The 57,671-nt window shown below is 33.3% G+C and carries 57 protein-coding genes (2 of these 57 running past the window's edge); 22 read left to right on the forward strand and 35 right to left on the reverse strand.

Features of this window, described 5'->3' with window-relative positions:
• From C8C83_RS09750 to C8C83_RS09765, 4 genes are all read right to left on the reverse strand, one after another.
• Positions 1-1,534 carry the 5' portion of a DUF2207 domain-containing protein gene (locus C8C83_RS09750; RefSeq protein WP_121328219.1) on the reverse strand. The gene continues 362 nt to the left of window position 1, outside the view, so the window shows 1,534 of its 1,896 coding nt (coding positions 1-1,534); it begins with the start codon at positions 1,532-1,534; its stop codon lies off the left edge, out of view.
• A gap of 306 nt (positions 1,535-1,840) precedes the next feature.
• Complete coding sequence (locus C8C83_RS09755) at positions 1,841-2,656, reverse strand: SDR family NAD(P)-dependent oxidoreductase (RefSeq protein ID WP_121328221.1); 816 nt, start codon at positions 2,654-2,656, stop codon at positions 1,841-1,843.
• Between the two features lie 177 nt (positions 2,657-2,833).
• Positions 2,834-3,283 carry a GNAT family N-acetyltransferase gene (locus C8C83_RS09760; RefSeq protein ID WP_121328223.1) on the reverse strand — a complete coding sequence of 150 codons (450 nt, stop codon included), beginning with the start codon at positions 3,281-3,283 and terminating at the stop codon, positions 2,834-2,836.
• Complete coding sequence (locus C8C83_RS09765; protein ID WP_099710006.1) at positions 3,268-4,170, reverse strand: LysR family transcriptional regulator; 903 nt, start codon at positions 4,168-4,170, stop codon at positions 3,268-3,270. Before C8C83_RS09765 ends, C8C83_RS09760 begins: the two co-directional genes overlap by 16 nt.
• A 146-nt stretch (positions 4,171-4,316) precedes the next feature.
• Between C8C83_RS09765 and C8C83_RS09770 the strand changes: the two genes are divergently transcribed.
• Positions 4,317-4,712 carry a rhodanese-like domain-containing protein gene (locus tag C8C83_RS09770; protein ID WP_121328225.1) on the forward strand — a complete coding sequence of 132 codons (396 nt, stop codon included), beginning with the start codon at positions 4,317-4,319 and terminating at the stop codon, positions 4,710-4,712.
• Positions 4,713-4,884: 172 nt separating this feature from the next.
• Here C8C83_RS09770 and C8C83_RS09775 read toward each other — a convergent pair whose 3' ends face one another.
• The 3 genes from C8C83_RS09775 to C8C83_RS09785 are packed head-to-tail and all read right to left on the reverse strand — an operon-like array spanning position 4,885 to position 9,152.
• Positions 4,885-7,266, reverse strand: coding sequence for a M28 family peptidase (locus tag C8C83_RS09775; RefSeq protein ID WP_121328227.1), 2,382 nt, complete (start codon positions 7,264-7,266; stop codon positions 4,885-4,887).
• A gap of 12 nt (positions 7,267-7,278) precedes the next feature.
• Positions 7,279-7,626 (reverse strand): hypothetical protein, encoded by a 348-nt coding sequence (locus C8C83_RS09780; protein ID WP_121328229.1) that lies wholly within the window; start codon positions 7,624-7,626, stop codon positions 7,279-7,281.
• On the reverse strand, positions 7,623-9,152 hold the full coding sequence (locus tag C8C83_RS09785) for a bifunctional GNAT family N-acetyltransferase/carbon-nitrogen hydrolase family protein (RefSeq protein WP_121330007.1): 1,530 nt from the start codon (positions 9,150-9,152) through the stop codon (positions 7,623-7,625). Before C8C83_RS09785 ends, C8C83_RS09780 begins: the two co-directional genes overlap by 4 nt.
• A gap of 174 nt (positions 9,153-9,326) precedes the next feature.
• Here C8C83_RS09785 and ssb point away from each other — a divergent pair, with 174 nt between their 5' ends.
• Positions 9,327-9,659, forward strand: coding sequence for a single-stranded DNA-binding protein (gene ssb, locus C8C83_RS09790; RefSeq protein ID WP_121328231.1), 333 nt, complete (start codon positions 9,327-9,329; stop codon positions 9,657-9,659).
• A 63-nt stretch (positions 9,660-9,722) separates the two neighbouring features.
• Here ssb and C8C83_RS09795 read toward each other — a convergent pair whose 3' ends face one another.
• From C8C83_RS09795 to C8C83_RS09810, 3 genes are all read right to left on the reverse strand, one after another.
• Positions 9,723-10,415, reverse strand: coding sequence for a DUF2461 domain-containing protein (locus C8C83_RS09795; RefSeq protein ID WP_121330008.1), 693 nt, complete (start codon positions 10,413-10,415; stop codon positions 9,723-9,725).
• A 357-nt stretch (positions 10,416-10,772) separates the two neighbouring features.
• Positions 10,773-11,291, reverse strand: a complete 519-nt coding sequence (locus C8C83_RS09805) for a ferritin (protein WP_121328235.1) — start codon at positions 11,289-11,291, stop codon at positions 10,773-10,775.
• A 93-nt stretch (positions 11,292-11,384) separates the two neighbouring features.
• Positions 11,385-12,833 (reverse strand): hypothetical protein, encoded by a 1,449-nt coding sequence (locus C8C83_RS09810; protein ID WP_147424541.1) that lies wholly within the window; start codon positions 12,831-12,833, stop codon positions 11,385-11,387.
• Between the two features lie 248 nt (positions 12,834-13,081).
• Here C8C83_RS09810 and C8C83_RS09815 point away from each other — a divergent pair, with 248 nt between their 5' ends.
• Positions 13,082-13,918: a hypothetical protein gene (locus C8C83_RS09815; protein ID WP_121328238.1), complete on the forward strand. Its 837-nt coding sequence runs from the start codon at positions 13,082-13,084 to the stop codon at positions 13,916-13,918.
• A gap of 496 nt (positions 13,919-14,414) precedes the next feature.
• Here C8C83_RS09815 and C8C83_RS09820 read toward each other — a convergent pair whose 3' ends face one another.
• The 9 genes from C8C83_RS09820 to metG form a co-directional block, all read right to left on the reverse strand.
• Positions 14,415-15,542, reverse strand: coding sequence for an OmpA family protein (locus C8C83_RS09820; RefSeq protein ID WP_132011737.1), 1,128 nt, complete (start codon positions 15,540-15,542; stop codon positions 14,415-14,417).
• A 110-nt stretch (positions 15,543-15,652) separates the two neighbouring features.
• Complete coding sequence (locus C8C83_RS09825) at positions 15,653-16,282, reverse strand: chloramphenicol acetyltransferase (protein WP_121328241.1); 630 nt, start codon at positions 16,280-16,282, stop codon at positions 15,653-15,655.
• Positions 16,282-16,989, reverse strand: coding sequence for an HAD family hydrolase (locus tag C8C83_RS09830; RefSeq protein ID WP_121328243.1), 708 nt, complete (start codon positions 16,987-16,989; stop codon positions 16,282-16,284). Before C8C83_RS09830 ends, C8C83_RS09825 begins: the two co-directional genes overlap by 1 nt.
• Positions 16,990-17,208: 219 nt before the next feature.
• On the reverse strand, positions 17,209-18,096 hold the full coding sequence (locus C8C83_RS09835; protein ID WP_121328245.1) for a DMT family transporter: 888 nt from the start codon (positions 18,094-18,096) through the stop codon (positions 17,209-17,211).
• A gap of 28 nt (positions 18,097-18,124) precedes the next feature.
• Entirely contained in the window at positions 18,125-18,811 is a 687-nt protein-coding gene (locus C8C83_RS09840) for an RloB family protein (protein WP_121328247.1), read from the reverse strand.
• Positions 18,812-20,176 carry an AAA family ATPase gene (locus tag C8C83_RS09845; protein ID WP_121328249.1) on the reverse strand — a complete coding sequence of 455 codons (1,365 nt, stop codon included), beginning with the start codon at positions 20,174-20,176 and terminating at the stop codon, positions 18,812-18,814.
• A gap of 171 nt (positions 20,177-20,347) precedes the next feature.
• The gene (locus C8C83_RS09850) at positions 20,348-20,623 is read right to left on the reverse strand and encodes a hypothetical protein (RefSeq protein WP_121328251.1); all 276 of its coding nucleotides are present in this window, start codon (positions 20,621-20,623) and stop codon (positions 20,348-20,350) included.
• A 291-nt stretch (positions 20,624-20,914) separates the two neighbouring features.
• Positions 20,915-21,118 (reverse strand): hypothetical protein, encoded by a 204-nt coding sequence (locus C8C83_RS09855; RefSeq protein WP_233566042.1) that lies wholly within the window; start codon positions 21,116-21,118, stop codon positions 20,915-20,917.
• A gap of 99 nt (positions 21,119-21,217) precedes the next feature.
• Positions 21,218-23,275 (reverse strand): methionine--tRNA ligase, encoded by a 2,058-nt coding sequence (gene metG, locus C8C83_RS09860; protein ID WP_121328254.1) that lies wholly within the window; start codon positions 23,273-23,275, stop codon positions 21,218-21,220.
• Positions 23,276-23,964: 689 nt separating this feature from the next.
• Here metG and C8C83_RS09865 point away from each other — a divergent pair.
• Positions 23,965-24,192 carry a CDGSH iron-sulfur domain-containing protein gene (locus tag C8C83_RS09865; protein ID WP_089353750.1) on the forward strand — a complete coding sequence of 76 codons (228 nt, stop codon included), beginning with the start codon at positions 23,965-23,967 and terminating at the stop codon, positions 24,190-24,192.
• Between the two features lie 156 nt (positions 24,193-24,348).
• Positions 24,349-25,479, forward strand: coding sequence for a DUF664 domain-containing protein (locus tag C8C83_RS09870; protein WP_121328260.1), 1,131 nt, complete (start codon positions 24,349-24,351; stop codon positions 25,477-25,479).
• A 37-nt stretch (positions 25,480-25,516) separates the two neighbouring features.
• Here C8C83_RS09870 and C8C83_RS09875 read toward each other — a convergent pair whose 3' ends face one another.
• The 10 genes from C8C83_RS09875 to C8C83_RS09920 form a co-directional block, all read right to left on the reverse strand.
• Positions 25,517-26,008 (reverse strand): SMI1/KNR4 family protein, encoded by a 492-nt coding sequence (locus C8C83_RS09875; protein WP_121328262.1) that lies wholly within the window; start codon positions 26,006-26,008, stop codon positions 25,517-25,519.
• Between the two features lie 6 nt (positions 26,009-26,014).
• A complete protein-coding gene (locus C8C83_RS09880) occupies positions 26,015-26,914 on the reverse strand; it encodes a PhzF family phenazine biosynthesis protein (RefSeq protein WP_121328264.1) in 900 nt (299 codons plus the stop codon).
• 213 nt (positions 26,915-27,127) lie between these two features.
• A complete protein-coding gene (locus tag C8C83_RS09885; protein ID WP_121328266.1) occupies positions 27,128-27,685 on the reverse strand; it encodes a YdeI/OmpD-associated family protein in 558 nt (185 codons plus the stop codon).
• Positions 27,686-27,923: 238 nt separating this feature from the next.
• Positions 27,924-28,205: a hypothetical protein gene (locus C8C83_RS09890; RefSeq protein ID WP_121328270.1), complete on the reverse strand. Its 282-nt coding sequence runs from the start codon at positions 28,203-28,205 to the stop codon at positions 27,924-27,926.
• Entirely contained in the window at positions 28,198-28,545 is a 348-nt protein-coding gene (locus tag C8C83_RS09895; protein ID WP_121328272.1) for a hypothetical protein, read from the reverse strand. Before C8C83_RS09895 ends, C8C83_RS09890 begins: the two co-directional genes overlap by 8 nt.
• Positions 28,546-28,621: 76 nt before the next feature.
• Positions 28,622-29,071, reverse strand: a complete 450-nt coding sequence (locus C8C83_RS09900) for a protease complex subunit PrcB family protein (protein ID WP_121328274.1) — start codon at positions 29,069-29,071, stop codon at positions 28,622-28,624.
• A 162-nt stretch (positions 29,072-29,233) separates the two neighbouring features.
• Positions 29,234-29,635, reverse strand: coding sequence for a hypothetical protein (locus C8C83_RS09905; protein WP_121328276.1), 402 nt, complete (start codon positions 29,633-29,635; stop codon positions 29,234-29,236).
• A gap of 375 nt (positions 29,636-30,010) precedes the next feature.
• Positions 30,011-30,703: an outer membrane beta-barrel protein gene (locus tag C8C83_RS09910; RefSeq protein ID WP_121328278.1), complete on the reverse strand. Its 693-nt coding sequence runs from the start codon at positions 30,701-30,703 to the stop codon at positions 30,011-30,013.
• An 11-nt stretch (positions 30,704-30,714) separates the two neighbouring features.
• Complete coding sequence (locus C8C83_RS09915) at positions 30,715-31,305, reverse strand: hypothetical protein (RefSeq protein ID WP_121328280.1); 591 nt, start codon at positions 31,303-31,305, stop codon at positions 30,715-30,717.
• A 2-nt stretch (positions 31,306-31,307) separates the two neighbouring features.
• On the reverse strand, positions 31,308-32,030 hold the full coding sequence (locus tag C8C83_RS09920; protein WP_121328282.1) for a hypothetical protein: 723 nt from the start codon (positions 32,028-32,030) through the stop codon (positions 31,308-31,310).
• A 187-nt stretch (positions 32,031-32,217) separates the two neighbouring features.
• On the opposite strand from C8C83_RS09920, the gene C8C83_RS27210 reads away from it, so the two are divergent.
• The 10 genes from C8C83_RS27210 (at position 32,218) to proC (ending at position 43,470) form a co-directional block, all read left to right on the forward strand.
• On the forward strand, positions 32,218-32,388 hold the full coding sequence (locus C8C83_RS27210; RefSeq protein ID WP_165877231.1) for a hypothetical protein: 171 nt from the start codon (positions 32,218-32,220) through the stop codon (positions 32,386-32,388).
• Between the two features lie 69 nt (positions 32,389-32,457).
• Positions 32,458-33,000 (forward strand): DUF4375 domain-containing protein, encoded by a 543-nt coding sequence (locus tag C8C83_RS09925; RefSeq protein WP_121328284.1) that lies wholly within the window; start codon positions 32,458-32,460, stop codon positions 32,998-33,000.
• A gap of 564 nt (positions 33,001-33,564) precedes the next feature.
• Positions 33,565-35,109, forward strand: a complete 1,545-nt coding sequence (locus C8C83_RS09930; protein ID WP_121328286.1) for a patatin-like phospholipase family protein — start codon at positions 33,565-33,567, stop codon at positions 35,107-35,109.
• 330 nt (positions 35,110-35,439) lie between these two features.
• Positions 35,440-36,711 carry a serine--tRNA ligase gene (gene serS / locus C8C83_RS09935; RefSeq protein ID WP_121330009.1) on the forward strand — a complete coding sequence of 424 codons (1,272 nt, stop codon included), beginning with the start codon at positions 35,440-35,442 and terminating at the stop codon, positions 36,709-36,711.
• Between the two features lie 97 nt (positions 36,712-36,808).
• A complete protein-coding gene (lgt, locus tag C8C83_RS09940) occupies positions 36,809-37,633 on the forward strand; it encodes a prolipoprotein diacylglyceryl transferase (RefSeq protein WP_121328288.1) in 825 nt (274 codons plus the stop codon).
• A gap of 113 nt (positions 37,634-37,746) precedes the next feature.
• Positions 37,747-39,528 (forward strand): tetratricopeptide repeat protein, encoded by a 1,782-nt coding sequence (locus C8C83_RS09945; protein ID WP_121328290.1) that lies wholly within the window; start codon positions 37,747-37,749, stop codon positions 39,526-39,528.
• Positions 39,529-39,669: 141 nt separating this feature from the next.
• The gene (locus C8C83_RS09950; RefSeq protein ID WP_099709963.1) at positions 39,670-39,981 is read left to right on the forward strand and encodes a DUF4286 family protein; all 312 of its coding nucleotides are present in this window, start codon (positions 39,670-39,672) and stop codon (positions 39,979-39,981) included.
• A gap of 161 nt (positions 39,982-40,142) precedes the next feature.
• The gene (rsmA, locus tag C8C83_RS09955; RefSeq protein WP_121328292.1) at positions 40,143-40,922 is read left to right on the forward strand and encodes a 16S rRNA (adenine(1518)-N(6)/adenine(1519)-N(6))-dimethyltransferase RsmA; all 780 of its coding nucleotides are present in this window, start codon (positions 40,143-40,145) and stop codon (positions 40,920-40,922) included.
• Positions 40,912-42,318, forward strand: coding sequence for a magnesium transporter (gene mgtE, locus C8C83_RS09960; protein ID WP_121328294.1), 1,407 nt, complete (start codon positions 40,912-40,914; stop codon positions 42,316-42,318). The genes rsmA and mgtE overlap by 11 nt, the downstream gene beginning before the upstream one ends.
• Positions 42,319-42,693: 375 nt before the next feature.
• Positions 42,694-43,470 (forward strand): pyrroline-5-carboxylate reductase, encoded by a 777-nt coding sequence (gene proC, locus C8C83_RS09965; protein WP_121328296.1) that lies wholly within the window; start codon positions 42,694-42,696, stop codon positions 43,468-43,470.
• 374 nt (positions 43,471-43,844) lie between these two features.
• On the opposite strand, the gene C8C83_RS09970 is transcribed toward proC, so the two are convergent.
• The 3 genes from C8C83_RS09970 to C8C83_RS09980 form a co-directional block, all read right to left on the reverse strand.
• Positions 43,845-44,246, reverse strand: coding sequence for a cytochrome c (locus C8C83_RS09970; RefSeq protein ID WP_121328298.1), 402 nt, complete (start codon positions 44,244-44,246; stop codon positions 43,845-43,847).
• 68 nt (positions 44,247-44,314) lie between these two features.
• Positions 44,315-45,460 (reverse strand): Na+/H+ antiporter NhaA, encoded by a 1,146-nt coding sequence (nhaA, locus tag C8C83_RS09975; RefSeq protein WP_121328300.1) that lies wholly within the window; start codon positions 45,458-45,460, stop codon positions 44,315-44,317.
• Between the two features lie 175 nt (positions 45,461-45,635).
• On the reverse strand, positions 45,636-46,325 hold the full coding sequence (locus C8C83_RS09980) for an alpha/beta hydrolase (RefSeq protein WP_121328302.1): 690 nt from the start codon (positions 46,323-46,325) through the stop codon (positions 45,636-45,638).
• A gap of 345 nt (positions 46,326-46,670) precedes the next feature.
• Between C8C83_RS09980 and C8C83_RS09985 the strand changes: the two genes are divergently transcribed.
• The 4 genes from C8C83_RS09985 to C8C83_RS10000 all read left to right on the forward strand — a co-directional run bounded on the left by C8C83_RS09985 (position 46,671) and on the right by C8C83_RS10000 (position 48,904).
• Entirely contained in the window at positions 46,671-47,618 is a 948-nt protein-coding gene (locus C8C83_RS09985) for a 2-hydroxyacid dehydrogenase (RefSeq protein WP_121328304.1), read from the forward strand.
• A 213-nt stretch (positions 47,619-47,831) separates the two neighbouring features.
• A complete protein-coding gene (locus tag C8C83_RS09990) occupies positions 47,832-48,260 on the forward strand; it encodes a DUF805 domain-containing protein (RefSeq protein WP_121328306.1) in 429 nt (142 codons plus the stop codon).
• A 16-nt stretch (positions 48,261-48,276) separates the two neighbouring features.
• Positions 48,277-48,561 (forward strand): TM2 domain-containing protein, encoded by a 285-nt coding sequence (locus tag C8C83_RS09995; protein WP_121328307.1) that lies wholly within the window; start codon positions 48,277-48,279, stop codon positions 48,559-48,561.
• 79 nt (positions 48,562-48,640) lie between these two features.
• Entirely contained in the window at positions 48,641-48,904 is a 264-nt protein-coding gene (locus tag C8C83_RS10000; protein ID WP_121328309.1) for a TM2 domain-containing protein, read from the forward strand.
• A 330-nt stretch (positions 48,905-49,234) separates the two neighbouring features.
• Here the strand turns inward: C8C83_RS10000 and C8C83_RS10005 are convergent, their stop codons facing one another.
• Positions 49,235-51,037 carry a lysophospholipid acyltransferase family protein gene (locus tag C8C83_RS10005; RefSeq protein ID WP_099709952.1) on the reverse strand — a complete coding sequence of 601 codons (1,803 nt, stop codon included), beginning with the start codon at positions 51,035-51,037 and terminating at the stop codon, positions 49,235-49,237.
• 118 nt (positions 51,038-51,155) lie between these two features.
• On the opposite strand from C8C83_RS10005, the gene C8C83_RS10010 reads away from it, so the two are divergent.
• From C8C83_RS10010 to C8C83_RS10020, 3 genes are all read left to right on the forward strand, one after another.
• Entirely contained in the window at positions 51,156-51,917 is a 762-nt protein-coding gene (locus tag C8C83_RS10010; RefSeq protein WP_121328311.1) for an exodeoxyribonuclease III, read from the forward strand.
• 205 nt (positions 51,918-52,122) lie between these two features.
• A complete protein-coding gene (locus C8C83_RS10015; protein ID WP_099709950.1) occupies positions 52,123-53,067 on the forward strand; it encodes an OmpA family protein in 945 nt (314 codons plus the stop codon).
• 630 nt (positions 53,068-53,697) lie between these two features.
• A complete protein-coding gene (locus C8C83_RS10020; RefSeq protein WP_158598146.1) occupies positions 53,698-54,735 on the forward strand; it encodes an aldo/keto reductase in 1,038 nt (345 codons plus the stop codon).
• 281 nt (positions 54,736-55,016) lie between these two features.
• On the opposite strand, the gene C8C83_RS10025 is transcribed toward C8C83_RS10020, so the two are convergent.
• The gene (locus tag C8C83_RS10025) at positions 55,017-56,996 is read right to left on the reverse strand and encodes a biosynthetic peptidoglycan transglycosylase (protein WP_121328313.1); all 1,980 of its coding nucleotides are present in this window, start codon (positions 56,994-56,996) and stop codon (positions 55,017-55,019) included.
• Positions 56,997-57,155: 159 nt separating this feature from the next.
• On the reverse strand, positions 57,156-57,671 hold the 3' end of the coding sequence (radA, locus tag C8C83_RS10030; protein ID WP_099709947.1) for a DNA repair protein RadA. The gene runs 846 nt beyond the window's last position; the window shows 516 of its 1,362 coding nt (coding positions 847-1,362); its start codon lies beyond the right edge, outside the window; it ends in the stop codon at positions 57,156-57,158.

A 57,671-nucleotide genomic window follows, 5' to 3' on the forward strand; every position in this document is an offset into this window, starting at 1 on the left:
AAGAACCAATCAAGCTCAGATATATTGCAAAGCCGGTAAGGAGTAAAAATATAACGAATGCATTTAGAGCCGAATAGTTTTTATCGATGTTAACGGCAAAAAAAGAAGCATAGGTAAAAACGCCAGTAAAAATGGAAATAATAATGCAAGGAAAAGCTAATGCAGCTTGTTTACTTCTAATTGACTTGATGGCTATAGTGATTAATAGCACGGTAAGTATCATCATAGAAAAACCAAAAATCACAAATAGCAATGCTGTGCCTACCGTTAAGTAGCTATATCCGGCAATTGTTGCAATTGTAAGTAGCACGCCAATAAAAATTTGTTTTAGATTGAAAGAAAAATAATCTTTTAAGTTGTACTGACTTTTAAGTGATTTTTCAAGCGCTTTTTCTGCCTCGCCAAAAACAATGTATGACTCAGAATTGATTGCAAAAGTGTTGCTTTCTTTGAATAAAGTCTCTAAAACGGCATTTTCTTCCTGAGATAAATTGGTTGTTTTTGTCCCTTTTACCAGATAATATTCGAATCCGTCTTTCGAGGTTTGCAAACCGTTTCCGGTAATTTCGATTGCGCCTTTAATCGAAAGACTAATTATCGTAACCAAAAGTGTTTGAGAATTAGAATATCTTTCTTTTAAGTATCGAAGTGAAGTTGCTGAAAAATGTCCTTTTAAATCTATAGATTCATTGCTTTCATAGGAAGGTAAGGGATCTTTGCCATAGATTTTCCATGAAAAATAGAAAAATAGGAAACAAAGTGAAACGGGCAGAAAGGCTAAAAATAATTTACTTGCTGAGAGAAATTCCTCCAATTTATAATGTGGCGAAAAGAACGGTTGATGAACAATTCCTTTTGGAAATCCAACTGCGACAGTAAAACCTTCTTTTTGTTTTAAATTTTTGGAGGTAAAATAAACCGAATTTCCACCGATTTTTGAATTGCAATCACTTTCTTTTGATCCTAAAACTCCGGTATAACAATGCGTTTGAATTACTGATGCTCCGTTAGGTAAAATTACTTTTGCCGAAACATTTTCGATTTCAAATTGCCAATAGTTTCCGGTAACATTCCAATAAACCTCGTCGAAATTGTCGTATGGCAATATTTGCGCTTCGACTTCGTAAGTTATTTTATAAGTATAAGTTCCTTCACTTAAAGAAATATGTTTATCGCCAACATAAATCGTGAAATTCTCACTATCGATATCTGTGTGATAAGGTTCTTTGATCCAGTCTTTGGTAACATTCAAAATGGTATAAAAATTATTTTTACGCGCCTTAGGTGAATAATTTTTCATGGGAAGTTCACGAAAAATACCGTGATCTATTTCTTGTTCTGCGGCATAAACGGTAATGGTTTCGGTAACAACAATGTTTCCATTTTCCTTTACTAGAATATCAGAGTGAAATTGTTTTATTCTTTCAATACGTTCATGTTCTTCTGTTACCGTAGAATCTGTTTGGCTAAAACATTGCGATAATGAAAGTAATAAAATGCTGAAAGTGAATATAAACCTGAAATGTCTTACCATGAAAAGAATTATTTTGCGAAGTGAAAATAAGAATTTTGTTTTTAAACGATGTAAGTTATATAAGGAAATATAAAACTGGGTGTTTTTTTACCGCAAAGTACGCTAAGGTTTAATTTTTCTTTACGCATAGAAAATACAAAGTTCGCAAAGCTTTATATTGATCTAGCTTTGCGAACTTTGTGTTTTTTAAGCATACTATTAGATAAGAATCTTAGCGCACTTTGCGGTAAAAACACACACAGCATTATTTTTAATTCCAATGTTTTACCAATCCAACTAAAATGAACTTATATAACTTAATATGGTTCAATAATCCTCCAGTTTAAATTTATAGTTTAATAGGTTTTCTATTTTCTCACTTGAAATAGTCTTTTTGATATTCGATTTTTCAACGCTGAATTTGGGTGAAATTAAATTATGCTCAATTGCTTTTTTTGTGTAGTATTCTGAACGAGTTGGATGAAAAGGTGCAACGGCATTAAAAACTTCATTCCATTTTGATTGGCTGATTATTTCGGCAATGATTCTGATGCAATCATTTTGATGAATTAAATTGATTGGTGCGTCTGGATTTTCAAGATTTTCCTTTCCTGCAAGATGTTTTACAGGATGACGATCTTCGCCAATTAATCCGCCGAAGCGTAAAATTGTGGTTTCGAAATTCTGATTTTTTTGTAAAACAGCTTCCGCCAAAAGCAATTGTTTACCGCTTTCGGTTTCTGGATTTGCGATGGTTTCTTCTGTTATAATTCCGTTGTCATTGCCATAAACCGCAGTTGAACTTACAAAAAGTACTTTTTTTGCAGTTGATTTTTCTATAAACGGAATTAGATTTTCTATTTTTTCTACAAAAACCTTTCGAGGAGAGTCATTATTATTTCCTCTCAATTTAGGCGGAATATCAATAATTAGGATTTCGCTTTCGGCTAAAAACGAAATGATACTTTCAGAAATACTTTCGTTTTCAAGCGCGACCAAAAACGGATTTATTCCTTCACCGTCTAAAACAACAAGTTTATTCTCAGAAGTTGTTGATCCATTTACTGAATTTCCTTTTGCGATTAGTGTTTTTGCTAAAGGCAGACCAAGCCATCCGCAACCTAATATGCTTATTTGTGTCATTATTTTAAGATTGTAAGGTTCTTAGGAACTGAGGTTCTAAGGTTTTAATATATTGTGTTTAATTTGAACTGAATGTTTTTGTAAAAAGTTCCGGAGGAACGATTTATATTGTAGAGACGGATTTTAATCCGTTGGTTATCGATGAAGTTTACGAAATTAAATTTCAAGAATTAATGTTTACAAATCTAAAAAGAAACAAATTTTCTCTTTTCCTTTTGCGCCAATTCTGTTGTAAAATTTTATCGCCCTTTCATTAAACTGAGGCGTTCGCCATTGCATATTGACACAGTTTTTCTCTTTAGCAATTTCTTTTAGTTTGTTGATTAAGACTTCGCCAATTCCAAAGTTTCTGGCACTTTCTTCGAGATACAAACAATCCATATACAGAAAATCACCCGCGCTCCAGGTCGAAAAATCAAAAGTATAAGATACATATCCTACAATGTCGTTATCGGTTGCAACTACAAAACAGTTTAATTTTGGATTTTCACCAAACAATGCTTTTTTCAATCCTTCTTCTTTTCCTTCCGGAGAATAATCGGCTTTTTCATATTCGGCATGTTTTTGACATAAAATGACCAGTTTTGGCAAGTCTGATACTTCGCACTTTCTTATTGAATATTCCATTGCAGATTGATTTCGTTTTGTAAAAAGGTGATAAAATGATGAAAATAGTCCGGATATTGCTCGTTTTCTCTAATCGCGATAAAATGCTTTCTCTTTAAACCGTTCTTTCCAATTTTTACGGCTTTTATCGGGTTGTTTTTCAAATGTGGTAATAATGCCCATTTTGCCATAGACATCACGCCCATATCTGCTTTTACCATTTCCAGAGAAGCTTCTGTCAAAGGAAGCGGCGTAATTTTCTTCGGAGTTACTTTGGCTGGAGCCAAAATAAATTGGTGAATCGTGACTGTTTCCATCGGAAGAGAATGAATCAGCAAATGCTCGTTGATAAAATCCTCCGCAACAACATATTTTTTATCTGCCCAAGCGTGATTTTCAGAAACTGCCATAACAACTTCATCCTGAAAAAGCTCAATATACTTGATATTATTGTCCTTGATCTGATCGCTGATAATGGCAATATCGATCGTGTTTTCTAGTAGTTTTTGTATTGGAATGTGAGTGGCTTCGGTTACAATTTTCAATTCAACATTTGGATACAAATTATGGAATTGCTTTAAAACCGGCGGAAGCCAGTGATAACTCGAATAACATTCTGTGCTAATTCTGATTTCGCCGTGTTCGCCATAAACCATTTGTTTGATTTGCGACTCGGTTTGTGAGAGTTTGTCCAGGATTTCGTTGGCAAGATCATAGATTTTCTCGCCAGCTTTGGTCAAAACCAGCTTTTTGTTTGTTCTCAGGAAAATTGGAGTTCCCAATTGATATTCGGCTTCTTTAAGTTGGTGACTCAACGCCGATTGTGTCAAATACAATTTATCAATTGCTTTGGTAATACTTCCTTCTTCGACAATTGCCTTTATTAATTTTAAATGACGGATTTCCATTTTTGAGGATTTGTATACAAAGAAACGAAATTTTGGAATGGCTTTTCTATGAAAAAAAGTAATCAAAGTGATGAATTCTTTTCGTTTTTATCGAAAGTGTTGCTGAATTACTTTTGGAAAAACAAAATCATTAAAACTATAAAAAAATGGAAACACAAATTAAACATTATGAAAACAAACTAGCCTTCGAAATGGATCCTTCTGATTTATTTGATGCTTTAAATAATGGCGAAAAATTAATTGTTATTGATGCCAGAAAAGAGTTTGGTTTTGAGGCAGAACATATTCCATCGGCGATTAATATTCCTCATCGCCAAATGACGATCGAAAGCACCAATCACTTGGATAAAGAGGTTTTGTATGTGACGTATTGCGACGGAATTGGGTGTAATGCTTCGACAAGAGGAGCGTTGAATATGGCTAAACTTGGTTTTAAGGTAAAAGAATTAATTGGCGGAATAGAGTGGTGGAAGTTCGATGGTTATGCCACCGAAGGAACAAATGGCGTAAAAGCAGGTTTGAAAATCGAATGTGCATGTTAGTTTTTTAGGTGCAGAGGTTCAAAGTTGCAAAGTTGCAAAGGTTTAAAGGTTTTCACGTTATTCTAAAAAACAAAAAGCACTATTTTCATAGTGCTTTTTAAACCTCTGTACCTTTGCAACTTTGAACCTAATTCGAAATATTTGTAGCCATAACAAGTATTTTATTGTGGTTTTACAATCGATTTAAGCTGTCTTTTGCAATAACGGTACTATCTTTTATTACTGTTGCTGGCGGTATAGTCGCTACAGGAGCTGTATATTTTTTTATTTTCTCCTGAATTAATATTGCATCATTCAAAACAAAAGGTGTTGGCATCATCCAGTCGCTTCTTGGTTTAACCTTAAGCAATGGATTTGTCATTAAATCAAAGGAGCTTTCGATCAAATCCATATCAAAAATAGACGATTTGTTAAGGTTGAATTCCATTACAAGCGGTTCATTGCCTACCACATAATACGATATTAAGCGCATTCCTTCTCGTTCTAACTCATTTCCTTTTTGTCTTAAAGTTGAAACTCCATTTGCTTTAAAATTGAAAAATCGCATTTTAGGATTTGCATAAATGTCGTATCGGTTTACTTTTCGGTTTGGCGTAATTTTTATTTTTAAGAACCTGTTATTCCCAACAACGCTGTCTTGTAAAAAAGCAATTGTTGGTCTTGGAACATCAACAACCGGCGCAATTGCACTATAGGTAAATCCTGAATTGTATTTGCTGGAGATTGGCAAGTTGTTTAATCCAACTGCTTTTTGATTTTTTTCGCCCAAATAACTTTTAGTCCAATCGTCTAGGTTTACGTCATAAGTTGCCCAGATTGCTGAGTTTGTATTCGCATTATAAACATATAATAAACTGTTTGATTTTGCTTTTCCGTGTTCATAACCGGAATGATATCCTGCGTAAACAAAGAAACCAATAGAAGCTGCAAAGAAAACCATTATCCAGGCGCTTTTTTTAGCAAAAGATCCAAATACAGGAAGTAATAAACCAAAGGCTAATACGGTTAAAATGGCACTTCCGTAAAGGATTTTTAAACCTAAACCAATAGGAAACATTACAATAAAAGGCGCTATAATTGCTAAAGCCGGAATAGAGAATAATAAATTTAATCCTAAACTATAATGTTGCGTCAGGACGAAAATTCCAAATAAAAGTATTCCAAAATAAACCGGAATAATCAGGAAACCTGCTCCGGTTAAGCTGTTGGCAAGAAATCCGTTGATAATTATCCAAAGAAGTAAAGGAGCAACAAAATGATTCATTGTCACTTTTGTTTCTGAGAAATGATGGTAGAATGCAAAACAAATCGCAATGCTAAGTGTTACAAATGCTCCAATGTAAGCATGACCGTTATAGGTAAATCCGTTAAGGAGATCTGAGTATTGAGGATAGATTTGCAGAACGATTTTCCATCCTAAAAAAGTAACTAATCCTGAAATTATTATAGATCCAAGTAAAGGGAGAAAACCTCTGAAGATTTCTCGGAAAGTAATAACACGTTTTGCTTTTCCGATAAAAATAAAAAGAATTAATAAACCTAAAGCAATTACAGTCATTGGAAATACCCACGCAAACGGATAACTTATAAATGAAAACGGTACGCTAAAGTAAACATCATCTTCAGTTGAATTGGTAGTGTTTAAGTCTGTATTTGCAAAGTATTTTAGCAAAGGCATCAAATAAGTTCCCTGATGCGCCAATGTTGTTCTGCTCAAATGTTGAACATCATCTTGTTGTGTATGATAATTAAAATGTCCGTCTATGAAGGCAAAGTTGAATCCCTGAATGTTTCCTTGTTCTCTAAAAACGGTTAAATCAGTGTCATTTGGAAGCATTTTGTAAATACTGTACATCAAAGAGTTTGAAACTGGATAGCTTGTTTTTGCCTTCGAGAATTCTTTTACAAGAGCTTCATTTCCTTTATTAGTTTCCATCAACATATAACTTGGTCCTGAAGAACCTCTGGCTTCAAAGTTGATTACCAATCCAACGTCTTTTGCCCATGGATGTTTGTTTACAAAAAGTGCCGCGCCATTCAGACCCAATTCTTCGGCATCTGAAAAAAGAATGATAATATCGTTTTTTTGTGGTTGCTTAGAATATAAAAAAGCACGAACTCCTTCTAATATTGTTGCAACTCCCGAAGCATCGTCACTTGCGCCTTTTGAAAAAGAATGTGGTGCACTATCGTAATGCGAAAGCAATAAAAGCGCTTTGGAGTTATTTGTTCCTTTTATGCGGGCAAGAATGTTTTTGGATTTAACCAAAAGCCCTTTATCATTTAGAGTAAAACCTTCCTGAACACTTGTCTCTAATCCAATTCTGTTCAGCTCCAACTTCAAATAATTGGCTACTAATTCATGATTTACTGAACCAACGTAATGGGGTTTTTGCGCAATAATCTCGACTTGATTTAAGGCTCTTTCAGTAGAAAAGTCGGCAAGTGCTTCATCATTTTTCGAAATATATTGAGGCATCATTGTGAAGTAAATGATACCTAAAATTGCTAGAATGCCTGCGATGCCAAGAATTGAGGTCTGGTTTTTTTTCATGGTTGAGAAGTACTAAATTTCTTTTTTTACGAGCATAAAATAATCATTGTCCAAAGAGCGATATCCTTGATCGTACAGGAAATAGTAGGTGTTTCCTGTTTTTGTTTGTAGAACATTCGTAAAAAACTCGAAGTCGAAACCTTTGTTTATCATTTTATCCCTTGTAGCTTTTGATTTTCCATCTGTATTTAGTTCGGACAAAATACGGTAATTTTTTCGTAATTTGTTGTTTACATTACGCATGAAATTCGTACTATCTTTATTTATTTTATTGTTGTAAGCATTTCGGCAACTATCAGAACAGAATTTTTTATCTTCTCTGCCTACAAGTTTTTCAGAGCATTCGAGGCAAGTCTTCATAATTCTATTTTTTTTATTTCATATAAATCAGTTCTTCGATCCTTTAAAATTCGAACACTTCCATGTTCATGAAGTTGTTTCAGCAGGTTTAAATCAACGTCAACAATCAAGGTCATTTCAGTGTTTGGAGTTGCTTCAGCTTTTATTCCATTACTTGGAAAAGCAAAATCAGAAGGCGTAAAAACAGAAGCTTGCGCATACTGAATGTCCATATTATTGACTTTAGGCAAGTTTCCAACGCAACCTGCAATGGCTACATAACATTCGTTTTCGATTGCACGAGCTTGCGAACAATGTTTTACGCGCGTATAAGCATTTTGTGTATCTGTCAAAAACGGAACAAATAGTATATTCATTCCTTCGTTTGCTAAAATTCTTGAAAGTTCCGGAAATTCAACATCATAACAAATCAAAATTCCGATTTTACCGCAATCTGTATCAAAAGTTTTAAACTGAGAACCGCCTTTCATTCCCCAATGTTGCACTTCGTTTGGAGTTACGTGAATTTTGGTGTACATCTCTGAAGTTCCGTCTCTTTTGCACAGAAAACCAACATTGTACAAATTACCATTTTCCAGATAAGGCATACTTCCTGTAATAATATTGATGTTGTAGGAAATTGAAAATTCCTGAAAACGCTTTCTGATTGGATCAGAATATCTGGCAAGTTCCCGAATTGCTTCTGCTTCTGATAAATGATTATAATCGGCCATTAAAGGTGCAATGAAAAGTTCGGGAAATAAGGCAAAATCACTTCCGTAACCGGAAACGACATCAATAAAAAATTCTGCCTGCTCAAAAAACTCTTCCAAATTATTTAATGGACGCATTTGCCATTGAACCAAACCTAATCTGATAACGCTTTTTTCGAGGTTAATTAATTTTGGACTTTCGTCATAATAAACATTATTCCATTCTAATAGAACCGCAAATTCCTTTGATTCTTCGTCGCCTTCTAAGTAGTTTTTGATGATTCTCAATACGTGAAAATCATTACTTAACTGAAAAGAAAGAACAGGATCGTGTAATTCTTTATGTTTTACTTTTTCAATGTAGTTCTTTGGAGAAAGCTTTTTAGCATATTTACCATAATTGGGAATTCTGCCTGCAAAAACAATCGCTTTTAGATTAAGTTGTTCGCAGAGTTCTTTTCGGGCATCATATAAACGACGTCCCAATCGTAAACCGCGATAATTTGGATGGATAAATACATCAATTCCGTATAGAATCTCTGCGTCTTTATTGTGTGTAGAGAATGTGTAATCTCCAAGAATTTGTCTGTAATTGTGTCTTTTGTCAACCAGTTTTTCATCTACAATAAGCGATAATGCAGATCCAACCACTTTACCGTCTGCGAGAATAACAAGTTGACCTTCAGGGAAAATAGAAAGTAATCTTTTGATATCATCTTCTTTCCAGTAAGAGTCCGCCATTTCAGGATACGATTCAACCATTGAGTCTTTCAATTGTTTGTAATCGTCAAATTCTAGATTTCGTAACTCAACTTTATTTATTTTCGTCTGCATATCGTAAGATTTATCTCGAATATACGAAATTATTTCCACTTACAAACGCTTACAAATATTTACAACCGAAAGTAAATAGTTGATAACCGAATATTTGTTGAGGTTCGGCGGATCTTTGCCATGTTGAATTTGATAAACGAATTCTTTTATATGAACATTTAAATATTATACGCCATGAACGGAATGAAAAACAGAGTACAATTAATTGGAAACGTAGGAAACGATCCAGAAGTTAAAACATTAGAAAACGGAACTAAATTAGCACATTTGAATATCGCAACAACCGAAAGATATAAAAACGATAAAGGCGAAAAAGTCGAACAAACCGAATGGCATCGTGTCACAGCTTGGGGAAAAACGGCTGAAATTGTCGAAAAATATGTCGAAAAAGGAAAAGAAGTCGGTATCGAAGGAAAACTAATTCACAGAAGTTATGATGATAAAAACGGTGAAAAAAGATATATTACAGAAGTTGTTGTAAGCGAGATTTTGTTGCTTAGTAAGTAATACTTAATCAGATTTGAAATTTCAAATCCGACAGGTTTTTAAAACCTGTCGGGTTTGTTGTATTTATAAAACAGAAGCTCCATTAATGTCTGTTGTTAGAATTTCGCTCATATAATCAAAAAAGGGTCTCATATTTTTGAAACCGTCCAAAGCTTGTTCAAGAAAATTATCACTTAAAACCTCAGAATCTGTAAAACGTTTGATTACCAAAAACTGTTTATAGCGAAGTAAATCAATGGCTTTATGATCTTTGTCATACCCTTTTGGAGACGTTTTAACTTGTTCGCCTTGTAAATTTCCAAAATTGCTGACAAAAGATTTTGCATTTAATATCTTTTGTATTGGTTGATCATCATGATCAAATTCGGCTCGAATGCGTTTTAAGTCTGCAGCATTTGGTCCCCAGAATCCACCAGCGAGAAAAGTATTTCCTTTTTCGATATGAAAATAATAGCCACCGCGTCTTTCTTTTGTAGCTCTGGTATAACTGCCGCCCCAAAATGTTTTGAAAGGAGTTTTGTCTTTTGAGAAACGAATGTCACGATAAATTCTATAAACACTTTTTTTACCCGAAGCAGTTTCTAAAACATCTGTTTTGGAAAGTTCTTCAAGCAAAGCGCCCGCAAAAGTTTCAATATGATTTAATTCGACTAGATATTCTTGTTTATGGGCATCAAACCAGGGTTTGTTATTGTTTTCTTTAAGTTCAGTCAAAAAGTTAAGACTGGATTTAGGAATTATAATATTGTTTTTCATAGTGGAAACATTGAATGTTTTTAAATCGGAATGCAATTTAAGCATAAAAAAACCCACCAAATTTTATGGTGGGTTTATTCTATATAAGTTTAAGCCGTTTTTTTGAATAAATCAAACATAGGACATCGCGAACAACGTTTGTTTTCGCTTTTTTTGTATTTCTCACAACAAGAAGATTTACAGTTTTCCAACTTCTTAATGTTCTCAAGGATAGCTTTATTCTTCTTTTTCTTTTTATCCTTTTTTTTGTCCTTGTCTTTTTCTTTCTTGCCCAATTTTCCTCTGTATTATAAAAACAGTGGCAAATATAAATGAAAAATGTTATTTTTATATATTCTAAATAAACTTTAACTTTTTTTATTTTGGATTGATTGCAATCGAGCTTGTAACCGTTAATTGCTGAATATCACGATCAAACAAATAAAGTCCACCTTTATCATCTCCAATTAAGTTGATTTTGTCTAAAATAGATTTAGCAGTAGCTTCTTCTTCGATTTGTTCAGATACATACCATTGTAAGAAATTATGTGTTGCATAATCTTTATTTTCAAAAGTTATGTGAACCAATTCGTTAATTGATTCCGAAACAAAAATTTCGTGGTTGTAAAGTGCTTCAAACATTTCTTTAAATGTAGTATAAGAAGTTTTAGGCGCTTTTAGATCGGTAATCTGAGCATGACCTCCACGTTCGTTTACATACTTTACTAATTTAAGCATGTGTGCGCGCTCTTCGTCTGATTGTGTGTACATAAATTGAGCGATTCCCTCAAGTCCGTGCACTTCGGCCCAACAAGCCATAGAAAGGTAGGTTTGCGAAGATTCTGCCTCTATGCGAATTTGCTTGTTTAATGCTGCTTCTATATTTTTTGATAACATAATGGTGTCTTTTTTGTAAAGTTAAAAAAAATAATTCAAACCATTTTTTCAAACAATGAAAACATGAGACATTTGGATTAATTCTCAATAAAATTAAGGTCTGTCAAATTTAAATGATTTAGAAAAAACGGCTTTATCAATCAAAGGATTCGTTATTTCGTCAGGAATAAAACCATCAGTAAATTTGCGCATTATAAATTGCTTTGCAGCGGAATCATAGTAACTCAAAATAGAGAAATCTTCAAGAGGCAATATGTTTTTCAACCTTATTTTCTTGTTTGCATCCAAAAAATAATAAATATTATCACTGGCAAAAGGCTCTTGTCTTTGCTGTATAAATTCGGAATTTGAATTTAATATACTTTCAAAATAAGCCGTTTGGTTCTGACCATATTGCGATAAGTTTATTTGAAATGGCTGAACATCATCGTAAAAACTGTAGTAGGGTCTGTCTTGTTGTGTTATTCCACCAATTGTTATATAAACATTTTGGCTGTTCTTGAAAACGGATATACCAAAATCTAATGCTGATAAATACTTTAAAAATGTGCTTGTCTTTTTTATTTCCTTTGGTTTTTGATCTTCAATTTGAAGTAACAACGGGGAGTTTTTAAATTTGATAGTATCGTTTTTCGAAACCTTGATATTCTTAATGGTTTCACTCGTATTATAGTCCTTTATGTCTAGTTGAAGTTCCTCTGAATTGGTATTAATTTGGTAAAGTTTATCATCAATAAAAAACGAATTACTTATTCTTCTTGACTTTTCAGCCATCGATTGCGGAAAGTTCTTTTCTGTTATTTCATAAGTTTCGAGGTCGATATCGAAAATTTGCGTCTTTGCCGGATTTTGGTCAAATGTCAAAACAAGTCGATTATCAAGCATATAGGCTTTGCTCTTTTTAATGCTTCTCGAAAGAGGATTGTAATCTCCAACTTCGATTTTTTCGATAGGATAATCTCTAATAAACAGATTGAAAGTTATAGGTTGTGTGTTTCTATTTTGGAAAGTAAACGTAGAAAAATCAAGAGGTTTTTCTTCAACGGTATCATCTTTAAATTTATAAAGTGTCAATGTTTGTTCTGCACTGTCTTTCGCAAGAATATAAAAGGTATTATTCTTTTGAAATGTAGCTATAAAATATTCTTTGGAATAGGGAAAACTAAATTTTAAAGGCTTTATTACTTTATTAGCCATGTCGTATTTAATCAGGACAATACTCTTAAAATCTTCTGATGACCAATAAAGTGTTGGATTTCGATCTTCATCAAAACTATATCCAATGATTAATTTGTCTTCAATATTGGCGCGGGAAGTCCTTAATTCATTTGTTAAGAACAGGGCTTTATTGTATTGTAAAATCGTAAGGTTTTTGTCGTCTGCAATAAAAGCAAATACATCATGAGTCTTTGAGTTTTCGGCATTCAGGATTTGGCTATAATCCCCTGAAGTTCTCATATTCATTGGGTAAGAATTCAATATTGTCTGACTAAACAGAGCTGATTTGCAGGTTAGTAGTAATATTAATAATGTTTTTTTCATAAATCTTATAATGTCAAAAATCATTCCGTTTTAATGATCGAATTTATGATTTTTAATTTAGAATTACTAAATAATGTTGATGGATGAAACAGTGAAATGATTTTTTAGAAAAGTATTTTTTGTAAGTTTTAAACTGTTTTTTATTATATAATATAGCTTTAAAAGTAGTCTTATTCTTGTGTAATTATAACTTTTAGCGGAAGCGGGTAGGTCTTAATAGGATTATTTTCGTTGAAAAAATTAAAATTATGAAAAAGTTACTTTATTTATTTAGTGCAACCTTATTAATGTTTGTGTCTTGTACTACCGATTATGAGAATTCTTGTATCAAGAAAAATGGTGTAGATCCGGTTAAAAATGATACAATCACGCCACCAAAAACAGATTCGATTCCAGTTGTGATTGTTGAACCTATTCTATTAAAGAAACTGGTTCATAATTATGCAAACGGAAAAACCAGTACAGTTGAATTATTATATAAAGATAATAAAATAGTGTCGGACAAAGATGACTCTAACCTTACATTTTATACTTACACAGGAGATGTAATTACAAAAATTGAGAAAGCCGACGTTTCGGGAGCTGTTTATCTTACTAGAGAGTATTTTTATACAAATGGAAAGTTAGATTACATTTTTAGTAATGAGTTTGGAAATTACTATTTAACAAAATACGTATATAATAGTAATGGCAGTATTTTTTATAACAAATTAAATAGTGACAGTTCAAAAAGAGAGATAGGAGAAACAGGAATGACGGGAAGATATACTTTTTTAGCAGGCAATTTAATTAGAGAGCAAGTCTATAATGGTGATTTTGAAAGTGAGATTACTTATGAATTTGATGCTAAAAATAATCCTAGACTTAATGTTTTGGGCTTTAATTTGCTAGTAGATAATCTGCAAGGATTCGCTGTTAATAACGTAACTAATAGAACTGCTAAAGTCATTAGTCCTAATGTGACGATACCTGAGATAATAAGCTATAGTTATGAATACAATGCTAATGGTTATCCAACAAAGAGAACCGAAACTAAACAAGTAGGAAATGTAACAACTACAGAAACATCTTTCTATAGTTACTAAATTGATAGTAAATGTTTATGACGATAAGATAATTTAGTAAGTATCAAATAAATTAAAACAGTTGTGAGAACCTTTTTGTAACTGTTTTTTTGTTTATAAATCAGATTTGAATATTAGTTGCGATGCAATTGTGTGACGAAATTAAGGACTGTTTCTAATAGTTTTTTTTCAGCTAAATGAATCATCTTACCAACCTAAAAGATTTCTTAGAGAGCGAAAAAAGCCTGTAATCAAATTAATAAAATTCTCAGTTTTAAAAGAATTGTAACGAACTTGAATTAAGTGTTGTTTTAGAGGTTATAAGATACAAAGAGTCTTTTGTTATGCTATAACCTGACAAAGTGAATATTTATTAATATAATGTCGTCGAGCTAATTTTATCCTAATCTCTTTTGCAGGTTCTTCTTTAACGATGTCTTTATTTGTAGATTTGAGGATAAGACATAAAAAAAGCCCTGAAGAAATTTCTTCAGGGCTTTTCGATATTTTGTAGAGATTATTTTATTTTGAAAGTAACTCTTCTTGCCAATCTTCTAGCTTCTTCCGAGTCTTTTTGGATTGATGTATCAGCGCCTGCACCAACAACATTTAATCTTGAAGATGCAATTCCGGCTTTTTCAAGTATAGTTTTAACGTTAGTAGCTCTTGTGTTTGATAATTTTTCATTGTACTCAGATTTTCCAACCTGGTCAGCATAACCAATGATGTCTAGAGATGCAGAAGGGTTTTTTCTTAAATAAGTCAAAACAACATCAATTGCAGCAGTTGAATTTTCGATAGGAGTAGCTTTGTTGAAATCAAAATAAACGCTGTAATACTGAGCATCAATCATTTCTTTAAGTAAATCTTTATCATTTACAATTGTTGTGGTTACTGGTTTTTCTACAATTACTTGTTTCTCCGGTATTTTACTTACCAACGTTTCAAGATTTGCTATTTTGTTTTCTAATGCAGAGCTATCAAAATCATGAGAAATAACAGTCCAGTCAGCATGTTTTGCGTTTTTACCTAAGTAAACATTTAAACCAATAGTTCCATTAAAAAGTACCCCGGTAAAACCTCTTGATTCTATAGGGCACGCACAGTCAAAAGTATAATCTTGTGAAGCGTTTACAATAGTTGTGAAATCACCAGTTAAAGCAAATCTGTCAGATAATCTGATTTGACCTGTAATACCAGCAATGAAATTTCCCATTTTGTCTTTAACGTGCAAATCTTTGTTTTCTAACTGAGCCAAACCAAAACCTGCATGACCTAATAGACCAATTGTTTTAGTCCATGTTTCGAAATTCATGATACGCCCTAAGTTAGCAACAGCTTGTAAATCTACTCTGTAGTATTTTGAATCAAAATCTATTGAGTTGTTTTTTCCTGTAAAACTGTTGTATCCAAAATCAGCTTTTAAACCAAATTTGTTGTTAAACATATAACGAACTCCTAAATCTCCTACCCACGGACTAGGTGTGCTTGTAAAATAGCCTTCGGTCATTGGACTTTGAGGTTTGTTTACCCCTCCGGCTATTTCAACAGACCACTTGTTATAGTTGTTTGCAGTATTTTCTGTTTGTGCATTTACATGAATTAGTCCCAATGCAAACGCCAGAGTCATAACAATTTTTTTCATTGTAATTTGAGTTTTAAAATTTACTCAAACAAACAATTTTTTATAAGAAATAACTTCCAGAATAAGTCATAAATACAACAGAATAAGGTTATTGGTGTTTCCCCTCTTGTTTATTCGTTCATTAACTCCTGAAAGAAATCAACAAATTGCCCCAAATGTAAACCATCCATTAAGCCATGATGAACATGAGTTGACATTGCAATTGTTCTTTTTCCGGTTTCTGAAGTAATCATTTTGCCAAAAGATACTTTAGGACAACTATCTGGAAAAGTGTAACTTCTTGCATGAGAAAGAGAAGTGAAATTCAACCAGGGAATTGCCGAGAAATGTATGACATTATCGTCATCAAACGATCTTGTAAAAAGCCCGGTTGTGGTTTGAATACGTTCAATTTCGGCCAAAGCATTTTGCTCGAATATTCTAAAATCGGGATTGTATTCGATTAGCGAAAATCCAAAAGTGCCATCTTCACGACCAATTGTTGCAGAAACATCAATGCGATCATTTATATAGATTTTGTCATCGGCAATTCGGTATTTAAAATTTTCGATCGAGTTTACAGCAACTAATGTTTTATGTAAGTAATAAATGAAGAAAGAAGCTTTGAGTTCTTTTGCTGTTTGATAAGCTTTGGTGCAATCAATTTCAACGGTAGCACCAAAAAAAGGTTCTTCCATTTTACAGAAATGTGCGAAATGCTCTTTTCTATTCCAGTTTTCTAAATCTAAAAGTGTTTTCATTATAGTAAATTATGGACTATTTCGGTAATTTTTTCGAATGAACTAAAATGATCATGTTCTACCTTATGACTTATTTTTTCGTGTTCCCAAGTAGTATGAAACGGAATATGAACGGCGTAACCTCCAATTTCAAGAACAGGTAAAACATCCGATTTTAATGAATTTCCAATCATTAAAAATTCATGTGGCTGAATGTCCAGACGACCTAATAGTTTTTGATAGTCAATTTCTTGTTTGTCCGACATTACTTCGATATGATGAAAATAATGTCCTAAACCAGAACGATGCAACTTGCTGTGTTGGTCTTTTAAATCTCCTTTTGTGGCAACAACCAGTTTGTATTTTCCATGCAAAGATTGCAATGTTTCTTCGATTCCGTCCAAGAGCTCGATTGGTTTCTCAAGTAATTCTTTTCCGTATTGAATGATTTTTTCGATAACCTCAATCGGAATTGTATTGTTCGAAATATTCATTGCAGCTTCAATCATCGAAAGAATATATCCTTTGATTCCGTAACCGTATAAAGGTAAATTCTCGATTTCGATCTTGAATAATTCCTGCGAAATTCCCTGATGCGAAAGATAATCTTCCATCAAAGCACAAAATTTATGCTCAGTTTCCTGAAAGTAAGGTTCGTTTACAAACAGAGTGTCATCGGCATCAAATGCGATTACTTTTAAATTCGGTATTTTGCTTTTATGTAACATGATGTTTTTTGTTTCAAGTTTGTTTTGTTTCAGGCTTTTTTGCCACGAATTACACGAATTGGCACTAATTTTTTTGCCACAGATTAAAAGGATTACAAAGATTTAAAAAGAATCTGCTCAATCTGCTCAATCTGCGAGAGATTTTTTTTCGCAATAAATTAAAAATCAATCTGCGTAAATCTGTTTAAACCCGCATCATCCGTGTACCATTTCTCAATGCTAATTCTTAGAAAACAATCCCTTAAAAGAAATAGCTTTATCGTAAAATGTAATTCTAATTCCGAATAGCAAAATGATTCCGCCAAAAACCATTTGTAAAGTTATTTGTTCTTCCAAAAACAACCAAGCTAATATAGAAGTAATTACAGCCTGACTCAATAAACTTAGCGAAACTCGGGTTGCGCGCATATGTTGTGTTGCATAACTGATAGAAAGCCAAGCGCATAATTGACAAATAACCGCTTGAAGTACTAACACAAACCAACCCGTATCTGAGAATCCTGTAAAAGGCTGATCTAAGCAATAACAAAGTATTCCTAGATAAACACTTGACGCGAATAAACTAATGGTCATAAACGAAAGAACATCAACATTTGAAAGTGCTTTTTTACTAACCAAAAGATAAATCGAATATAAGATTCCGGATAAAACGGCGAATAGAAAAGCCTGATCAAAATTCAAATCCATAAAAAAGCTAAAACCAACCAAAGTGATCATTCCAAATAGTGAAACAACGGTTCCGATCCAGAAATTTGTAGCAGGTTTTATCTTTAAGAAAAAGAAAGAACCAATCCCAACCCAAAGCGGAGATAAATTCGTCAGCAATGAAGCCTGAGTGGCACTTGAATCCTGAATGGCGATATTCCAAACGGCAACATCTGATGAGAATAAAATGCCACAAAGTACCGCGAGAAGCAAGAATTTTGTCTTCGGCATTTTGAAGCTTTTTGTAATAAGCACATAAGGCAAAAGTAAAATCACCGCAAAAGTCATTCGATAAAAAGCCGAAATTAATCCAGGTGCTAATTTAAGTTTTATCAATATCGGGAAGATCGAAATACAAAGTATTCCGCAGATTAAGGCTAATCTTGGTTTGGTGATTTTCATTATTTGTTATATAAAAGAACTAAAGATTTTATATTATTTTAGGATCAATAACTTCAATGTTAATTTTTGAATAATTAAGTAGTTCCTTCATTAATAAATAAACCTTCGTTGATTTTTCTGCAGGAAAATAATCATCTTTGTTCAAATCTGCTTTTTCCGCTCGTTCGATAGCTTTTAAAATATATTCGGGATTTAAATATCCTTTAGGATAGTTTTTGATTTTTGAATCTGTATGTTTTGTTCCAAGTTCTGTTTTTGATTCTCTACTAGTTTTACATAAAATGTTTTCTGGCTCATCCAAATGAAATAATAGCCAGATCTCAAAACAATAATTGCTTATAAATAAATCAGCATCAATAAGACTTTCACAATATTCTTTTAATTCAGGATATTCTTCTTTTGGATGTTGATCTACATCGAGTACAAATCTAAATTTGTCATCTGCCGAAGGAGTTACAGGTAAGTCTTTAGGAGGGTTTTCGATGAAAGATTTTGCTCTCTCTATTAATTTTTTTGGTTGAGACCCTATGATATTAGTGTCTTTTTCAAAAACATGTAAAATACTTGCTTTTTTAGGTTCAAAAAATAAATTATTAAAAGTTCCGAAATATTTGGGTTCCTTGTCTTCTCCTTCATAAACAATGAAGAATTTAGTTGCATCTTTAAATGATTCCTTTTTATTGTAATCACCTAATGTGTATCTTTTACGCTCCATCTATATAGCATTTTCTTCAATAATTAATTTCGAAAAATCTCCTAAAAATGGAATTCCCCCATATCTTCCTTCTAAATAACCTCTTTCTAAAACTTTGTCTCCTCTTGGATTAAAATTGCTTAACGGATAAAATTCAGTACTTCCGTCCGATTTTTTTTCAGTAAACCATATTTCATCTCTTCTTAATAATTCATCATCTAATAAATGACTCTCGTGAGTTGTGAAAATTAATTGACTATTAGTTTTTGAATTTAATGAATATGTTTTTAAGAGTTCTTTAGCTAATAAAGGATGCATACTTCTTTCTAATTCATCTATAATATATACAAAATCATCTTCATGCAATAATTCTTCGAAAGCAGGAGCTAGTTCGAATAAACGATTTGTACCATCTGATTCTTCAGAAAATTCAAATGTTAAATTTGAATTTTCGTGTTTTGTGCATAACATAAGAACATAATATTCATTGTTTTCTTTTATAAAGCTGTAATGCTTATTTCTGTAAATGAAAACAACTGTTTTTTGTTTTTTATTATCCGCAATGTCTTGGGTAGTAGATTCTACTTGATCAATGAGATTATTTTTCATGTTTACATCATCTAAGCCAAAAAACAAATCAGCTTTTATTTTTTGCATTACAATTTTTTCAATTCCTGTTTTGCTGTTTGAAAGTATTTTATTTGCAAAATCTAATTTTTTAGTTCCTAAGAAAACTGACTCGGTGAATGTAATATTTATAGAATTTGGAAAAACTAAATTAAGTTTTGAAAACGCTTCGGAGATTTTATCTAAAATAGTATCGCTTTCCAAAAGCAAATAGCAATTATTTAGAACAGTTTCATTGTCTTTAAGTTGTTTTTTAAGGAATTTTTTAGCGAATGAAATATCATCTTTGTTTTTAAAGTACTTTCCAAATACTACTTCATTATTATCTCTTTTGAATAGTAATTCTTCTTGGTTTTTCTTTACTGAGTTTATTAAATAAAGCCATTCATGTGTTATTTTTCCTTTAAAAATTTCTACAGCATAATCAAAATGAGTGTCTTGATATTCATATTCGATTCGAAAAGTTGAAGGCTTTTCTAAGTAGGTTTTGTCAAGTCTGAATCTTTTACTTTGAGGTACTAATAGTTCAACATCATTTATTACGATAGATTTCAAAAATGCAATCGCTCTTACTAAATTACTTTTCCCCGCAGCATTTGCACCATAAATTGCTGCAGTTTTTAAAACTTCAACTCCTGATTTAGTTTTTTTTATATGATTTGTAAGTTGACGAGAACCATTTCCTCTTGCAGGTAGCATATTGAATTCTGTCTCATCTTTAAAAGACATAAAATTACTGACAACAAAACGGATTAACATGATTTTACGATTTTTTCGTTAAAAATTGAAATATATAGATCAAATAAACGAAATTATTTTATTTCTTATTGTCTTTATTACGGTTTTTTCGAAATAATTAACTTTAGAGTGATTTTTTTACTTAAATGCAGGAATCAATTTGGTTTTAATTAAATCCTGCATTGTTAAGTATTAAGCATTCATAATTTTCTTGCAGGCATTATTAATTTCTTTGTCTGTAAAGGAACCAAGAGCATTTGCCAACAATTTGCTTGTTCTAATCGAACTTACCATTCTAATGCGGAGATCTTGGTCATCGCCCATTTCGGTTAAGAGAATTGTCTCGAAAATTTCGGACAAATACTCCGGTTGATCTCTAAAATCTTCTTCATACCAAAGGCCTGAAAGGAATTCTGCCATTGCCGTTATTACATCTGGCTCCGATGTTTTTTCATTTTCTTTTTGCATATTCGAAAATATTAAACGCACGAAACCCTCGCTTTAGATGTGCAAAAATACCCGTAAGGATAGAATTTCCATTGTTTCCGCAGGAACATCGTGGCGAGGGAATCGCTTATGTTAATTTTAAAGTTTCAAGGATTGCTCCTTACTGTATTTTTGCAAGACAAACTTACAATTATAAACCCAACTAAAAAGAAAAAACATGAGAAATTTCTTATTTTAATGTTTTGGTTTTTTGACATTTTAATTAAGATTTTTAGAAATCTTATATTTTAAGTTTAGCCAAAGAATACCAAATTATTTCTTTTTTAGCCATTCTCTCATTTCTGAAATCACATCTTCATTCTTATGAAAATACCCATTTTCAATCTCAATTCGACTATTTGTAATTGCTGTCTCTTGATTATTAGAAATTTCATAAAGTTCGTTTTCGAAAGAATCAGAGAGATTTTGAGATGCATTTATAAAATTCAAATCCATAATATTACTTGATGTAATCAAAATTATAATTATTTATATAAACGTATTTAAATAAAGAAAGCTATCTGCCAGATATTTTAGGCGGATAACTTTCTCTTATTTATTATTTTGTAAAAAATATTAATTTATCGTTTCACCATTTGGAGCATCAGTATCAGGATTTACGAATACTAATTTTCCTTCGGCGTTTGTTGTCATTAAGATCATACCTTGACTTTCAACTCCACGTAAAGCTCTTGGTGCTAAATTTGCAAGAACTGTAACACGTTTTCCAATGATTTCTTCTGGCGAAAAGCTTTCAGCAATTCCAGAAACAATCGTGCGAACATCAATTCCAGTATCGATTTTAAGAACTAGAAGTTTGTTTGCTTTCGGCATTTTTTCAGCTTCAATAATAGTTCCTACGCGTAAATCCATTTTAGCGAAATCCTCATATTGAATCAATTCTTTCTGAGGTTCCGGTTGTTTGCTTTCGGCAAGATTAGCAGTTTTTGTAGCTTCCAATTTATCTATTTGTTTTTGTATTTCTTCGTCTTCAATTTTTGCGAATAATAATTCGGCTTCACCAATTTGGTGACCTTCCGGAATCAATTCTGAATTTTCGGCAACATCATTCCAATTCAATTTACCTTCATTTTTCAGGATTCTTGACAATTTAGCAGCAGTAAAAGGCAAGAAAGGTTCTGCCAAAATGCTCAAAGCAGCAGCAATTTGCAACGCCACATACATTTGAGTTTTTACACGCTCCGGATTGTCTTTCATAACTTTCCAAGGCTCTTCATCAGCAAGGTATTTATTTCCTAAACGCGCCACATTCATCAATTCACCAAGAGCTTCACGGAATCTATAACGCTCAACCGAACTTGAAATCACGGCCGGATATGCTTTTAATTCTGCCAAAGTATTCTCGTCAACCTCAGATAATTCGTTAGGCGTTGGGATAAAACCGTCGTAATATTTATTGGTTAAAACCACAACACGATTAATGAAATTTCCAAAAATTGCAACCAATTCGTTGTTATTTCTTGCTTGGAAATCTTTCCATGTAAAATCGTTATCCTTAGTTTCTGGAGCATTAGAAGTCAATGCATAACGCAAAACATCTTGTTTCTCCGGAAATTCTTCTAAATATTCGTGCAACCAAACCGCCCAGTTTTTAGAAGTTGAAAGTTTGTTTCCTTCCAAATTCAAAAACTCATTTGCAGGAACATTGTCCGGCAAAATATAGCTTCCTTCGGCTTTAAGCATCGCTGGGAAAATAATACAGTGAAAAACAATATTGTCTTTCCCAATAAAGTGAACCAACTTCGTGTCTTCATCTTTCCAATATGGTTCCCAGTCTTTTCCTTCGCGTAAAGCCCATTCTTTCGTAGACGAAATGTACCCGATAGGCGCATCAAACCAAACGTATAATTTTTTTCCTTCGGCACCTTCAACGGGAACATCAATTCCCCAATCTAGGTCACGCGTTACTGCGCGAGGTTCCAATCCACCATCAACCCAAGATTTAACTTGTCCGTAAACATTAGGTTTCCAGTCGTTTTTATGTCCAACAAGAATCCATTCCGTCAAAAATTCAGTGTAACGATCAAGAGGTAAAAACCAGTGTTTTGTAGATTTCAAAATCGGAGTTTCTCCTGTAATTGTCGATTTTGGGTTTATTAAATCCGTAGCATTTAGGGTCGATCCACAATTTTCGCATTGATCGCCATAAGCGCCTTCATTACCACATTTTGGGCAAGTACCCACCACAAAACGATCTGCTAGAAACTGATTTGCTTTTGCATCGTACAATTGTTCCGTAATTTCTTCAATAAAATCACCTTTATCATACAACGTTCTAAAGAATTCCGAAGCCGTATCATGATGAATTTTAGCCGAAGTTCTAGAATAATTATCAAACGAAATCCCAAAATCAGCGAATGATTTTCTAATAATTCCGTCATATTTATCAATAACTTCTTGTGGTGTAATTCCTTCTTTTTTGGCTTTCATCGAAATCGCAACGCCATGTTCATCACTTCCGCAAATAAACGCAACGTCTTTTCCTTGCAAACGTAAATATCTCGAATAAATATCTGCAGGCACGTAAACCCCCGCCAAATGCCCAATATGTATAGGTCCGTTGGTGTAAGGCAAAGCCGCCGTAATAGTATATCTCTTTGGATTTTGTATCATAACTCAATTTTATTGAGTGCAAAAATAAGCAATAGAATTGAGATTTTGTTATTCCGTGGAGTTTCACAGAGAAAAAGCGCTGAGTTTTTGTTTTAAAGAATGTGAATTAATCTCGCAAAGACGCAAAGGGGCAAAGTTTTTTCTCATTGCGAGGAACGAAGCAATCACACTAGAAACTAGACAAAGATTTAATTTTTTAGGAGTAGTTTTTTCAGGAGCTAATCCAGCTCTCCGTTTCAATCTTTTACTTTTTAAAGAAAAAAGTAAAAGGATTTCCACTTCTATCGGGGCTAAAAAAAACTTGGTTTGTCATTTCGACGGAGGAGAAATCACACTAGAAATTCCGTGCCAAATGTCGCCAATCTTTGTCGAGTTTCTATTGTGATTTCTCCTCCGTCGAAATGACAAGATTGTGCATTTTTCAACGGATTTTAATCCGTTGAAAACGAAATACGATCACCAACAAAAGTCCCGAAGGGACGACACATATAATTTTAAAAACTTTGCGCCTCCGCGACTTTGCGAGATTATTTTGCATTCCAATAAAAATTCTTTGTGAATCTTCGTAAAAACCTCTGCGAATCTCTTTGGTAGAATCCATAAAATAGAACCAGTTTAAACTAGCATTTCCATTAAAATCTTCAAAATATATTTCGCAATCTTTGCCCTGAAAAAAACAAAAACAAGTTATGAGCAAGACAAAATTAATCATCAATAAAAACGGATCTATCAAAATCGAAGGTGATTTTGAAATCATGGATTCAGAAGGAGCGGTTTACGGACTACAAGGAAGATCTGCATTAGGACTTTGCCGTTGTGGATTATCTGCAAACAAACCATTTTGCGATGGCGGACACCGTAACAACTTCGAACATGAATCAATCGCATTTGATTTACCACCGATGAAAACAAACTAAGAAATTTAATTTTCTTATTTGAATATCAAAAAAGCTGCATCAAACGATGCAGCTTTTTTTGTGTTAAAGCTTTTTTTGAAAGAATTTTCAAATAATAATCGATTAAAATATTAGAAAAACTATAAATATTTTAATTAATTTGTAAGAAAATAGAAAATGAAAAAAATACCACTTCTAGTACTGTTTTTGAGTTTTGTTTTAGGACAGGCTCAAACACAAAAAGTTGTTTCGACCGATTGGACTTCTTTCAATCAAACGATTGCCGTTCAAACTTCTGTAAAGAAAAAATTTAGAGTAATTGCTTCCGTTAAGGTAGAAACTACAGAGCCAAAATCCTGGGCTGGAGTTTGGGCACGCGTGGATACTAAAAATGACGAAGACGGTTTTTTTGATAATATGAGCGACAGACCGGTAAAATCGAAAGAATGGAAATCATATACAGTTGAAGGAACGATTGATGCAAATAGCAAATCACTAAGTTTTGGAGGTTTATGTTTGTATAATGGAAAATTCTATTTTGATAAATTCGAATTACTTATCGAAAATGATAAAGGTGTTTTTGAACCTTTGGCGGTTTTAAATTCAAGTTTCGAAACTCCAATAAAAGACGGAGATATTCCAAAATGGAGCTTCGGAATATCTAAAGATGCCGTGGTTAAAGTTAAAGAATATAAAATCACTTCGGATAAATCAAGCGTAGATGGGAAAGTCAGTTTATTGATGGAAGGAACAGGTATAAAACCAAGATTAGAAGCTAAAATTGGAAATGTTGAGGGAGCTTCGCCAAAAATTGGTGACATGATCTCGATGCTCGAAGATCTTAAAGATCGTGTTGAGAGAACGGTTAAAAACATGAACCAATATGAAATTGATTATCTTCACGATGATGAAGCCAACCGAATTGGAGCACTTGTAATGCATTTGGCTGCAGCCGAAAAATATTATCAGGTTTTTACTTTTGAAAACAGAGGTTTTAATGAAGAAGAAAAGAAAATATGGCAAAAAGCTTTAGACCTGGATCAAGGCGGACGTGACGAGTTTAAAGGCCATGATATTCAATATTATTTAGACATTTATAATGAAGTAAGAGCAAAAACCATTTCAGAATTAAAGAAAAGAGATGATGCTTGGTTTGTAGAAGTCCAAACAAGATATGACTGGACAAATCAGTATTGCTGGTTTCACGTTATGGAACATCAATCAAGTCATTTAGGACAAATTTTGTTTTTGAAGAAACGAATTCCGCCACAACAAAAACAAACATTGCCAAAAGAAATCAAAAAGTAAAGTATAAAAAAAGCTGTATCAAATGATACAGCTTTTTTTATGATTCGTGATTTTTAACTATAAATTGAAGAACATCTTCAAAATAGTCTTTTAAGTCCTTATAAGGCTGTTCACCTGGATACCAGTTTGCAAACTTCCAATAGTTCCATTCGGGACTATTTGATGTAGGAGGAATAAGTAAAAAATATTGTTCTTCTTCTCTACCTGCGATAAGTATTGCATTTTCTAATTCTGGTAAATGGGCATAAGCTTCAATTGCAAAAGGCTCAATGTTTTTTAAGTAATCAATATTTTCAATTGATTCAAAACTTGGCTCGATATCATTTGGCGCTGAAAAACCATTAGTTATTTTTATAAATTCGATGTAATCTTTTGGTAAGTTTAGGCCTAATTTGTTTTCAGTCTCACTTATTTGCTTTTCCGTGACAGGAATAGTTCCGAGCCAATTTGTTTCAATTTGTTCTGATGTGAAATTAAAATTCTCATATTTAATTGCTTTCTTAGAAATTGCAATAAGTAAGTTTTGCATGATTGTTTATATATAAAGTTCCCCGCGCATTGTAATAATTGAAGAACCTCCAACTAAAATATCATTTTCTCGACACATTACTTCAATCAAAGAAGGTTGGCTGAGTTTAACACCTTGCAGGATTTTATATTCTTTATTAAGTTTTGCCTGTTTTTTTTGAGTCAAAAAACCAATTAACGGACCAGCGGCTGTTCCCGTTGCAGGATCTTCATTTATTCCGATTATTGGATTAAAAAAACGGGTTTCAACTAAATGATCTTCACTTTGATTAATCGCAAAACAATAAAAACCTTCGGATTGATATTCTTTCGAAATTTCGATTAAAAGTTTATTGTCCGGAATACAGTCATTGAGCAATTGACTGTTTTTTATGGGAACCATTGTATGTGTAACTTCCGTTTGAACAACCGAAGGAACAAAATCATTACTATCTAAATCCTCAATTTTTAAACCAAGTGCAATTGCTATTTTATAAGTAGGTATTTCTTGTTTGATAATGGCCGGTTTTTGATGCATTCGTACAACCGGATATTGAGTAACGGGATCAAAACTCACCGTTAATGGAATTGGAGCATTTTTCATCATTACAAAACGATTGGTTTCGTCTTGTTCGTCAAATATTGGAAGTTTTTTTAGTAAAGCTCCACAAACTGCTCCAAGTAAATTGTGTCCGGCGCCGTCTATTTCAAAACCTATTGGCGTAAACGAACGAACATTTAGTGCTTTTTGTGCCGGAGAATAATAAACAAATGAAGTTTCAGAGTAACCAAACTCTTTTGCAATGTTTTGATAAACTTCTAATTCTAAATCACCATCTGTAAAAACAACCGATAACGGATTTCCTTTATAACTTTTATTAGAAAAAACATCTAAAACGTAGTATTGTAAAGTCGTTCTTTTTTCCATTGTTTATCTTTTTTAGAGTAGAAAGTGTTTTTGCAAATAAGTAGTATTGCTCCTAAATATTTTATAAAAGTACTACAAAGACAGAAAGAAAAAGTGTACTTTATTTACTTTTTTGTTTTATTTTTTTGTAAAAATAAGTGCCAAAGTATATTACCAAAAAGTAAAATTAAATAACTTGAATAGAATAGGTAAGAAGTTGTTCTTCTAAATTTTTTACAGCATTCGTTTTCCTTCGGCGCTAAATTTTATTGCTTTTTCTAATCTCGCAATTCTGGTTTTTTCTTGTTTGGCGCTCATAATTACGTGAATTATTACTTTTTTGTACGATGGTGCCTGATTATTGAAATACTCCCAAGCAGTTTCATTAGCTTTAAATTGCTTTTCGAGTTCGGGATCTAGAACATAGGCTTCATTTTCATGCGAGTAAATTTTAGATCTTTCATCAGATTTTAGTTCAAAAGCTTTTATTCCGGCTTCTTTCATCAGTCCGGCTTTTGTGAGTGCTTCGATTTTTTTAATATTTATGACACTCCAAATACTGGTTTTCCTTCTTGGTGTAAACCTGATGGAATAACTTTCTTCATCGATTGTTCTTCGAACACCATCAATCCAGCCAAAACACAATGCCTGATCTACAGATTCTGACCAAGACATAGTTGGTTTTTTGGTACTCACTTTATAAAAACCTACTAAAAGTTCGGTTTCTTTTTGGTGATGCTTTTCTAACCATTCTCTGAATTTTTCTTGGGTTGGGAAGAAGGTTGGGTTCATGTAGGATTATTTTAATTTGCTTGTAAAGAATTTTAAGGAAATAAATAACAGAACAAAACAGAAAGTAAATTTTAGATAAAGTTTTAAATCATAATCAGATATTCCTTTACTACCAGAATCTGTAAATCGTTGGATTAAAAAGAAAATTACAAGAACGGTCAAAAGTAACCAAATGAAGCTGATCAATTTTCGAGAAAAGTTTAGAAAAGTTTTCATTCGGGATTAAGTTTAAAATAATTTACAAATTAGCAATCGCTCTAATAATCCATAAAAGTGCAATAAATCCCAGAAAAGAGAATTGTACTTTATTGACTTTTTGATTGCCAAACTTGTGAACCAAAAAACGATCAATAAGTAGTATTGCAAAGACAGGAAGTATCCAAAACAAAATGTAAATTCCCATTAATCCATCTTCTGCCGAATTTCCGTTGAGTAGGATTATAGCATAAATAATTCCGAAGATGATGGATAAGATTCCGGAAACAAAGAATAATGTCCATTTTTTAGCAAGATTATTCATGTTTGTTCGAACTCTTCTTTCTGTTTGTGGTGACAATCAAAACGCCATTTTCGGCAAAATTTCCATAAATATTAATTCCTTTTTCCCTGTCAAGCGGAGTTATTTCCTGAATTTCATTTTTGTATAAAGGGAGTTTTTGTTTTTCGAGATTCTGAAAATGAAATGCAATTCCGTCAATTACAATTATAGGTTCACTTTTGATGATCTTTCTTTCAGACATCGTTGTGATATAATTCGAAAGATAAAGTTTGTCTTCTCCACGATCTTGCAATTCGTAGCGATTTTGCGATTGCATTGAAAATGATAAAAGTGAAATAATTGCAATTAAAACGGTTTTCATAGTTGTTGTCTTTAAACCGTAAAGTTATGTCATAATTGTTTTAGACGCAGATTAAAAAGCAAGACTTTTCGTGGTTTTATTTGAAAACTATCTTTTTATTAGTCTTCGGTATTTTAACAATATGGTACGGTTGCGTAATTACAGCGTTAATTCCTCCAGGTTTTAAGTATTCAACTTTAACGAAAATGCTACTATTGGTTTCTATAATTTTGGTTATATCTATAGAATATCCGCCATAATTATAGACATCATCAATAACTGCGATAACTTGATATTTGGTAAAATCGACAGTAAGATCAGGAGAAATTACATTTGCATTTGTAATGAGATTGATTTTTAAAAGTAGATTCTTCCATTCTGTCTGATCTTTTATAACCAGATTGGCTTTTGGATTATTAAAATCTCCGTTAAAGTTATCACCCTGAATAATTACAGAATATTTCACTTCTGATGAATGTGGGTCCTCATTACTGCTACAACCAGTTAACAAAATAAAGACACAAAAAATGGTAATAATCTGTTTCATGGTTTTGGATTTTGGTGATGAGAATTGCTTTTGAAATTTAGATTATTCTCCTTGTTAACAGATTGATTTTCTTATGAAAGGTTGCGTTGAAATGATATATTTTTTTAAATGAATCTCATTTTAATTGGTTGAAAATCTTACTGATGAGCTAATATTACAAGTTTATGCTTCGGGATTTTTCAAAATTCTTTTTATAATTAATGATGCTACTATTGAAACAATAAGGTTTAAAAATAGATAAAAACCAAAAATGGCTTCTGAACGAACTATTTCCAAAGAGGTTATTATTAAAAGTATTATTGAGAAAAATGAATTTAGCCATGCAATTAAAATAAGCATGAAGAGTTTCCTTTGAGTAGAAAACCATTTTTTTAGGAATGAAATTATTATAGAAAGAATTCCTAAAGCTGAAGTAAACCAACAACTATATACAAAAATCATGAGAGTTGTTAAACCCTGAAACCATCCCGGACTTTCAAAAAAATAGATAAAAAATATTATTACAGTCCAAATATTGGTAATCAAAAGAGAAAATAGTAAGCTCTTATAGACAGTTTCTTTCATGTTTTTTGGTTTTAGTAGTTTGGTTTATTGGTTGAAATTTTAAATAACGAAACAAAATCTTTGCCAATTATTATTTCTAATGAAACCGTGTGCGTTAGGGATAGCAGCGGATAGCCCAGAGCCTGACGAAGGAAGTGCGAGGACTTGCAGCAAATAGCCCGATCCGCCGCGGCGGAAAACGCCCAAAAAAGTATTACTATTTTGATTTTATTGCTTTGGACATAAATTGAAATCTAAGTATTCTTATCTGCAATAAAAGCAAACACCTTTGTCAAAGTTTTAAACTTTAACAAAGGTGTTTTTACGCAATATTTTGTCCTTTTTTATGAAGGAAAGATGTAAATATCTAATTAAAAAAAAATGATTTAAAGACAGTTATTTTTTAAAATGAAATATGTTATAACTTACACCAAACGATATAGTGCTGGCTTTGCCTTCAAGGGTTGGTCCGGTATAATTATTCGATTCGTCGTAACTATGTACCTGAACATCTTTTAATACATTAGCCATACTCAAACTATATCTTAGGTCAAATCTAAAATTATTGTATCCACCGGTTAAACCAAATCCAAAACCGTAATTATACTTCGCCGAATTTGTTAAATCAGATTCATTAAGCAAGTAAGGTAAGTATAGTTGGTCATTAACATCTGTACCTTTATAAGGTGCAAGAGGATCTACAACGGCTAGAAATGCACCAACTTGAGGTCCTAAAAAGAATTCGTCTTCTTCAGGTTTTAAAATATAGTAATTAAAGTAAAAGCCAAGATTAAGTTCAGAGTATTTGTACTTTGATTTTTTTACCTCTTCAAAAGTGTCTTCAACATATTTTACATCTAAAGTATTTTGTTTGTAGGCAAATTCTAATTGAAAATTGTAATTTTCATGATAGCCCATAAGACCATTTATTCCAACAAAAAATCCAGGTTTAGATTTCGTAAGTAAATCAGATGATTTTAAATTTGTTTGCGAAAAACCTGCTGAAGCATAAAAACCTCTTGGGGCCTGACTATATATAGATAAATTGAAAAGTAATGCGCTAATAAAAAGTAATGTTTGGTTTTTCATTATTAAGGGTGTTATTTGCAATTAATATATTCTGTGTCTGAAAAAAAGGATAAGATTGTTTCATTTCTTTCGTCAGCAATATCATATTTATCAAGTTTTGTTATTAAATCCGGGCAGTCAGAAAAATGTTTTCTAATCATTCCGGCGATCTGCCCGCGACGTTCTATTTTTTCTTCGGCTTTGCCAGATTTTGTTATAATTTGTTCTATAACAGTTTCATTGTTATCAATAACATATAATTCATAAAGTGTGCTGGAAGTCGACATAGTTCCTTGTGTTGTCGTTACAGTTATGGCCACACCAACAAGTCTTTTGTCTTGTTTTTCTCCAAAAACAAAATAAACTTCTGCTCTTTTCTGCTGGTTTAAATGAAATGATTTTAGCAAGCTTGGACCAATTACTGCATAATCAAGATCTTTGAATTTAATGTACTTTTCCCAGCTTTTGCCTACATTCACATAGGATATTCTTTTGTCGATTAGTATAACATCTGTTAGTTCTCCTCTAATAAAAGTTTTAATTCCTTTGTTGTCAACGATGTATGAGTTTTGTGCAAAAGAACTTGAGAAAGTGAAAAGTAGAATTATTAATATTTTTTTCATTTTTAATTTTCAGTTATTGTTGCCGATGAGTCTAATGTAAAGGGAGATTGCTCGAAAATTACATTACAAAAAGTAGCTGTTAATTTTCCATTTAATGAGGATATATAAACCAATCCACTATTGGCATGAGAAAAATTAACATAATTCAAGCTAAGACAAACTTCATCATTTTTCATGAAAGAAGTTGGACAAGTACTACATATACTATAAATTCCCGGTGTTGGAATTACAGTACTGGCAAACTCTATTTTTAGAGTAGCTTGTAATGAACCTGCTATAATATAAAAATCATCATTAACATGGGATGAATATACAGAGTTAAACTTGAGAGGGCCCAGAGATGAATTTGCGAAAACAATCGTGTTTTTATTAGGATTACATGGGATATTTGGCGCATTAATTTCAACATTGACAATATTTTCGGGACTTTCACAAATTCCTTTTTTTGTTTTTAGTTTATACTCTCCCGCCATAGAAGGTATGACATTACTAATGATTGGATTTTGTAAATTGGAATGAAAGTTATTAGGACCTGACCAATTATAGCTTACATCTGAAGAGTAAGCAGAAGTGGCATTCAATAATAATGTTCCTCCCGGGACTAACGGAGAATTACTGGTGGTTAAGTTTGCTGGAAGATAACATGTAACTGCTTCGTTTGTTGAGCAGCTAAATAGGGAAATACTGCAAACAATTGGCAATAGAAAAAGTAATGTTTTTTTCATAAAATAACATTTGATTTGGTTAAAAAAAATGCTAAAGTATAGTATATTATTAAGGTTTTTACTAATTTTTTTAAGTTAAATAAATGATTATTATATTGAATTAAAGCTAATTATCTCATACAGTTCTGTTTGACTAACCAAATGTTTTTTTGCTTTTTTATATTTGTAAATTAAAGAATAATCGATCATGGCAAAAGGACCTGAAAAAAACACCAAAAACAAAGCTTTGCATACTAAATTGCTCAATAAGAAAAAGGCTAAAATTCAAGCCGAAAAAAAAGAACATGCATTGCGATTGAAAGCTTTGGTTGCAAAAATGAATGAGCAAAAGAAGAATGACGCTTCTGATAATATTTAAATCAGATTGTGTTTTTTTTCTGTTTTAATTTAGCTGAAATTTGCAAAACAATCTCAAAACAAAAACAAGATGGAGGAATTTGGTAGAATAATAGTTTCTGAAACGGCAATGAATAGTGAAAACCTTCACGATGTGATTCATTCCAATATTTCGGTAATCAATTTAATGCGTGAAGAAGGTGTCGACGACGAATTTATTCACGAAGATGCTTTGATGAGTTACTATCTTGATTATTACTATTCGCAATATGCCGAAGGAAATTTTGCTCAGTTTGTCTATAAATCTGGTTGGAATAAAGAGTTGAACGAACTTATCGAAGAAGGTTTGGCATTGATTGGTGCCGAAAAACATTTGGAATTGTTTCAGCAACAAAGCAAAAAAGTCAAATTGATGAGCAGCGTAAAGCTGAATAAATTCGTAAGCGGAAAATTAGAAGGCGTAAACCCAACACGTGATTTATTGCAAAACGATACTTTTTTTGAACTTGAAGAAAATCTGGTTACACTAAATGCTAATTTCTTGAAAAATCACCCTGATTTCGAAGTGCTTTCTGTAGACGATATGTTTGCTACTTTGGAGGAATATGTGGGGCATGAGATAAAGAGAGGTTAGTTTTTTTAAAGGTTCAAAGGTTTAGAGGGACATAGGTTCAAAGGTTTTTTACCGCAAAGATTCGCTAAGATTTTAATCGCAATTTTATTTGACGCAAAGCTTTGCGAACTTTTTTTATTGTCTTTCAAAAAACTATAACAAAAAACTTTGCGCACTTTGCGGTAAAATGGCAAAGTATATTCAAGAGTCACATAGGTTCAAAGGTTTTTTTACCGCAAAGTCCGCAAAGGTTTTTCGCAAAGATTCGCAAAGGTTTTTTAGAAAGAAGCTTCGGCTCGATTTATATTGTAGGAATGGATTTTAATCCATTCTAAGGTTTTTGCAAAGATTTTGTTTCACGCAGATTTTGAAAAAAATTAAGCAGATTTAAAAAATCATTTTAATCATTATAATCTGTGGCTTTAAAATAAGCTTTGCGACTTCGTGTCTTTGCGAGACTTCGACTTCGCTCAGCCAGACAGTTTTGTTAAAACCTTAGCGAATCTTTGTGAAATCATCGTGTAGGTTTCTGAAATAACTTCATTAATTTAGCCTTTAATGATTTAGCGGTTTAAAAAATCAAAAATGAGATATAGATACTTCCCGATATTGTTTCTTCTTTTTCTTCAATTAGGATTTTCTCAAAATAAAATACATCTGTTTTCAGAAATCAATTATAATTCTATTCCTTCGGTATCATTAAGCGATTACAAATCAGTTCAGGAACGTGATAAAAGATTTCAGAATCCTAATATTGCTCTTGGAATTGGTATTTCGGGCGGAGGTTCGCGAGCGCAGTTTTTTAGTATGGGCGTTCTTTTAGGATTAGAAGAAATCAAGGAAAGTGACGGTCAGCGAAATTTTCTGAACGAGATCGACTATTATTCGGCGGTTTCAGGTGGATGTTTTTCGGCGGGATATTATTTGACTATTCTAAAAAATAAATTGTTTTATGACAATTGTACTTTCAATGAATTCTACTTTTCTAAAGCAGATGCGTATAAAGATTACGTAGATAAATCGGCTAATATTTTATCACTTCTAAACAATAGCCGAAACGAAAAAGGCGATAAAATATCGATGACGCAACGAATTGATTCAGATATTTTGCAATACGATGCGAGCGATCCAAATAATACCAACAAGTTTGGAACTCAAATGTTATTGTCGGATTTCTTTGTTTCAAAAGACAGCAAGCAAATTCCTTCTTTACCTATGTTTGTAGCAAATGGAACTGCTTTTAATAATGGCGAACGTATTCCGTTTATGCCACATATTATTCGAGGACTAAATCTGAATTCGTCTTTGGCGCCCAATAAGGCAGATATTGCATTAAATGAAAATAAGATAAATGACGGATATAATTTTCCGGTTACATATGCTATTACAGCAAGTTCCGCCTTTCCGGGAGTTCTTCCAAAAGTGAAATTCGGAGTAAAAAATAAAGACAAAATATTATGTATTGTCGATGGTGGAGCCTCAGACAATACGGGTTATAAAACCTTAGTCGAATTACTTCATAATGATACCAAAGTTGATGACAAGAATAAAAAAGCAGTTTTTATTGATTGTTTGGGACCAGGAAAAAAAGAACCTTATGTAAACGATGCCAAAATCAGGCTGATTTCGTTGTTTGAAACCGCATCTTTATATACGGTTCAAACGCGATATATGACTTTTGATAAAGATGTCGAAAATACTTTTGAGCGTTATAAAATACCTGTTACAAATTATCAAATTATTGGTTTTACTACGATTCGGGATCATTTATTAAAATTAGATAAAGATCAGTCTTATGAAGATTTAGTAATCGAACTAAAAAATACCAATGACGACTCGAGCAGTTGGTCAAAATTATATGCTAATTTCAAGCAAGAACTGCTGGGTAAATTTGGCGAAGACGCCTTTAAAAAAGATAAAGACGGCGAAGTAATCGTTGCCACATTAGATAAAGAAAAATTTAGTGAATTGTCACCAAGACAAATTTTACTTTTATATGAATATGCATCTCATGTCGAAACCAAATTAAGAATTACGCCCGAAGAAAGAGAAATGTTATTGCTTTCCGGACGTTTTGCAACATATTTAAAAACCGCAGAATTAAGAGAATTATTGGTTGAGCATAAATAAACCTTTGCTAAATGACTTTTTTGTGGAATATCTTTGTCTTCAACGGATTAAAATCCGTTGCTACAAAATGAATCGTCCCTCTGGAACTTTGTCAAAAAGAGCCGTTGGTTCGGTTTATATTTTAGGGATGGATTTTAATCTGTCCAACGTTATGTGAATTTCCATAAAGCTTTGTAGAATTTTTTGCGTATCTCTGTGTAATCTTCGCGCATCTTCATAGAATAATCTTCAAAATCGTTTTTCCTCATAAACTTTGGGTTATTCTTATGAAACATTTCCTTAAATTTGCTTCCTTTATATAAAAAATACAATAGTTATAAAAATCAAGCTATGTTACAAATCGCATTTATTAGAGAGAATCAGGAGAAAGTAATCAAGGCTTTAGCAAAACGAAATATCGATGCTAAAAGCGTTGTTGAAGAAGTGGTGCAACTAGACGAAAACCGTCGTGCAACTCAAGTTGAATTAGATAACACTTTAGCCGAATCTAATAAATTGTCCAAAGATATAGGCGAATTAATGAAAGCGGGTGAGAAATCTAAAGCCGCAATCTTAAAAGAAAAAACCGTTTCATTAAAAGAAAAAAGTAAAGAATTGGGCGAAAAAGCAGAAGCTTTGGCTGTCGAATTAACCAATAAATTATACACGTTACCAAATCTTCCGGCAGATATTGTTCCTGAAGGAAAAACTCCAGATGACAATTTGAATGTTTTCGAAGAAGGAGATATTCCGGTTTTGCATGCAGACGCACAGCCGCACTGGGAATTGGTAAAGAAATATGATATCATCGATTTTGAATTGGGTGTAAAAATTACAGGCGCAGGATTTCCGGTTTATAAAGGAAAAGGAGCTCGTTTGCAACGTGCCTTAATCAATTACTTTTTAGATAAAAATACTGCTGCAGGATATAATGAAGTACAGGTTCCGCATTTGGTAAACGAGGCTTCAGGATACGGAACAGGACAATTGCCGGACAAAGAAGGACAAATGTATCACTCAACAATTGATGATTTATATTTGATTCCAACGGCTGAAGTTCCTGTTACGAATTTATTCCGCGATGTTATTTTAAACGAAAGCGAATTGCCGGTTTTACATACCGCTTATACGCCATGTTTCCGTCGTGAAGCTGGTTCTTACGGAGCGCACGTTCGTGGATTAAACCGTTTGCACCAATTTGACAAAGTAGAAATCGTACGTGTTGAACATCCTGATAAGTCTTATGAAGCGCTTGACGGAATGGTAGAACATGTAAAAGATATTTTGAAAGAATTGAAATTGCCATACAGAGTTTTACGTTTATGTGGTGGCGATATGGGATTCACATCGGCTTTGACGTATGATTTTGAAGTGTTTTCTACAGCGCAGGATCGTTGGTTAGAGATTAGTTCAGTTTCTAACTTTGAAACTTTTCAGGCAAATCGCTTGAAATTGCGTTTCAAAGATAAAGACGGAAAAAACCAATTGGCACACACACTTAACGGAAGTTCATTGGCTTTGCCAAGAGTTTTGGCAGGAATATTAGAAAACTACCAAACTCCGGAGGGAATTGTAATTCCAGAAGTTTTACGCCCTTACTGTGGATTTGATATTATAAATTAGATTAACTTTTATAGTTCTTAGAATAACACCTAACAGGTTTTTAAAACCTGTTAGGTTTCTTAATTTTAACTAAGAACTTCACCAAAAAATAAGCAAGATGAACGGAATTTTAAACTGGAATGTAGATCCCGTTATTGTGATGATAACAGATAGTTTTCCTTTAAAATATTATGGAGCTCTTTTTGCTTGCGGGCTTTTACTCGGGTATTACATCGTAAGAAATATTTATAAAAAAGAAAATCTTTCGATAGACAATCTGGATAGTTTGCTCGTATATGTAATAGTTGGAACAATTTTAGGAGCACGATTAGGACATTGTTTTTTTTATGAACCGTCCTATTTTTTGCAACATCCAATAGAGATTCTTTTACCGATTCAGAAGATAGGCGGAGTTTATAAATTTGTTGGTTATCAAGGTTTAGCAAGTCACGGAGGATCAATTGGAGTTTTGATTGCGATGGTTTTATATTGTCGCAAATACAAAGTTAAGTTCTTATGGCTTTTAGATAAAATGGCTATTGGAGTTCCTGTTACAGGAGCTTTTATCAGATTTGGGAATTTTATGAATTCTGAAATCTACGGAAAACCAACTAACGGAAATTGGGGAGTTGTTTTCGAGAGAGACGACATGATTCCAAGGCATCCAACACAATTGTATGAAGCATTTGCTTATTTGTTGATTTTTGTGATTTTATATTGGATGTATAAATCGGATAAAATCAGAAAAACCGACGGAATAATTTTTGGATATTTCCTTACGTTATTGTTTTTAGCCAGATTTATAATTGAATATTTCAAAGAAAATCAAGAAGCTTGGGAAAACAGTATGCCAATTAATATGGGGCAATTATTAAGTATTCCATTTATTTTAATTGGTTTAGCTTTGATAGTTTGGAAATCGAAGAAGCAAGTTGTAATTTAGTTTACAGTGTGGGAAATAAGTTTACAGTCGCGGTTTTCACTTTACAGTTTGAATTGCGATAAAAACTGACTACTGAGACTGAAACTGAGACTGAATACTGAAAAAACTGAATTATGAAAAACATCTTTATCTATATCGTTCTGTTGTGGTCTACTTTTGCATTAGCACAAAATGAGCAATTGGCTCAATATTACTACGATAAAGGTGATTTTGAAAAAGCTAAAATCAGTTATGAAGAGCTTTTAAACAGCGCACCATCCAATACACAATATTTTTTAAGAACCGTAGATTGTTATCAGCAATTGCAACAATTTGATGTGGCTCAAAAAGCCATTCAGGAACGTTTTAACAGATACAAACAAGGTGTTTTTTTAGTAGAATTGGGATATAATTTCCAATTACAAAAAAACGACGCCAAAGCTAAAAATTACTACGAGCAGGCGATCGAAAAAATCAAAACCAGTCCGAATGATGTTTACGGAATCGGAAATTCTTTTGAGAAAAAAGTATTGCTTGAATATGCTTTAAAAGCGTATCAAACGGCAATGCAGGTTCAGCCGAGTTACAATTTTAATTTTCAAATAGGAATGCTTTATGGTCAGTTAGGAAAGACGGATCAAATGATCGAACTTTTGTTAACAGAATCCTTTAATAATCCTCAGAATGCTAATTTAATTCAGACGCAATTATCGCGTTTCATGAGTGGCGAAACAGATAACACCGCTTTTAAAGATGCAATGCGTAAAGCTTTAATCCTGAGAACTCAGAAAGATCAAGATGTTTTTTGGAATCACTATTTAAGTTGGTTCTATGTACAGCAAAAAGAATTCGGAAAAGCCTTTATTCAGGAAAAAGCGATTTACAAACGTGAACCGGAATCACTTTCGAGTATTGTAAATTTAAGTCAGTTTGCAATGAACGAAGATGATACGGATACGGCAGAAGAAATCCTGAATTTTATCCTTCAAAACACCAAAGATTTAGATTTGTTAGTGCAGACGAATTCGTATTTAATGCAGATTAAAATCGACAAAGCGCAGGAAAAAGACTATCCAATTATCAATGCTGAGTTACAACAATTGCTCACAACCTATGAAATAACTCCTTTTACCTTATCTTTGCAAATAATTCAGGCGCATTTTCTGGCTTTCAATCTCAAAAAGACGGAAGAAGGCAAGGCAATTATTAAAAAAGCGCTGGAATTAAATTTGAATGATTATCAGCAAGCAGATGCAAAGATGGAGTTGGCAGACATCTTGCTTTTGGAAGAAAAATACAATCAGGCGTTGATTTATTATTCTCAAATTCAGTTGGATTTAAAGAATGATGTAATGGCGCATGAAGCAAGTTTAAAAGCCGCAAAAACGAGTTATTATAAAGGCGATTTTGAGTGGGCTTTAAAACAATTTAAAGAGTTGAAAGCTGCAAACACGCAATTGATTGCCAATGATGCTCTTGAATATTTTTTATTGATTAATGATAATACCGTTGCAGATTCGACACAAACGGCTTTAAAGCAGTTTGCAAAAGGTGATTTTTTGATCTATCAGAATAAAAAACCGGAAGCAATTGCACAGTTTCAGAGTATTCTGAAAACTTATAAAGGTCAGGAAATCGAAGCCGTAACATTGTTGCGTTTGGGTAAAGTTTATGAAAGTCAGAAAGATTATAATTCGGCTTTAAGCCAATACCAACAGATTATTGATAATCATAGTGACGGAATTTATGTAGATGAAGCGTTGTTTTTTTCGGCAGAGATTTACAACGACGAATTACACGATATAGAAAAGGCAAAACCTTTGTATGAGAAGGTAATTTTTAACCATCAGGATAGTATTTACTTTGTTGATGCGAGAAAAAAATACCGACAATTGAGAGGCGATAAGAATTTATAAGTTGGTTTAATTGGTTATTCGCTTAACCGATTAACCGAGAAATGATTAAAGAAGAATTACCAATATGATGATTTGTTTTAGGAGTCAAAAAGAAAAAAACTTAGTCCCTAAGAACCTTAGAATCTCAGAACCTTTAAAAAAATGATTATTTACAACGTTACCACCAATATACACGAAAGCGTTCATGACCAATGGTTAAAATGGATGCAGGAAAAACACATACCGGAAATTCTGGCAACTCAAAAGTTTTCTTCGGCACGAATTGTAAAAGTTTTGGTGAATGAAGAAATGGGCGGAATTACGTATTCTGTTCAATATGTTACCGATAGCAAAGAAACTTTAGAGAAATATTATATCGAAGATGAACCGGAATTTCACAGAGAAGCTTTGGGATTATTTGCAGATAAAATGCTTTCTTTCAGAACGGAATTAGAAGTGATTTCGGAACATTAAGATTGCCCGCCGATTTTACGGATTAGACTGATTTACACAGATTTTAAAATTTGTGTTAATTTGCGTAATTCGTGGCAAAACAGAAAAATAAATAAAACTTTGCGACTTAGCGCCTTCGTGGCAAAAAGAGCTTAGTGCCTTTAAGGCAAACAATAAAGAAAATGGAAAAAGTAAAAGCCAAAAAACATTTAGGACAACACTTCCTGAAAGACGAAAGTATTGCAAAAGGAATTGCAGATACTTTAAGTTTAAAAGGATACGATGAGGTTTTAGAAATAGGACCGGGAATGGGTGTGTTGACTAAGTATTTGCTTGACAAACCAATTAATACACATGTGATCGAGATTGATGGAGAATCGGTGGTGTATTTGGGTGAAAATTATCCAAAATTAAAAGATAAAATTATCTCTCAGGATTTCCTGAAATATAATATAAACGAGGTTTACGAAAATAAACAATTCGCTATTATTGGGAATTTTCCCTATAACATTTCTACGCAAATCGTTTTTAGAACTTTAGAGTTTAAACATCAGATTCCGGAATTTTCGGGGATGTTTCAAAAAGAAGTTGCTGAAAGGATATGCGAGAAAAAAGGCTCAAAAGCGTACGGAATCTTATCTGTATTAGCACAGGCTTTCTATGATACTGAGTATTTGTTTACGGTAGATGAAAACGTTTTTATTCCTCCGCCCAAGGTCAAGTCGGGTGTGATGAAAATGACCCGAAAGGAAGATTATAGCCTTCCATGTGGGGAAAAGTTGTTTTTTACAGTAGTAAAAACGGCTTTTCAGCAAAGACGAAAAACATTACGTAACAGTTTGAAAACATTAAATTTATCAGATGAACTCCGATTAGACACTATCTTTGATAAACGTCCGGAGCAGTTAAGCGTCGACGAATTTATTGTTTTGACTCAAAAAATAGAAGCCGATGGAGTTTAAAATCAGCAAAGAGCTAATTAAACAAATAGCTCAACTCATTCAAGCTAAAAACAACAAAGAGCTCGAGATTTTATTAAATGACATGCATCACGCGGATTTCGCTGAAATCCTTGATGAAATTGACATTGATGAAGCAACTTATATATTCAAGGTTTTAAATAGCGAAAAAACGGCTGAAATCCTTCTGGAATTAGAAGACGATTTAAGAGAGCAAATCTTAAACCGACTTTCGCCTAAAGAAATCGCCGAAGAGCTTGATGAACTTGAAACCAATGATGCGGCGGATATTATTGGTGAACTTTCGAAAGATAGAAAAGCAGAAGTAATCTCCGAGCTTCAGGACGTAGAACACGCAAAAGGAATCGTTGATTTATTGCGTTACGACGAAGATACTGCGGGAGGTATCATGCACAAAGAGTTGGTGAAAGTCAACGAAAACTGGAACGTATTAACTTGCGTAAAGGAAATGCGCATTCAGGCAGAGAATGTTTCCAGAGTACATTCGATTTATGTTGTTGATGACGAAAACAGACTTAAAGGCAGATTGTCGCTTAAAGATTTATTGACAACTTCTACAAAAACGCAAATTTCAGATATTTATATTCGAAAGTTATATCATGTAAACGTTGAAACTCCGGATGTTGAGGTTGCTCGAATCATGGATAAATATGACCTGGAAGCAATTCCGGTTGTAGATGAATTGGGACGTTTAGTTGGTCGCATTACAATTGATGATATTATCGACGTCATCAAAGACGAAATTGAAAAAAGAGATACCGAAGATATTCAGAAATTCGGGGGATTGGAAGCTTTAGAATTACCATATGTTCAAACACGTTTGGGTGAAATGGTTAAGAAGAGAGCGACTTGGCTTGTTGTTTTATTTATTGGAGAAATGTTCACGGCTTCGGCAATGGGATTTTTTGAAGGTGAAATTGAGAAAGCTGTAGTTTTAGCATTATTTGTTCCGCTTATTATTTCGAGTGGAGGAAATTCCGGTTCTCAGGCAGCAACTTTGATCATTCGTGCAATGGCGTTGAAAGAGCTTACGCTAAAGGATTGGTGGTATGTAATGAAGAAAGAAATTGCATCAGGTTTTTTACTTGGAGCGATTTTGGGAATTGTTGGTTTCATCAGGATTATGGTTTGGCAACAAACAGGTCTTTACGAATATGGAGAACACTGGTTAGCGATAGGTTTTACGGTTTCGCTTTCGTTAGTCTTTATTGTTTTGTGGGGAACGCTTTCAGGATCAATGATACCTTTTTTACTGAAAAAACTTAAACTGGATCCCGCAACTTCATCGGCTCCATTTGTAGCTACTTTAGTTGATGTAACAGGATTGGTAATTTATTTTACGATCGCTTCTTTGTTATTAAAAGGGAAGTTGCTCTAAGAATATTATAGGTTCCTAAATTTTGTGCAAGGTTTGTTCATTACGGACGCAAATCTTAAATTGTCTATAAAGGAACGCGGATTAAACTGATTCGCTATCGCGAAAACGCGGATCAAAACGGATTTTTCATTTATTATTTTTAAAAATCCGTTTTCATCTGCGTTTTTACTTTTGTAAATCCCTATCATGTGCGTTTCTTTCGAAAAGACTTAGATGGAATAATGCTTTTGAAATAGCCGGAATGATTTCTGGCTTTTTAGATTTTTGCCACAAATTGATCCATTGCAGTGATTTAAAATCTGTAAAATCTGCGTAATTTACATGCCGAAAAATCTGCTATTAAACAACCAAAAATAAATCAAAAAACAACCAAGAATGAAAGTACACATAATTGGAGGAGGAAACTTGGGAGTTTCCATCGCCTTGGGAATTGCAAAGTTCTCAAAAAACAATCAGGTTACAGTTACAAGAAGAAACACGGGAAGTATTCAATATTTATCTGAATACGGAATCACGGTTTCATCAGACAATAAACATAATATTCAAGAAGCCGACGTAGTGATTTTAACTATAAAACCCTATCAGGTTGATACTGTTTTTGCTGAAATTTTACCGGTAATAAAAGGGAAAACTATCGCATCAGCAGTTAGTGGATTATCTCTTGATATGCTTCAGCAAAAAACAAATAATGAATATCCGGTAATTCGTATTATGCCAAATATTGCGGCACAATTTGGAGAATCGGCAACTTGTATTTCTTTCCCTGAAAAGGATAGAGAAAAAGCATTGCTAATCGTAGATTTATTTCAGGATTTAGGAACAGCTCCGGTTATTGATGAAAAATTAATGGATGCGGCAACCGTTCTTGGCGCTTGCGGAACAGCTTATGCTTTAAGATATATTCGTGCTTCAATGCAAGCCGGAATCGAAATAGGATTTGATTCGAATACAGCTTTGGCAATTGCGGCACAAACTGTGAAAGGAGCGGCAAAAATGTTATTAGAGGAGAAAGTACATCCGGAACAATTAATCGACCGTGTAACGACGCCTCAAGGCTGCACAATCGTTGGTTTGAATGAAATGGAACATAATGGTTTCAGTTCTTCTTTAATTAAAGGAATCAAAACTTCTTTGAAGCAGATTAAAGGGTAGGAAAATTTAAATATTTAAAATCCAAATTCCAATTTTTATGAATTGGAATTTGGATTTTAGTTTTTATAATAAATCGGTTTTTTTGTCATTTCGACGGAGGAGAAATCACATAAGAAACTCCGCTCCTATAAGTCGTCAATCTTTGTCGAATTACGAGTGTGATTTCTCCTTCGTCGAAATGACAAGATTGTGGATGATAATTGGAATTTTGTTTTTTTTTATGGAGTCTCATGAATCCGACAGGTTTTTAAAACCTGTTGGGTTTGTCGTTTTAAAGGGATTGCGAAACCTTTGTCAAAGTTTTAAACTTTGACAAAGGTGAATAGGCGTAAAGAATGTTGATTTTAATAAAAAGATATAGTGTATTGAACTCGTTAATTTCTGCAATATTCAATTAGATTGGCTACTTCTTCTTTGTTTAGAGCTTTTGAGAATGTCATTTTATGATAGTCAATTCCAAATTTTTCAATTTTTGTGCGGTCTATTTTATTCTTTTTATTGGTTAACCATTTTAGTATTACTAAGGAATCTGCGTTTTGAAGTGCAGGTCCCGTAGATCTGGCATGTTTTTTATGGCAAGCTGCGCAATTTGCATTAAAAATTTCTTTTCCCTTTGTTGCGTTTTCTGTATAATCGGGTGTTCCGCAAAAGTCAGGAACTGGCATTCTACAATCAAAAGCTGGCGGAACGTAAGTTTTTATTTGATAGAATATTACTCCAATTAGGAGAGTAATAAGTGTTATTGATAAAAGAAGAATTTGTTTGATTTTTTTCATTTAGTAACAACTAATATAAAAACTCTGATTAAATAGTGTTGGAGTTTGGGATTTAATAAAAAATAAAACTAAGCTGCTTTTTTCTTATTCAAAGTAAATTTCAAATAAACTAATCCAAAAATACCGGAAAGTATGGAGGCAATTAAAATGGCGATTTTAGAAAATACAATTGTTTCAGGATCTTTAAAAGCCAGAATCGTAATGAAGATGGACATTGTAAAACCGATTCCGCCCAACATTCCTGCGCCTAGAATATGCGCCCATTTTAGATTTTTTGGTAAAGAACATAATCCGGCACTTACTCCAATAGAAGAGAAAAGTAAAATCCCCAGAGGTTTTCCAACGACTAAACCTAAAATGATTCCAAATGTATTTGGGTGATTCAAGCCTTCGTGCCAATCAGATTCAATTGCAATGCATGTATTTGCAATGGCAAACAAGGGTAAAATTATAAAAGCAACAGGTTTGTGTAAAAAGTGCTGCAGTTTATAAGAAGAAGAATTTTCTCCGCCATCACCAAACGGAATTACAAAAGCTAAGATAACTCCGGTTATAGTTGCGTGAACTCCTGAATTTAGCATAAAATACCACATTACAACTCCTCCAATTAAGTAAGGGATCAGGTTTGTAACTTTCATTCGATTCAAAACAAACAAGAATGCCCAGATTCCTAAAGCGATAGCTAGATTTATAAAATAAATAGAAGTCGTATAGAAAACGGCAATTACAATAATAGCTCCTAAATCGTCAATAACCGCCAATGCAGTTAGAAAAACTTTTAGTGATGAAGGAACTTTTTTTCCTAAAAGCGATAAAATACCAATTGCAAACGCGATATCTGTTGCCATTGGAATTCCTGCTCCGTTTTGAGTTGCGGTTCCAAAATTTAAAGCCAGAAAAATGGAGGCAGGAACCAACATTCCACCAAGAGCGGCCATAATTGGCAAAGAAGCATTTTTGATATTAGACAATTCACCATGATAAATTTCCCGCTCTAATTCTAAACCAATTAGTAAAAAGAAAATAGCCATTAAACCATCATTAATCCAATGTGTGATGGAATGTCCGTTTATGTCTTTTTCCCAGAAAGCAATATATTCTGTCTGAAAAGACGAATTGGCAAGATAAAGTGATATAATAGTGACAAAGAGTAATAGTATTCCTCCTGATTTTTCATTTTCAAAAAAGGCTTTAAAAGTCTTGGTTAGTTTCATATTGAAGGAGTTCTAATGTTTTGTGAGGAAAGAAATTCGGCGAAAGCCTGTAATTCTTATATCTTCAAAGTTAAAAAAAAATCTGACCAATTAAAAATTATGATGTTTGAGGTTCTTAATTTATCATTAGCTTTCAAATAAAAAAACCGCCAATATTTAGCGGTTTTTGATGTTTTTAGAATGTTGCAGCTGCTTCTAAGATTAAATTTGTTACCTCTTTGGGATGTGATGCTAAAGAAGCGTGTCCTGCATCTAAGTGAATTGTTTTCTTAGGGTTTATTCTCTCTGCCATTTCTTTCTCTGTTTCGGGAGGAATCATATTATCAAAATTAGAGATTTGGTACCAGCTTGGTTTTGTTTTCCATGCAGGTTCGCCTGCCTGATCTCCAAAACATTGTCCGTGTATAGGTTTTTGTGCCAAAGATAAAATCAATGCCTGTTCTTTGTCTAAGTCCTGAGCAAATGCATCGTGAAATTCATCGTACTTAATCCATAAAAAACCTTTGGCGTCCGGATAAATGCTTGCTCCGCCAGATCCGGCTCTGCGTCCTAAAAGCGCTCCTAAACTATCACCGGCATCAGGAGCAAATGCGGCAATGTAAATTAAGCCTACAACTTTTTCATGATTTCCCGCTCCTGAAATTACCGCTCCTCCATAGGAATGTCCTACCAATAAAACTTTTCCTTCCTGAGCGTCAATTAAATCCTGAGTTTTGTTAATGTCATCTTGCAAAGAAGTTAAAGGATTTTGAACACTTCGTACTTTGTAGCCTTCTTTTACTAATCCCGGAATTACATGTTGCCAATGCGAACCATCACCCCAAGCACCGTGAACCAAAATAATGGTTAAATCTTTTGTTGCCATAATTACTATTGTTAGATTGATTAAAATATAATTGCTTAATTAAAATTCAATGTAGGATGAAACAAAAAGGGGCGTGTCGTTTTTTGAAGTAAAATTTTATCTATAAAAGTATGAAATTAAACAATTTGAAAATGTTAAGATTGAATGGATGTTTTTATTTAATTGGTTGAAAGTCAGTGATTAATGTTTTGTTTCGGAAATAAGAAAGAGATGATGTTTAGTTTTCTGAAGCGAGTTTAATTAAGTTTTGTCTGTCTTCAGAAATTAATCCTAAAAACAGTAAACTTAAAGAATGACTTAAATAGAGAATAAGCTGTATTTTTGTTTTAATAAAATTTAAAAGTAATGAGCATAAAAATTCTTCACATCGATAGCAATCACCCAATTTTATGGCAACAATTAGAAGATGCCGGTTTTGAGAATCACGCCGATTTTAAATCTTCAAAAGAAGAAGTTGAAGCTAAAATTCAGGATTATAATGGAATCGTAATCAGAAGCCGTTTTAAAATTGACAAAACGTTTCTGGATAAAGCTACCAATTTACAGTTTATTGCCAGAGTTGGTGCGGGTTTAGAAAGTATCGATTGTGATTATGCCGAAGCAAAAGGAATTCACTTAATCGCTGCTCCCGAAGGTAATCGCAACGCTGTTGCAGAACATTCGCTTGGCGTAATTTTATCACTTTTTAATAATTTGAATCAAGCCGACGCTGAAATTAAAGCCGGACATTGGAATCGTGAAAGCAATCGTGGTCATGAACTTGATGGAAAAACTGTTGGAATTATTGGTTACGGAAATATGGGAAAAGCGTTTGCTAAAAAACTTCGTGGTTTTGATGTAGAAGTTTTGTTTCAAGATATTTTAGAAAATATTGGAGATGAAAATGCCCGACAAGTTTCGTTGCAGGAATTACAGCAAAAAGCAGATGTTTTGAGTTTGCATCTTCCGTGGACTCCGCAAACGGATAAAATGGTCAATGCTGATTTTATAAACGCGTTTTCGAAGCCATTTTGGATTATAAATACTTCTCGCGGCAAAAATATCGTCACGGCAGATTTAGTTGAAGCCATGAAGTCTAAAAAGATTCTGGGTGCAGGTTTGGATGTTCTAGAGTATGAGAAATTATCTTTTGAAACATTATTTCAGGATAAAAATACTCCCGAAGCTTTTCAATATTTACTGGAAGCCAAAAATGCTTTATTAACGCCTCATATTGCCGGTTGGACTTTTGAGAGCCACGAGCGTTTGGCGCAGGTTATCGTAGATAAAATCAAAGCGGTTTACGGTAAATAAATATTTGATATTGATTTTTAATGTATTACTGTTTTTTTTTTCTTAAATCAATTATATTTTTAATAACAGGTTTTTTCTGTAAAAGTAACGTTCATAATTAGTTTTTAAGTTTATTTTTTTTTAATATTGTTTCCGAATTTTAACAAAATTTTAAAAAGGAGTAACCGAAAATCCCAAAATAGAGTAGGTGTTAATTAACTAAAGTATGATTTTATGATTGAATGGTACAAAAAAGTGGTTTTTGAAAACTATAGTAATTTTAAAGGTCGTGCAAGAAGAAGTGAATACTGGTATTTTGCACTTGCTAATGGGTTAATTTCTGTTTTATTATTAGCTCTTGGAGCTATTATTGGCGGGCTTTTGGGAGATGTTCCTACAGGTTTAATCATAGGATATGCTCTTTTTTTAGGGCTTTATGTTCCGGCAACCTTTTTGCCAGGTTTGGCTGTTATTGTCAGAAGATTACATGATGTTGGTAAAAGTGGGTGGTTTTATTTTATAGCTTTTATTCCGTTCATTGGAGCTATTTGGATATTGATTTTATTTTGTACTGAAGGTACTCAAGGACCAAATCAATATGGACCAGATCCTAAAAATGATATTGAAGACATCAATGAAATTGGAAAAGTTGAATTACAATAATTAAAAATCAAATATAATGGAAAATACTAAACCAGAGGCGTGGAATACGCCAACACCACAGACGAGACCAGAGAATAAAAAAGTTGTTGCCGGAGTTTTGGCAATTTTATTAGGCGTATTTGGCGTGCATAAATTTATTTTAGGATATACTCAAGAGGGAATAATTCAATTAGTTATTGGTATCGTTACTTGTGGAGCAATTAGTAGTCTTATTGGTCTTATCGAAGGAATTATCTATTTGACTAAAACAGACGAAGAGTTTTATCAAACGTACCAGGTTGGTAAAAAAGGCTGGTTCTAAAACATATCAAAGTCCCATTCGTAATTGCGAATGGGACTTTTTTTATAGAAATTATATTCATTTATTTTAAATTAAGAACATGGAAAATACACAACAAGAATTTGGAGTTACCAAGCCTGAAAATAAAAAAGTTGTAAGCGGAATCTTTGCAATTTTACTAGGTTATTTAGGAGTTCATAAATTTTATTTAGGTTACACTAAAGAGGGAATTATTCAGCTTCTTCTAACTTTTGCATGTGGAATAGGTGCAGTCATTGGTCTTATCGAAGGAATTATCTACTTGACTAAAACAGATGAAGAGTTTTATCAAACATATCAGGTTGGTAGAAAACCTTGGTTCTAAAATATAAAAAAATCCCATTTGCCGCGGCGAATGGGACTTTTGCTTTTTAGGAGTTATTATAAATATCTTTTTCTTTTGTTTTAATGACTTTTAAGGGACGTTTCCAGTTCCTTTACAAACTAATATTGTATTTCTTTACAAACGAAGTTTAGTTGTTCTCTTTAAAGGGATTTAAATGTATGTCAGGTTACGTTTAATCTCAAAAAAATAAAGATTTGGTAAAATTGTTAGGAAGGAACAGAAGAACTAGTTTTGAGAAAAAAATTGTAATTAAAAAATCCCATTCTGCCGTGGCGGAATGGGATTTTAATTTTATAATAATCGTTGTAATTAATCTTCTTTCTCAGATAATTTGCGCTCCAATTCTATTTGAAACTCTTCGATAACCGGTTTCATAGTGCTTTCCGGAATATCTGCGATTCTAATGTACATTAAACCATCGATAGCATTATTGAACAAAGGATCGACGTTAAAAGCTACAACACGTGCGTTTTGCTTGATGTACTTTTTGATTAAAACAGGTAAACGTAGATTTCCTGGTTCTAATTCATCAATGATTTTATCAAACTTATTCAAATCAGATTCTGCTTCGTCGAAGATAAAATCTTTATCAGCGTCTTTCAGTTTTACTTTATAAGCCTTTTTCGGGTGAATATATTGTGCAATGTATGGATCGTAATAATTCGATTTCATGAACTCAATCATCAATGATTTCGAAAAGTCAGAGAATTGATTGCTAATACTCACACCACCTAATAAATATTTATGTTCAGGATAACGTAAAGTTGTATGAATAATACCTTTCCATAATAAGAACAAAGGCATTGGTTTTTGCTGATATTCTTTGATGATAAATGCGCGACCCATTTCTATAGACTTATGCATCATATCATGAAGTTCTGGTTCAAATCTAAATAAGTCATTCAAATAGAAACCTTCTATTCCGTATTTACGGTAAATCTCAGAACCTAATCCCATTCGGTAAGCACCCGCGATTTTTTTAGTTTCATCATCCCATAAAAACATATGGTGATAATATTGGTCAAATTTATCTAAATCGATAGATTCATTTGTTCCTTCGCCAACTTCACGAAAAGTGATTTCACGCAAACGACCAATTTCGTGCAAAACATTCGGAATTGATTTTGCTCTTGCAAAAAACACCTCGTAATTTTTACTTTGTAACAAACGGCAATCGCTGTTTCTTAGCATATTTACCTCGTCAAGCATTTTTGATTCACTTGCAGGTGTTACGATTTTTTTAGGTGCTTTTGGTATTTTTAAACTTGCGGTATCTAATAGTTTGCTATCCTTTTCAAAAGGATTTGCAAGCATATAGGTTTTCTTTCTTAAAAATTCTGAGTACTCTTCAAACGATTCAATTTCGTTTTGCTCATTTACAGAAATCGGTTTTCCAATACGAACTTTAATTACACGATCTTTCTGCGTAAGCAATTCTGATGGTAATTTTGCAGTTCGCAAAGTATCATCAATTTTAGAAAGCCAATAAAATAATTTACTGTTCTTAGCATGAAAATAAATTGGAACTACAGGAACTTTAGCTTTTCTAATTAACTTTAAAGCGCCTTCTTCCCAAGGTTTGTCAACTACTAGTTTTCCATCTTTATAGGTAGAAACTTCCCCGGCAGGGAAAATTCCCAACGGCTTTCCATCACTTAAATGGCGTAAAGTTTCTTTGATTCCAACAACGCTCGATTTAGCATCCTTATGATTTTCAAAAGGATTAACCGGCATTATATATTTTTTAAGCGGAACAATTCTGTGTAATAAAAAGTTAGCGATGATTTTGAAATTTGGTTCTCTTTCGAGCATTAATTTCAAAAGCAAAATACCATCAATTCCTCCAAGCGGATGATTTGAAATGGTGATATACGCGCCATCTTTAGGTAAACGTTTTAGATCTTCTTCCGGAATTTCGAACTTAATTTCCATTTCATCCAAGATCCCATTCAAAAACGCAACATCCTCTAAATGTTTATTATGATCGTAAATTTTATTAAGGGTTGAGATCTTAAGAACCTTCATAAGAATCCAGCCTGAAAAAGTACCAAGAACTCCGTACTTCTCAACATTTATTGCCTTTGCAACTTCTTTCGCGGTAACTAAACCCATGTACTATTTTTAATTTATTAGAGCAGCGAACAAAGATAACAAAAAACTCTACTTTTCGTTGATTCAAACACAAACTTTCCACTTTTTTATTACATTTGGAATCCTAAAAAAAACACTGATGAAAATTATTTCTTATAATGTAAACGGAATACGTGCCGCAATTACCAAAGGTTTTATCGAATGGCTGCAACATGCTAATCCAGATGTGATTTGCCTTCAGGAAATAAAAGCTACACAAGAGCAAATTCCCGTAGACGATATTACAGCTGCAGGTTATCCATATCAATATTATTATCCGGCTACTAAAAAAGGATATAGTGGCGTGGCTATCTTATCTAAAATTAAACCAAACAATATCGTTTTTGGAACCGGAATTCATCACATGGATTTTGAAGGTCGTAACCTTCGCGCTGATTTTGATGATTGTTCTGTAATGAGTTTATACCTTCCTTCAGGAACAAATATTGAAAGATTAGATCATAAATTTATGTTTATGGATGATTTTCAAACTTATATCAACGAGCTAAAACTTACGATTCCAAATCTTATTATTTGCGGTGATTACAACATTTGCCATGAAGCTATAGATATTCACGATCCGGTACGTAACAAAACCGTTTCGGGATTTTTACCGGCAGAACGTGCGTGGCTTGACGGGTTTATGAAATCTGGTTTCATTGATAGTTTTCGCCATTTCAACAAAGATCCGCATCATTATTCCTGGTGGAGTTACCGCGCCGGAGCCAGAGGAAACAACAAAGGTTGGCGTATCGATTATAATTTGGTAAGCGATTCTTTGCAACATCGTTTAAAACGTGCTGTGATTCTTCCGGATGCTGTGCATTCAGATCATTGCCCGGTTTTAGTTGAGATAGAATAAAAGTGGTATTGTTCTTGTTGAGTGATTGGTGGTTTTAGTTTATAGTTGTCATCCTGAGCGAAGTCGAAGGAGCTATTTCCTGCTGTCCGCTATATCTTTTCCTGGCTAAAGGAGCCAGAAAAAGGATGCCGCTTCCATCAGGGCTAGGGCTCTCGGTTAAACAAGAAATTTTAGAATTATTAATACCCTCCAAATAAAAAACAGTATGATTAAAAAGGCCTCTATCGGATTACTGGTTGTAGCAATGTCTATGACTTCATGTGTATCCAAGAAAATTTACAACGATCTTGAAACAAAATATTCAGATCTAAAAAAAGAAAATCGCTCAATTGCAGATGAAAATGCGAGTTTGCAAAAATCAAAAAATCAGCTAGAATTAGATCGTGATGCTTTAACCAAAGATCTAAACGACACAAAGGCTGATCTTGCAAAGCAAAAAGCAGATTTGGCTGCAGCACAAAATAAATATAAGGTTTTGCAGGATTCTTATAATGCATTAGAGAAAAACAGCAATGATGCATTAGAAAGTAATATGGCTAAAAACCGTGAATTGTTGGCTCAATTAGAAGCAAAATCTAAAAAACTAGCGGATGAACAAGCGCGCTTAGACAAAACAGCAAGTCGTCTAAACGAACTTGAAGCTATGATTGCAGCAAAAGAAGCTGCAATGAAAAAACTAAAAGAAACTTTGTCAAAAGCCTTAAACGGTTTTGAAGGTAAAGGTCTTACAGTAGAACAGAAAAATGGAAAAGTATATGTTTCTATGGAAAACAAATTGCTTTTCAATTCAGGAAGTTGGGCAGTTGGAGTAGAAGGTAGAAAAGCAGTTGTAGAACTAGGAAAAGTTTTGGGTGATAATCCGGATCTTTCGGTTCTTATTGAAGGACACACAGATGATGATCCTTATGCAGGTTCAGGACCAATTGCAAACAACTGGGATTTATCGACAAAAAGAGCAACTGCAATTGTTGCTATTTTAAGTGAAAACACTAAAATCAACAAACAAAAATTAACGGCAGCAGGTCGCAGCGAGTTTTCTCCTCTTGCAAGTAATGCAACTCCGGAAGGAAAAGCTAAAAACCGTAGAATCGAAATCATCTTAACGCCAAGATTAGATGAAATCGCTGAAATGCTTAATAGTATTAATTAAGGTTCTGAGGTACTAAGTTGCTAAGGTTCTAAGATTTTTTAGATAGAAAGGCTTGAAGTTTATACTTTGAGCCTTTTTTGGTTTTTGGCTTTCGCGCATAATTTTCTAGTGTTTGTAGAAATTGGGGGTATTATTGTTAGAATTGTGTAGTCCCATACGGGACATTGTTATCGTGTGTAAACAATAGTCTACCAAGATATAATCTCTACGAGATAACTTGAAGCAATAAGTATTTTTATAATGTTTTACTCTAGTAATAAGTTATCTTTGGAAAATACAATTTTAAGAAATACTCCGTTAGGAGTTAAATGTTGGTAGAAAAATGTCGGTAGAAATCCGCCGCAAAATATTGTTCCGTAGGGACTATACGCTTTAATCCAATTTTCGAAATTTAAAAATCTTTATCAAATAAGAGAAGATTCTATTTTTGTTGTTCTAATGAAGAAAACTTAGAACCTCAGAACCTCAGTGCCTCAGAACCTCAAAAAAAACCTTATTCTTTTTTTAACTTTTACCGGATTTCCATTTGAAAAATCTCGCCGTATATTTGATTTTTATAATGAATAAGTTGAAAGCTGAGAAAAAAAACTTAGCAACTCAGATTCTCAGAACCTTAGAACCTCAAGAAAAATGAAATACACAACATTACCCAACACGGATATAAAAGTTAGTAAAATAAACCTCGGAACAATGACTTTCGGGCAACAGAATACAGAAGCCGAGGGACATCAACAAATGGATTATGCACTTGAAAAAGGTGTTAATTTTTTTGATACTGCCGAAATGTATTCGGTTCCGGCACGTGAAGAAACTTACGGAAGTACCGAGAAAATAATTGGAACCTGGTTCAAGAAATCGGGAAATCGTGACAAGGTGGTTTTGGCCTCTAAAATTGCGGGACCCAATCCAAATTTTACGTACATGCGTGAAAAGGGAGATTTCTCTCCGGAAAGCATTAAATATGCTGTAGAAAATAGTTTAAAACGTCTTCAAACAGATTATATCGACTTATATCAAATGCATTGGCCGGAACGATTGACCAATTATTTTGGACAACGCGGATTTAAAGATCACGATGCTATTTGGGAAGATAATTTCAGAACGGTCTTAGAAACTTTTGACGAGTTAATCAAAGAAGGAAAAATAAAACATATTGGAGTTTCGAACGAAAATGCGTGGGGAATGATGCGTTTCCTGGAAGAAAGTAAATATCACAACTTACCAAGAATCAAAACGGTTCAAAATCCTTATAACTTATTGAATCGCCTTTTTGAAGTTGGTTCTGCCGAAGTTTCTAAATATGAAAATGTTGGTTTATTGGCGTATTCTCCTTTAGCATTTGGAGTTTTAACGGGTAAGTTTTTAACGGGAGAAGCGCATCCAAATGCGAGAATCAATCTTTTTCCGCAATACACACGTTATAATAGCGAACAATGTACACAAGCAACAAAATTGTATCAGGAAATCGCTCATAAACACGGTTTGACTTTAACTGAATTGGCAATGGGATTTGTGTTGCAACAACCGTTTTTAACAAGTGCGATTATTGGTGCAACGACAATGGAACAATTAAAAGAAAACATCGATACAATTGATGTGTTTTTGTCAAAAGAAATTTTGACCGAGATTGCAGCAGTTCAGGCGATAATTCCTGATCCTGCGCCGTAAGCTGTTATGTCGAGAAGACTTTGGTAGATATTTGTTTAATCTCGCAAAGACGCAGAGTCGCAAAGTTTAATTTCTTAAGTTCAATAGCTTCCAGCTTTAGCTGGATGGAAATATAAAGTAAATAAAAAGGGCTTTAGCCAAACAGTACTGTTTGGCTAAAGCCCTTTTTGCGTGAATTTTATTCCCCTAGCTGAAGCTAGGGGCTATGAAAAAAGCTTTGCGACTCTGCGTCTTTGCGAGATTAAATAAAACCTTGTGTCTTTGTGTCTTTGTGGCAAAACCTACAAATCAAATTCATCACTAATAGATAAAGAATCCGCTGGAACAGCTGTCGAATCCGGAGCTTTGATTCGTATTAACGAACGAGCATTTCCGGAAATATAAACCGGTAATTGTCCAAGTGTATCTTCTGGAATTAATAAACCACGGCGGAACATTAAGTTTCTCAAGAATTTCTGGTTTTTTACTGCGAAATCTTTCAGATTGCCCTGATCGTTAAACTGATACATGAATTTTCTTGGTTTCGGAATAATCGTTGCCAAAAACAAACATTCGTCAACATTTAAAGCCGAAGGACTTTTTTGGAAATAGAAATGACTTGCTTCGCCAATTCCGTATACATTTGGTCCCCATTCTATGATATTGAAATAAACTTCGAGCATTCTTTCTTTGCTTACCACACGGTTATTTTCAAGAATATAAACGAGTAATATTTCTTCTAACTTTCGCGAAAGCGTTTTTTCGCGCGTGAGGAAAACGTTTTTAATTAGCTGCATACTAATTGTACTGGCGCCACGAGAGAACTTTTTGGTTCTGATATTCTTTAGAATAGATTGTTTGAAAGCTTCATTGATGAATCCGCGATGAGAGAAGAACGAAGGATCTTCGGTTGTAAGAACACATTTTCTTAAATAAGGCGAAATCTGATCTAATGGCGTGTAATTAGGATTGGCGTTTCCAACCAAAACCGGACGTTGTAACACATTTTGAATAATAGCGCGATAGACAAATTCACCGTTTAGTTTATTTAAATCGGCTTCACCGTATTTGGTGATTTTTAAATCTTCCTTGTTTAGTTTACTGTCAAAAACCAGAGTATTTGGTTTGTTTTTATTGAATTTGAAATCGAGTTTGTAATCGAAGTTTCCGGTTGCTTCCATTCCCTGAAAGTGCGTAAACAATCCGTCAGGTAATGAAACGATAAAATCCTGCGCTTTCATTTTCGGAATATCGACTTTCAAAGTATAAGTCGTGTCTTTTTCGGTATCATAAGAAACGTACGGATGCAATTTTATCTTATTCAACTGCATCGTCGAAGTGCTGTCAATCGAAATAAAGTCATTCCCCAATAAAAAGCGATAATCAAAACGCGCATTTTTGATAATTACATCTTTGCTGGCAATTTTTGGATGATTGATTTTCAAATTTGTGATCGAAGTATAACCGTCGATATGCAATTCGCTTCCGTCTTTTTCTATGTTTTGAACATTTAATCGGATCGAATCAAAGCTTGCTTTCAGGTTGTAGCGTTCGTCTAAATAAGGAACACGAATGGCGCCTGTATCTAAATTAAAGAATCGGATATCTGCTTTTTTGTTTCTTGGATCTGCAAAACCTTTTATGTTCCAGCGCTGATCAAAATCTTTGCTTTGAACATGAAGATTGGTTTCGAGTTGTTTGTTGTCTAAAACGAGTTTATTTATGGCAATTGACGTCTTTTTGCCGTTATCGTCTATTCTGAAATTTAGATTTTTTAAATCCATATCAGTCGGAACCAAATTCAGTAGTTTTGAAATAATACGATATGCAAAAGCGGCATATTTTCTTTTTTCATTTTTATCGGTATCTGATCTGTCTTTTTTTAGAAAAGCATCAAAATTGCGGACATTTCCTTTTTTAACCAATTGAATATATCCGTTGTCCACTTTTAAAGTTCCAACCTGAACATCTCCAATTAATAAATTGGCCAAACTTATGCTGGTTTCTATTTTATGAATGTGGCAAAGTGTGTCCGCATTTTTGGGAACCAAAATAACATCTGTTAGTTTAATTCCGGATAAACCTTCAAAAGAAGCTGATTTTACAGAAAATGTACTGTTGTAATCGACCGCCATTTTGTGTGTAACTTTAGCAATAGCTTGTTTTAAAAGCGAATCACGAAAGTAGTAAAGACCAATTAAAATCAAGACCAATACTACGGCAAGTATTTTTAAGGCTTTAAATATTTTTTGTTTTGGAATATTTAGTTTTGGAAATTTCATAAAGTAGATTTGTGAAAATTTAAAACTGTTAGCAAAGCGAACAGTTTTTCGCCACGAATTTCGCTAATTTCTCGAATTATAGATAGTGCAGCATATTTGAATTTGCATTAAAATTAAATAAAAATTCGTGTTTAATTAGTGAAATTCGTGGCAAAAAAATCACCCAAAAAGAATACTGGCAATATCTTCAATTTTAGCAACAAGCTCAATTTTGATTCCAGTGTTTTTTAAGGCTATTTTATTGTACTTAGATACAAATATAGTGGTGAATCCTAATTTTTCGGCTTCCTGAATTCTTTGATCTACGCGATTTACAGGTCGGATTTCTCCCGAAAGTCCAACTTCACCTGCAAAACAGAAACCTTTAGTAACCGGAATATCTTCGTTTGACGATAAAATAGCTGCAACAACTGCTAAGTCAATTGCAGGATCATCAACAGAAATTCCGCCAGTAACATTGAGGAAAACGTCTTTTGCGCCTAAGCGAAATCCGGCTCTTTTTTCTAAAACCGCCAGAATCATGTTTAGCCTTTTGGCGTTGTAACCAGTCGTACTGCGTTGTGGCGTTCCGTAAACTGCAGTACTTACCAACGATTGTATTTCGATCATTAGCGGACGCATGCCTTCCATGGTTGTGGCAATTGCAGTTCCCGACATTTCTTCGTCTTTGTGCGA

Source organism: Flavobacterium sp. 90, from assembly GCF_004339525.1.
Classification (GTDB): Bacteria; Bacteroidota; Bacteroidia; order Flavobacteriales; family Flavobacteriaceae; genus Flavobacterium.

Bases quoted from the DNA above. Each gene is read 5' to 3' on its own strand.
- C8C83_RS09755 (WP_121328221.1), bottom strand. From the start codon at position 2,656: ATGACACAAATAAGCATATTAGGTTGCGGATGGCTTGGTCTGCCTTTA.
- C8C83_RS09760 (WP_121328223.1), bottom strand. From the start codon at position 3,283: ATGGAATATTCAATAAGAAAGTGCGAAGTATCAGACTTGCCAAAACTG.
- C8C83_RS09765 (WP_099710006.1), bottom strand. From the start codon at position 4,170: ATGGAAATCCGTCATTTAAAATTAATAAAGGCAATTGTCGAAGAAGGA.
- C8C83_RS09770 (WP_121328225.1), top strand. From the start codon at position 4,317: ATGGAAACACAAATTAAACATTATGAAAACAAACTAGCCTTCGAAATG.
- C8C83_RS09775 (WP_121328227.1), bottom strand. From the start codon at position 7,266: ATGAAAAAAAACCAGACCTCAATTCTTGGCATCGCAGGCATTCTAGCA.
- C8C83_RS09780 (WP_121328229.1), bottom strand. From the start codon at position 7,626: ATGAAGACTTGCCTCGAATGCTCTGAAAAACTTGTAGGCAGAGAAGAT.
- C8C83_RS09785 (WP_121330007.1), bottom strand. From the start codon at position 9,152: ATGCAGACGAAAATAAATAAAGTTGAGTTACGAAATCTAGAATTTGAC.
- ssb (WP_121328231.1), top strand. From the start codon at position 9,327: ATGAACGGAATGAAAAACAGAGTACAATTAATTGGAAACGTAGGAAAC.
- C8C83_RS09795 (WP_121330008.1), bottom strand. From the start codon at position 10,415: ATGAAAAACAATATTATAATTCCTAAATCCAGTCTTAACTTTTTGACT.
- C8C83_RS09805 (WP_121328235.1), bottom strand. From the start codon at position 11,291: ATGTTATCAAAAAATATAGAAGCAGCATTAAACAAGCAAATTCGCATA.
- C8C83_RS09810 (WP_147424541.1), bottom strand. From the start codon at position 12,833: ATGAAAAAAACATTATTAATATTACTACTAACCTGCAAATCAGCTCTG.
- C8C83_RS09815 (WP_121328238.1), top strand. From the start codon at position 13,082: ATGAAAAAGTTACTTTATTTATTTAGTGCAACCTTATTAATGTTTGTG.
- C8C83_RS09820 (WP_132011737.1), bottom strand. From the start codon at position 15,542: ATGAAAAAAATTGTTATGACTCTGGCGTTTGCATTGGGACTAATTCAT.
- C8C83_RS09825 (WP_121328241.1), bottom strand. From the start codon at position 16,282: ATGAAAACACTTTTAGATTTAGAAAACTGGAATAGAAAAGAGCATTTC.
- C8C83_RS09830 (WP_121328243.1), bottom strand. From the start codon at position 16,989: ATGTTACATAAAAGCAAAATACCGAATTTAAAAGTAATCGCATTTGAT.
- C8C83_RS09835 (WP_121328245.1), bottom strand. From the start codon at position 18,096: ATGAAAATCACCAAACCAAGATTAGCCTTAATCTGCGGAATACTTTGT.
- C8C83_RS09840 (WP_121328247.1), bottom strand. From the start codon at position 18,811: ATGGAGCGTAAAAGATACACATTAGGTGATTACAATAAAAAGGAATCA.
- C8C83_RS09845 (WP_121328249.1), bottom strand. From the start codon at position 20,176: ATGTTAATCCGTTTTGTTGTCAGTAATTTTATGTCTTTTAAAGATGAG.
- C8C83_RS09850 (WP_121328251.1), bottom strand. From the start codon at position 20,623: ATGCAAAAAGAAAATGAAAAAACATCGGAGCCAGATGTAATAACGGCA.
- metG (WP_121328254.1), bottom strand. From the start codon at position 23,275: ATGATACAAAATCCAAAGAGATATACTATTACGGCGGCTTTGCCTTAC.
- C8C83_RS09865 (WP_089353750.1), top strand. From the start codon at position 23,965: ATGAGCAAGACAAAATTAATCATCAATAAAAACGGATCTATCAAAATC.
- C8C83_RS09870 (WP_121328260.1), top strand. From the start codon at position 24,349: ATGAAAAAAATACCACTTCTAGTACTGTTTTTGAGTTTTGTTTTAGGA.
- C8C83_RS09875 (WP_121328262.1), bottom strand. From the start codon at position 26,008: ATGCAAAACTTACTTATTGCAATTTCTAAGAAAGCAATTAAATATGAG.
- C8C83_RS09880 (WP_121328264.1), bottom strand. From the start codon at position 26,914: ATGGAAAAAAGAACGACTTTACAATACTACGTTTTAGATGTTTTTTCT.
- C8C83_RS09885 (WP_121328266.1), bottom strand. From the start codon at position 27,685: ATGAACCCAACCTTCTTCCCAACCCAAGAAAAATTCAGAGAATGGTTA.
- C8C83_RS09890 (WP_121328270.1), bottom strand. From the start codon at position 28,205: ATGAATAATCTTGCTAAAAAATGGACATTATTCTTTGTTTCCGGAATC.
- C8C83_RS09895 (WP_121328272.1), bottom strand. From the start codon at position 28,545: ATGAAAACCGTTTTAATTGCAATTATTTCACTTTTATCATTTTCAATG.
- C8C83_RS09900 (WP_121328274.1), bottom strand. From the start codon at position 29,071: ATGAAACAGATTATTACCATTTTTTGTGTCTTTATTTTGTTAACTGGT.
- C8C83_RS09905 (WP_121328276.1), bottom strand. From the start codon at position 29,635: ATGAAAGAAACTGTCTATAAGAGCTTACTATTTTCTCTTTTGATTACC.
- C8C83_RS09910 (WP_121328278.1), bottom strand. From the start codon at position 30,703: ATGAAAAACCAAACATTACTTTTTATTAGCGCATTACTTTTCAATTTA.
- C8C83_RS09915 (WP_121328280.1), bottom strand. From the start codon at position 31,305: ATGAAAAAAATATTAATAATTCTACTTTTCACTTTCTCAAGTTCTTTT.
- C8C83_RS09920 (WP_121328282.1), bottom strand. From the start codon at position 32,030: ATGAAAAAAACATTACTTTTTCTATTGCCAATTGTTTGCAGTATTTCC.
- C8C83_RS27210 (WP_165877231.1), top strand. From the start codon at position 32,218: ATGGCAAAAGGACCTGAAAAAAACACCAAAAACAAAGCTTTGCATACT.
- C8C83_RS09925 (WP_121328284.1), top strand. From the start codon at position 32,458: ATGGAGGAATTTGGTAGAATAATAGTTTCTGAAACGGCAATGAATAGT.
- C8C83_RS09930 (WP_121328286.1), top strand. From the start codon at position 33,565: ATGAGATATAGATACTTCCCGATATTGTTTCTTCTTTTTCTTCAATTA.
- serS (WP_121330009.1), top strand. From the start codon at position 35,440: ATGTTACAAATCGCATTTATTAGAGAGAATCAGGAGAAAGTAATCAAG.
- lgt (WP_121328288.1), top strand. From the start codon at position 36,809: ATGAACGGAATTTTAAACTGGAATGTAGATCCCGTTATTGTGATGATA.
- C8C83_RS09945 (WP_121328290.1), top strand. From the start codon at position 37,747: ATGAAAAACATCTTTATCTATATCGTTCTGTTGTGGTCTACTTTTGCA.
- C8C83_RS09950 (WP_099709963.1), top strand. From the start codon at position 39,670: ATGATTATTTACAACGTTACCACCAATATACACGAAAGCGTTCATGAC.
- rsmA (WP_121328292.1), top strand. From the start codon at position 40,143: ATGGAAAAAGTAAAAGCCAAAAAACATTTAGGACAACACTTCCTGAAA.
- mgtE (WP_121328294.1), top strand. From the start codon at position 40,912: ATGGAGTTTAAAATCAGCAAAGAGCTAATTAAACAAATAGCTCAACTC.
- proC (WP_121328296.1), top strand. From the start codon at position 42,694: ATGAAAGTACACATAATTGGAGGAGGAAACTTGGGAGTTTCCATCGCC.
- C8C83_RS09970 (WP_121328298.1), bottom strand. From the start codon at position 44,246: ATGAAAAAAATCAAACAAATTCTTCTTTTATCAATAACACTTATTACT.
- nhaA (WP_121328300.1), bottom strand. From the start codon at position 45,460: ATGAAACTAACCAAGACTTTTAAAGCCTTTTTTGAAAATGAAAAATCA.
- C8C83_RS09980 (WP_121328302.1), bottom strand. From the start codon at position 46,325: ATGGCAACAAAAGATTTAACCATTATTTTGGTTCACGGTGCTTGGGGT.
- C8C83_RS09985 (WP_121328304.1), top strand. From the start codon at position 46,671: ATGAGCATAAAAATTCTTCACATCGATAGCAATCACCCAATTTTATGG.
- C8C83_RS09990 (WP_121328306.1), top strand. From the start codon at position 47,832: ATGATTGAATGGTACAAAAAAGTGGTTTTTGAAAACTATAGTAATTTT.
- C8C83_RS09995 (WP_121328307.1), top strand. From the start codon at position 48,277: ATGGAAAATACTAAACCAGAGGCGTGGAATACGCCAACACCACAGACG.
- C8C83_RS10000 (WP_121328309.1), top strand. From the start codon at position 48,641: ATGGAAAATACACAACAAGAATTTGGAGTTACCAAGCCTGAAAATAAA.
- C8C83_RS10005 (WP_099709952.1), bottom strand. From the start codon at position 51,037: ATGGGTTTAGTTACCGCGAAAGAAGTTGCAAAGGCAATAAATGTTGAG.
- C8C83_RS10010 (WP_121328311.1), top strand. From the start codon at position 51,156: ATGAAAATTATTTCTTATAATGTAAACGGAATACGTGCCGCAATTACC.
- C8C83_RS10015 (WP_099709950.1), top strand. From the start codon at position 52,123: ATGATTAAAAAGGCCTCTATCGGATTACTGGTTGTAGCAATGTCTATG.
- C8C83_RS10020 (WP_158598146.1), top strand. From the start codon at position 53,698: ATGAAATACACAACATTACCCAACACGGATATAAAAGTTAGTAAAATA.
- C8C83_RS10025 (WP_121328313.1), bottom strand. From the start codon at position 56,996: ATGAAATTTCCAAAACTAAATATTCCAAAACAAAAAATATTTAAAGCC.